Here is a 57,671-nt window from a genome sequence, read left to right as displayed (position 1 = left end):
CGATGGTCGTACCCGTTCTGACGCAGAGAAAAAGTACGGTTCCGGCGGCCTGATTCAGGGCAAAACTTATATGCTGTCATTGACCTGGAATGCCCCGCTGCAAGCATTTGAAGATAAAGAACAGTTCTTCCACGGTGTTGGTGTGGATGGTGTTTACCTGCCATTCCACAAAGCTAACCAGTTCCTTGGAATGGAAGGTCTGCCGACGTTTATCGCCAACGACGTGATGAAAGCGCCTGATGTCCCGCGTTTTATCGCGCAATACCGCGAGCATCTGGGCCAGGTTTTTGCTTAACTGTCTTATGTCGACAACAAGGAGTTGAACATGATTACAGTAATAGCTGAAATTCGTACCCGTCCTGGTGTTCACCATCGCCAGGCTGTACTGGACGCGTTTGCAAAAATTATTCCTGATGTGCTCGAAGAGGAAGGCTGCTTTGGTTATGCGCCACTCATCGACCATAACGCACAAGTCGCGTTCCAGACTACTGCACCAGATTCTGTGTTTATGCTGGAAAAATGGGAGAGCGTGGCTCACCTGGAAGCTCATCTGCAAACACAACACATGAAAGATCACAGCGTCACTGTTAAAGACGACGTTCTGGACGTTCATATCCATATTCTGGAAGACGCAATTAAGTAATTGGGTTTTCCGAATGATTAAAGGGGGTGGATTTCATATCCGCCCCTTTTTTGTCTCTGCATTGTAAATCCTGCTCTGAGCCATTCACGTTGGAAAAATACTGCTAAGCTATTCTTTCATCAACGTTCTCAGCAAGGTCAGCGCATGCCAACGAAAACGGTTTCCGATAAAATCATCAACCTTGCCGCCTTTAATCTGAATCTTTTAACCACCTTCTGTTTGATCTATTCCACGCGCAGCATTACCGAAGTGTCTGAGATCCTTGATGTGACACCTCCTTCTATTAGCCATGCCCTGCGTAAACTACGCCTGCACTTTGCCGATCCTTTATTTATTCGCCACGGCAATACCATTGCGCCAACGGTATTTGCAGATGACCTCTATGTTAAACTGAAGCAATCCCTGGAAATAATGAGTGACTCTGTCGACCGGAGTAAAAAAACAAATCATCGAGAAACCGTGGTGATTTACTCGCCTTTCTCAGTCGCCATACATGACTTGTCCGGTACGGTATTAAAAATAAAAGAAGCAAAATTAAATTATAAAATAAAATACATCGAAACAATTCTTGGCATTCCAGATGCGGTCGGCCTGCTTAATTTACGCAAAGCGGACATTGTTTTCTCCGCAACGCCTGTTATTAATACGACGCTAACCAGCATTCTGTTTCGCGATTTCACCCCAGTATTGGTCTGCCGCGAAGATAACCCCTTTAAAAAGACCACGATTAATATTGATGAGTTAAAGCAATTGGATATGGTCAGCCATTTAACCGGCGATGAAATGATTTATCAAAGAAAACAATCGCTGCTGGCGACCTTAAAAGATGCACACATTGTATTTGAAACAAATTCAATCATGATGCTTCTCACGCTGTTATCCGAGACAGATTGCGTGGGGTTCCTCACACCCGAAGCCTTTACTCGCTATCAGGTACTTTTCAGGCTAAGACAGTTAACTCCACTATTTTCGCTACAGCAGATTAACGTGTATTTGGTTTACCGTAAAGAGATGGAGAAAAAGGCCAGTTTTATGAAACTACTTGAGGCTATTAAGGGAAGTTAACTGAGCAGAAACAAAGTATTGCCTTTCAACATTACAAGGATGCAATAGAAATAAATCCGCAATTAACACCACGTAATACCCTCAAAGCAAGCTGCACGTATAATGACCAGCGCACAAGACCACCAGAGTTAAATATTTATATTCAACACATCTCCTCATTATATTTACGATAGATTGCCGAATTTATCGCTGGTGATTATTCATTTACGCACAGCTACTAACATGAACATCCGAAATATTGGTTCATGGAGGAATTCGCATGAAAATTATTAAGATATCCCCCTCACATCTCCAGCAAAACAGACGAAAAATAATTCTTAAAACATCAGCAACCCTGGTCGCAGGTGTCCTGAGCTTTGGTTGTATAGATACCCGCGCAGAAACTTTGGTCACGACCTCCGGAAGCATTGGAATTTGCACCCGAGGTTTGTATGTCGATGAAACGATAAAAATGAGTGCTGCCAATACCGCAGGCATCAAAATTGGCGACGGCGGCACGGTTTCACTGAGCAGGGGCAGTATTAAAAACAACGCAATCTCTGCGGCGGGATCAAAAGATCAGGTTGGTGTTTATGTTTTTGATGGCAGTAGTGTTGTCCTTACTGACAGCACGGTCACGCTTGATCCCAAGACCGCAGCAGGAACCATTGTCACCGCACATGACATGACCGCTTTGGTCGCAAAGTCAGGTGGGCGACTCAGTCTGGAGAACTCCACGGTCACGGTGGGCGGCAGCGCCAAGGGGAATAACAATTTTGGCATCGTCGTTGATGGCCTGAACAGCGTGCTTCATGCGGAAAATAGCTCAATTACTACTGCGGGTGTGTCAGCCTATGGCATCAAACTAGAGAATGGCGCAGCGCTGAGTTTGACTGAAACCAGCCTCACAACCAGCGGAACGAATGGGCACGGGATCTTGCTGGATGGCGCGGTCAGCAGCGGCACAATATCCGGTGGCAGCATTCAAACCACTGGCAAAGGGGCGACCGGAATCTGGGCACGCAATGGCGCAAGCGTGTCGTTGCAACAAGGCACCAGCATCAATACTGCAGGAGCAGCCATTAATGTGGCTTCACCGCTGAATAATGAAAAAGTACTCAGCATTAGCCATACCTTACTGGCGAGCGATAGCGGGACTTTTATCGACGCGCGGGGCGTATCTTTGAGTATTTCGGCGACTGCCACCAGTGCCAGCGCGGCAAGAGCTGAGAATAATGCCCGTATTGATCTGCAGGACAGCACCATTGTCAGCAACGCTGTGGCTACCGCTGCAACCAGCACCGCTGCCCTTCATGCCTTGTCAGGGGCAACGATTGCCGGCTCAAACCTCACGGTTAACGCCACAGGGAACTATCAGGGCGGTGGCCGCGCTGAGGGCTCTGGCAGCTCAGTTTCTGTAAGCAACAGCAATATCTCAATCACTGGCGCAGGTGGCTCAGAAGCGGCATCAACGGCGGCGCGCGCAATGTCTGGCGGCTCGGTGCAAGTAACCGACTCAAAAATGACCACAACAGGCATGCAAAGCCATGGGGTTTCCGTTGAAGGTGCGGGTTCAAAAGCTCAAGTCAGCGGCACAACCATCGAAACCTGGGGCGCACGCAGTTCCGGGGTCAATATTATCAATGGGGCAACCGCTGGCATCACCCATTCCACTATCAAAACTTCAGCTCCTGATAATGCAACCGGCCCATGGGGACCAGGCATATTGCTTCAGGGAGCGGGGTCAGTGCTAAGCCTCACCAACAGTGAGGTCAGCACCACACAAAAATCCAGTATGGGTATCAGTGCCGCCAACGGCAGCCGCCTGGAAGTGATTGACTCTCAAATTACCACCTCCGGGAACTACGGCTCCGGTATTGCTGTAGCTAATACCACAGCGACGATAACCGGCACCCATATCAATACATCCGGTAATGACAATGCGATGGGGATTGTAGCGGACGCCGGAGCCACCGTTACGGTGACAGATGGCAGTATCGTCACATCAGGTAATGGCTCAACCATACAGTCTAATCTCACTTTCCCACACGCAGTCGCCTCACGTAACCCTGGCTCTTTACTGGCAATTGAAGGGACGAGTCTTCTGACCCGGGGCACTCAAGCCTATGGTGCCACCGCCGATGACGGTGGCAATATCATCCTGAAAAATGTGTCGGTCAAAACGCTGGGGGATAATTCAGTCGGTTTGTATGCAGGAATTGGCGCAGCAAAACCGGGCAGCGTCAGTTTGTCAGCCAGTAATGTCACGGTCGAAACGCTGGGAAATAATGCAACGGGTGCTTTTGTTGGGCGCAAGTTTAAAACCGAAACGGCTGAAATGGCGCTTAATAGCGTCACGTTAACCACACATGGCGACAATTCGCGTGGAGTCTGGGCAGAAGCGGGGGCGGAATTAACGACCACAAACTCAGTCATACGAACCGCAGGCGCGTTGTCGCACGGCATACTCGCCAGCAACGGCGGGAATGTTGTTACCCAAAATACGGTGGCAGTCGCGCAAGGTGCTGGTGCGGCGGCGCTGGCTGTTCAGGGCTCAGAAATCTATCCCGGCAAGGCTACGCTCAATAACAGTATTCTTAACAGCGAGCATGGCTATGGCATTGAAACCAAAGGCTATGCTGATGTTGATATGCATAACAGCCGTGTTAATGGTGAAAGCCAATGGCTACAGGTGAAAAATGGAGCTGGTGCGTTGCAAGGTAACGCCTCAGTGGATATGTCGGGAAGTATTGTCACGGGTTCGGCACTAACCGAAGCGGGAGCCAGGTCTGGGGTGTCATTAAACAATACCAGCCTGTGGCTTTTAACCGGAAACTCGGTGCTTAGCGATCTCGCCAACAATCACAGCCTGATAAATTTCAGCGCTCCTGAAAACAGCCAATACAAAACGCTGACGGTGAATAACTACCACGGCGATAACGCAACAATTGCACTAAACACCCATCTGCATGACGACGATTCGCCCACGGATCAGCTCGTTATTAATGGCGGACTTGCTGATGGCTCCACCAGCCTGAAAATTACCAATACCGATGGCAGCGGTGCCCTCACCCACGGCAATGGTATCAAGGTCGTCGATGCGATAAGCGGAGCGACTACTGCAACCGAAGCATTCAGTTTGCTCAGTAAGATTAAAGCGGGGCCTTATGAATACTTGCTTTACCGCTCAAGCGTTGATGAAAGCAATGAACAAGCCTGGTATTTGCGTTCTCATAACACTGTGCTGGATGACGTTAAGCAGGATGATCCACCGCCACCAGCCCCTGAACCAAATCCAGATCCCGTAACTGAACCGGGCGATACACCGGTCGTCACCCCTCCGGCTACAACTGAAGCTGAAAAGCCACAACCACCGCAGGCTCCTGCACAACCGCAGCGAACTGTCGAAGTCCCGAACTACCGTGCAGAAACCTCGCTGTATCAGGACATCCCACAACTGGCTTTGCTTTACAGCCGAATGCTGGTCGATAGCCTGCATGAACGCACCGGGGAACAGTTCGCCAGCCCGGAAAAAATCACTCAGGCCACGGAGTCCCCACAGATGAGCTGGGGGCGAGTGGTGTTTAAAAATGGGAAATCTGATTTTGACGGGCCGCAGTCGCGCTTTACGCTTAATGCCATTCAGTTAGGGATTGATTTGTATCGGGAAAGCAAAGACGACGGCAGTTCGAATTTTGCAGGTGTGCTGGGAAACATCGGCAAAATTAACAGCAAAGTCACTCACACTGACGGTGAAAACGCAGGCCGAAATACGTTGAAGTCGTGGGGAATCGGCGGCTACTGGACACACTTCACGCCTGCAGGAAGTTATCTGGATGCCGTTGCCCAGTACAACCGGCTGTATATTGAATCCAGCCCGACCGATCTCAACCCACTTAAAACCAAAGGCTATGCGGTTAGCGCCTCACTGGAAGCGGGTTATCCCTGGCAGCCAGACGAAGAGGTTCAGCGCTTTATTGAACCCCAGGCACAGTTGATTTACTCAACGGTCAGGCTGGATAACACCCACGATGAAGCGTCCGGGGTGAATTTCAGCAATGCCGATTCCCTTACCGGGCGAGTTAGCCTGCGTTTCCACCAGACGTGGAATCATGATGATGCGCAAAAAGGTCAGAAAAATCGCACCCGCACTACCGCATGGTTGCGCCCAGGGGTAGTGCATGAATTCAGAGGGGAAACGAAAACTCACTTCGCCTCGCAGGACGGGTACATTCCGTTTGTCACCAATGGCGCGGGAACATGGGGGCAGTTAAATGCAGGTGTTGACCATCAGATTAATCAGTCGGTTTCGTTTACCGGCTCATTAAGCATTGAGAAGTCATTTGCAGGTAACAGCATCAATTACGGCGGGATTGTAGGGGTGAAAATTAAGTTCTGACAAACCGAGCCTGGTGGTAAAACTCATCATGATTAATGCCGCTCACGCGGCATTATGAACCGTTTCTGGAGAAGTGCCGGTGTGGAAATATGTGAAGGGAACCATAAAGCTTATTTTCTATGAACTTAATGATTTGTTCTTAATGTCAGGTACTTTTGTATACCGCTATGGTTTAACCCGCAGAAATGAATGAAGAGCATGGTTTTTTTCCGATGCTACAATCAACTATATAACTCTTTTTAGTCTTATTTCTTAAAAGCTTGGGTTCAGACGATGCAAAATATAAAAGATATGACGCCGGTGACACTTCGCGATTTCAAACCTGTTGAAGATATCGATATCCTGGTCAACTCACTTACCCCCCATGCTACCTTTGTTTCTGCACGTAAAGGCCAACGCTTTAACTTTATCAATAGCAGTCAAACATTGTGTTATATGTTTGAAGAAGGGAGTGTAACGGTTCATCGTGCCCGTGATGGGCGGGTGATAAGTTCAGCAATAGGGCCAGCGCTGCTAGGCACTACCAACTACGTTATGGCGCACGACGCAACTTACATTACGATTAATCAGCCCATGCAACTGGGCATTATTCCTATGGAGGTACTGTCGAAGCAATTAGAAGCGAATAATTTATGGCGGGAATTTTCTCAGTTACTGCTATTTACCATCAGTCATTTCCAGCATCATAACCTCAGCCAGGTGGCACCGACTTCATACGAAAAAATACGCACCCATATTCTTGCGTTAAATAGTGAGCCTGATGAAGTCAAAAGCAAAACTAACATGGCACGCTACATTCAGGACAGAACGTTACTGTCTCGTAGCCACGTGATGATGATGATTTCGGCGCTGAGAAAGGGGGGGCATATTACGGTGGAGCGCGGGATATTGATCAGTGTCGCTTCATTGCCAATGAAATTTTAATCTCACCCGAGCTATTTCTTTTGGCGTAAGAAATATAGTGCCTCTATTTAAAATATAAATACTTAAAGTAGAGGCACAGTGATTAGACGTCGAGATCCGCCATATCGCCTTTATCCTGCAACCAGTTACGACGGTCTTCAGAACGCTTCTTCGCCAGCAACATGTCCATAATTGCCATTGTTTTATCGTTGTCTTCATCGTCAATGGTGAGCTGCACCAGGCGGCGAGTGTTTGGATCAAGCGTGGTTTCACGTAACTGTAGTGGGTTCATTTCGCCCAGCCCTTTAAAGCGCTGCACGTTTGGCTTCCCTTTCTTACGCTTAAGCTGCTCAAGCACGCCTGCTTTTTCTTCTTCATCCAGCGCGTAATAAACTTCTTTGCCCAGATCGATACGGTACAACGGTGGCATCGCGACATAAACGTGACCACCACGAACCAGGGAGCGGAAGTGGCGGACGAACAAGGCGCACAGCAGTGTTGCGATATGTAAACCATCGGAGTCCGCATCCGCAAGGATACAAACTTTGCCGTAGCGTAATTGGCTTAGATCTTCGCTGTCCGGATCGATACCTATCGCCACAGAAATATCGTGCACTTCTTGCGAGGCCAGAACTTCGTCGGACGAAACTTCCCAGGTGTTGAGGATCTTACCTTTCAGCGGCATGATCGCCTGATATTCGCGATCGCGTGCCTGTTTGGCAGAACCGCCTGCGGAATCCCCTTCCACCAGGAACAATTCGGTACGGCTCAAATCTTGCGCAGAACAGTCAGCCAGTTTGCCAGGCAATGCCGGGCCGCTGGTCAGTTTCTTACGTACCACTTTTTTAGCGGCACGCATACGGCGCTGAGCGCTGGAAATCGCCAGCTCTGCGAGTTGCTCCGCAATTTGAATATTCTGGTTCAGCCACAAGCTGAATGCGTCTTTCACAACACCAGAAACAAAGGCTGCGCACTGGCGTGATGACAGACGTTCTTTCGTTTGCCCGGCAAACTGCGGATCCTGCATTTTCACGGAAAGCACGTAAGCACAGCGTTCCCAGATATCTTCAGCCGACAGCTTCACGCCGCGCGGCAGTATATTGCGGTATTCGCAAAACTCGCGCATTGCATCAAGCAGGCCCTGGCGCAAACCGTTGACGTGCGTGCCGCCCTGCATCGTTGGGATCAAGTTAACGTAGCTTTCCGTTAGCAGTTCACCGCCTTCCGGCAGCCATAACAGCGCCCAGTCTACTTGCTCAACGTCACCGGCAAAGTTGCCGACAAATGGCGATTCAGGAAGCGTAGGCAGGCCGTTTATCGCTTCGCACAGATAATCTTTCAGGCCATCCTGGTAGCACCAGCGCTGCTCGGTATTGTTCACTTTATCGGTAAAAGTGATCTCCACACCGGGGCAAAGTACCGCTTTGGCTTTCAGCAAATGGCTTAAACGGGAAACTGAAAAACGTGGGCTGTCAAAGAAAGAAGCGTCAGGCCAGAAATGGACACTGGTGCCGGTATTACGTTTGCCGCAGGTGCCGACTACCGCCAGTTCCTGGACCTTGTCGCCATTTTCAAACGCGATGCTGTAAACCTGCGCATCACGGCGAACGGTGACTTCAACACGTTTGGACAAGGCGTTAACCACCGAAATGCCCACGCCGTGCAAACCACCAGAGAACTGGTAGTTTTTATTGGAGAATTTACCGCCTGCGTGCAGACGGCAAAGAATGAGTTCTACAGCCGGAACGCCCTCTTCCGGGTGGATATCAACCGGCATGCCGCGGCCATCATCAATAACTTCTAATGACTGATCGGCATGGAGAATAACATCAACACGCTTCGCATGGCCTGCCAGCGCTTCATCCACGCTGTTATCAATGACTTCCTGGCCCAAATGGTTTGGACGGGTGGTGTCGGTGTACATCCCGGGACGGCGGCGAACAGGCTCAAGCCCGGTGAGTACCTCAATGGCATCGGCGTTATAACTGGATTGCGTCATGGTTTATTCGTTCAGATTGCGAAACAGGAATTCAACTTAAGGCCTCAGTGCAAGCCAAGGAAGTCGACGATCTGTGTGAAATAATCTTCGAAGCCTACAAAGGCATGATTGCCACCGGATTCTACCGTCTGGCGACAGGGGGTGTAGTACGCCACCGCCTGGCGGTAATCAAGCACTTCGTCACCCGTTTGTTGTAACAACCAGATGAGATCCGGCGCTTCTAACGGGTCAACTTGCATGACTTTAAGATCGTAAATATGGCGAGACTCTAGCACATATTGCTGCCCGGTGTAGGGGTTCTCGTTGGTGCCAAGATAATCGACCAGCAATTCAAAAGGCCGTACCGCCGGGTTTACCACTACCGCTGGCAACATAAAACATTGCGACAACCAGGTGGCGTAATACCCCCCCAAAGAGGAGCCAACTACGCCCAGCGGTTCACCGCCGTGTTCCAGCACCAGCGACTCCAGCAACTCTGCCGCATCAGCAGGATACGGTGGGAGTTCGGGTATAACCATCTTGATGTGCGGGTGGTTCTGCGCAAGCCACGTTTGCATGCTTGTGGCTTTGGCTGAACGCGGCGAACTATTGAAGCCGTGTAGGTAAAGTAGCGTTGACATCAATAGCCTTCTGAAGCGGTGTCTGGGTTGAAAACCGCACCTTTCAGGCGGCAAACCTCAGTGGTCACTTCGCCATTGGGGTGAAGTTCCAGCCAACGCCAGCCAGGCTCGATGGTATCGAGAGTGAAATTGGCACAGTGAGGCTTGAACTGGACGCAGGTCGATGGCGTCGCCAGCATACGCCTGCCATTCCAGTCGAGATCTAACTCCTGGTGAATATGCCCACAAACCAGCGTTTTCACTTTCGGGAATTTTTGCAGCACGTTATCAAGCTCTGCGGCATTGCGCAGGCTATGTTGGTCAAGCCAGCTACAGCCAGCCGGTACCGGATGATGATGCAGCAGTAAGAGTGTGTGGCGTTCAGGCGCACCGGCAAGTTTGCGCTCTAACCAGTCGAGCTGGTAGTCGCTCAGTTCACCGTGCGGAACACCAAAGACTTGACTGTCTAACAACAAAATTTGCCAGCTGTCGCCAAGGAACACTTGTTTTGCAGGCGAGATCCCGGCTTCCAGTAACGAGCTGAACATTGCGGGTTGAAAATCATGGTTCCCTGGCAGCCAAACACAGGGCGCAGGGATCCCCGCAATGCCTTCAACAAAGTGCTGATAGGCTTGCGCGCTATGGTCCTGGGCTAAATCCCCAGTCGCAACAATAAGATCATAGTGACGCTGCTCGGCAAGGATGGCGTCAACAACCGCCTGATAGCTCATCCAGGTATTGATACCAAGCAGCGTTTCATTCTTTCCAGAGAACAGGTGGGTATCTGTAATTTGCAAGATCCTGATCTGGCCCCCACCGGCCACAGGAAGATTTAATAGGCTTTCCAAATGGTGTCCTTAGGTTTCACCGCGACTAATAAACCGGAACCGCCATCGCTCCATGCGCCAAACAAAATCGTAACCAGTCGGCCAGAAACTGGTTAATTTGATGCTTTTCGTCGCGTTGATGCAACTTTTTATTAGGATAATCATAACGCGCTTTGAAACGAAAGATCTGCTGACTTGAACACACTTCCGCGACCATGGCGTCATGGTAAAGCCTGACCGACATCGAAGGCAGGCTCCAGTAGCTCACCGCCGGGACAGTTTGTTCAATTTGAACGAGTGTTGTGTAGCGAGTCGATTCAAGGATGGTGAGTCGATATTGGGCGCTACTCACCTGATATGTGACTTTGTCCCCGACTTCATCATTAGGAGGAAGCAGGCGTCGTAGTTGCGCAAAGTTTGTTTCGCACAGGCGCATCATTTCAGGGAAGTCAGGTGTATAGCGCTTCATATTTAATTGTTCCACTCTTCTCTTAATTTCTCATGATGCAATTGCAGCCAAAGCAGTGCGATGACTGAAGCTGCGTTGTCGATTTTCCCTTCTTCAACTAACTGATAAGCCTGTTCCCGGCTCACGACATGAACACGAATATCTTCGTTTTCATCTGCCAGACCATGTATACCCTGCGCGTTCGAAGCATCAACTTCTCCCACCAGGATAGATAAACGCTCGCTGGTTCCACCCGGACTTGCCAGGTAGTTGATAACCGGTTTGGTTCGACCCACGACCAAACCTGCTTCTTCCACGGCTTCACGGCGTGCCACGCCTTCGACGCTTTCACCCTCTTCAATCATGCCCGCGACCAGTTCGAGCAACCACGGGCTTTCGCTGGTGTCATACGCGGCAATTCGAATCTGTTCTATCAAGACAACTTCGTCTCGCACAGGGTCATAGGGTAGCAGCACAGCAGCATGCCCGCGTTCTAAAATTTCACGGCGGACCTCGCCACTCATTTCTCCATTAAACAAGCGATGACGGAAGCGATAAAGATCTAGCGAAAAAAAACCGCTATAAAGCGTTTCCCGTGCAATAATTTCAACATCGTTTTTACCTAACGTGACAAGTTGATCTTTTTGCTTAGTCATGGGGGGTTCCTGATATTTTTATGGTCATGAAATGGCTCAATTCAAGTCTGTATGACTGCCGTTTCATTTCCAATATGGTAGATTGATGAAAATTAAGGGCAGATGGCACATTACGCCAAGCAGCCCAGCTGGCAGACTCTGCTAGAATCGGCGATCATTTTCGGCTCTTGTCAGCGCTAACAAACAATTTCTGCTTCACAACAAGGAATGCAAATGAAGAAACTGCTCCCAATTCTTATCGGTCTGAGCCTAACGGGTTTCAGTGCCATGAGCCAGGCAGAAAACCTAATGCAGGTTTATCAGCAGGCACGTTTAAGCAACCCGGACTTGCGTAAATCCGCTGCTGACCGTGATGCCGCATTCGAAAAAATTAACGAAGCACGCAGTCCATTACTGCCACAGCTCGGCCTTGGTGCTGATTATGAATACACCAATGGGTTTAGTGATTCGAATGGCATCGATTCCAGCCAAACCAGTGGTTCTTTGCAATTGACGCAAACCATTTTTGATATGTCAAAATGGCGTGCGCTGACCCTGCAAGAAAAATCAGCCGGTATTCAAGACGTCACTTATCAGACAGACCAACAAACCCTGATTCTGAATACTGCAACAGCCTATTTTAACGTGCTGAGCGCCATTGATGCGCTGTCCTTCACTGAAGCACAGAAACAGGCTATTTATCGCCAGTTAGACCAAACCACGCAGCGCTTTAACGTAGGCCTGGTCGCCATTACTGACGTACAGAACGCCCGTGCACAATACGATAGCGTATTAGCAGACGAAGTGACCGCACGTAACAATCTGGACAACTCAGTAGAAACGCTGCGCCAGGTCACCGGTAACTACTACCCGTCTCTGGCTTCACTGAATGTTGACGGTTTTAAAACCAACAAGCCTGATGCCGTGAATAACCTGCTGAAAGATGCAGAAAAGCGCAACCTGGCATTGTTGCAAGCGCGTCTGTCTCAGGACTTAGCTCGTGAGCAAATCCGCTACGCTGAAACTGGCCATATGCCAACTGTTGGCTTAACCGCTTCTACTGGCGTATCTGATACCACTTATAGTGGTTCTAAAACCACCACCAGCAGCCAGGCATATAACGACAGCAACATTGGCCAGAACAAAATCGGCATAAACTTCTCGTTGCCACTGTATAGCGGCGGTTCTGTGACTTCCCAGGTGAAACAAGCGCAATACAACTTTGTTGGCGCAAGTGAGCAGCTGGAAAGCGCGCACCGTAGCGTTGTACAAACGGTTCGTTCTTCGTTTAACAACGTGAACGCGTCAATCAGCACCATCAACGCTTACAAACAAGCGGTTGTGTCTGCCCAAAGCTCTTTAGATGCAATGGAAGCAGGTTACTCTGTGGGTACTCGTACCATCGTTGATGTGTTGGATGCGACAACTACGTTGTACAACGCTAAACAACAGCTCTCCAGCGCTCGTTATAACTACCTGATCAACCAGCTGAATATTAAATCAGCACTGGGTACGCTTAACGAACAAGACCTGGTTGCGTTGAACGGAACGTTGGGCAAACCTGTTCCAACTACCGCTGAAAGTGTTGCTCCAGAAACGCCAGACCAGAATGCTCGTGCAGATGGCTACTCAGCCGATACTGCCGCCACCACTGAGCCTGCGACGCCCGCAAAAGCGACTCCAGTGTCAGCAACAGGTAATAAATCAGCTAACCCATTCGGTAACTGATCATAGTTTTGTGGGGCGTGGCAACACGCCCCCGTCACAACTTACGCATTCGAACGTAAGGCAAAGTAAAGATCCCCCTCCAAACTGCCGTCATCGCTTTAATTTCAACCATTCATCCCCTATTCTAAGCACCATAACCACTGGGCTCAGGACAGAACAATGAAACGGACAAAAATCATAAACCACGCATCGTTCCGCAAAAGCTGGAACGCACGCCATTTGACGCCGGTCGCACTGGCGGTTACCGCTGTGTTTATGCTTGCCGGTTGCGAACAAAATGACGAAACAGTTTCCATGTATCAAAACGCGGATGACTGCTCACAAGCCAATCCAGGCAAAAGTGCTGAATGTACAACTGCCTTTAACAGCGCGCTGAAAGAAGCAGAACGTACTGCACCTAAATACGCTTCACGCGAAGAATGTATTGCTGAGTTTGGTGAAGGCCAATGCCAGCAAGCGCCTGCACAAGCCAGCATGGCAGGTGAACAAGCTCAGGCTCAGCCACAACAAAGTGGCAGCTTCTGGATGCCACTGATGGCGGGTTACATGATGGGTCGTCTGATGGGTGGCGGTGCGGGCTTCGCGCAACAACCGCTATTTAGCTCAAAGAACCCGGCAAGCCCGGCTTACGGCAAATATGCTGATGCCAGCGGTAAGAGCTATGGCGCGGCAACACCAGGCCGCACAACCACCGTTCCAAAAACGGCAATGGCACCAAAACCAGCCACCACCAGCACAGTAACGCGTGGCGGCTTCGGCGACTCCGTCGCTAAGCAATCAACGATGCAGCGCAGCAACAGCGCAACAGGTTCTTCTCGCTCCATGGGTGGCTAAGAAATTATGGAAAGAATTGCGATTACTGAGCGCCCGGACTGGCGCGAGAAAGCCACAGAATATGGTTTTAATTTTCACACCATGTATGGCGAACCCTACTGGTGTGAAGATGCTTATTACAAATTGACTCTTCCGCAGGTTGAACGCCTGGAAGAAGTCACCGCTGAATTGCACCAGATGTGCCTGAAGGTTGTGGAAAAAGTCGTGAGCAGCGATGAGCTGCTGGCGAAATTCCGCATTCCTAAACACACCTGGGAATTTGTGCGTCAGTCCTGGCGCACGCAACAGCCGTCACTTTACTCACGCCTGGATATCGCGTGGGATGGCATTGGTGAACCTAAGCTTCTGGAAAACAATGCCGATACGCCAACGTCTTTATACGAAGCGGCATTCTTCCAGTGGATCTGGCTTGAAGACCAGGTTCAGGCTGGGAATTTGCCTGCGGGAAGCGATCAATTCAACAGCCTGCAAGAGAAGATCATTGAGCGTTTTGCTGAATTAAAACAGCAGCACGGTTTCAACCTGGTGCATTTCGCCTGCTGTCAGGACACCGTAGAAGATCGCGGTACTGTCCAGTATTTACAAGACTGTGCAGCCGAAGCTGAAGTGGCGAGCGAATTTGTTTACATGGAAGAAATTGGTCTGGGCGAGAAAGGCCAGTTCACGGATGTGCAGGATCAGGTTATCAGCAACCTGTTCAAGCTCTATCCGTGGGAATTCATGCTGCGTGAAATGTTCTCCACCAAGCTTGAAGATGCTGGCGTGCGTTGGCTGGAACCTGCCTGGAAGAGCATTATCTCCAACAAAGCATTACTGCCAATGCTGTGGGAAATGTTCCCGAATCATCCAAACTTGTTGGCAGCTTATTTCGCCGAAGATAACTATCCTGAGATGGATAAGTATGTCGTGAAGCCTATCTTCTCTCGCGAAGGTGCGAACGTGAAGATCATCGAAAACGGCGAAGAAATTGCCCGTGTCGATGGCCCGTACGGCGATGAAGGCATGATCGTGCAGGAGTTCTATCAGTTGCCTAAATTTGGCGATAGTTACGTGCTGATCGGAAGCTGGCTGATCAACGATCAACCGGCAGGGATCGGTATTCGTGAAGATCGCGAATTAATCACACAGGATCTTTCGCGTTTTTACCCGCATGTGTTTGTAGAGTAACGAGTTAAAGGCGCGAAAATCGCGCCTTTTCTTATCCGACAACAACAGAAAGCATACTCAACGATCCCATCTCAATACCGTCTGTCGGCAGCGTAATTGGCTCTTTGCCATCCCATGCCCCGAGAACATACAACAACGGCAGGTAGTGATCCGCTGTTGGGTTAGATAACGATCCGCCTTCATGTTCCAGGTAATTAACCAGTGGGTGTTCGGCTACCGGCCCAAGCCAGGTGAGATTGTCTTTAACGTATTGGTTAAATGACTCAGCCCATGGATATGGCGTGTTTTCACCGTGCCAGCGCGCAGTTCTCAGGTTATGAACCACGTTACCACTGGCAATGAGCATGATGCCCTGATCGCGCAATGTCGCCAGCTTGCGGCCAATCTCAAAATGCCATGCCGCCGGTTTAGTGCTATCGATACTGAGTTGCACCATTGGAATATCGGCATTCGGGTACATCTTAATAAGCACGCCCCAGGAGCCGTGGTCAAATCCCCAGGCTTCTTTGTCTTGCATCACCGGAACGGGTGCCAGAAGGTCAACTAACTGTTGTGCAAGCGCAGGGGAACCCGGTGCCGGGTAATGAGTATCGTAGAGCGCCTGCGGGAAACCACCGAAGTCATGGATAGTTTTTGGCGTTTCCATTGCCGTAACACCCGTGCCTTTAGTGAACCAGTGCGCAGATATCACCACAATTGCTTTTGGCCGCGGTAACGTCTCTCCCAAATGGCGCCAGGCCTGGGTATATTGGTTATCTTCCAGCACGTTCATTGGGCTACCGTGTCCGAGGAACAGCGCAGGCATTCGTTGAGTTGTCATGGTGGTGTCCTTTAATCAGGTCATTCAGTTTATAAACACCACAGTACGCGCTTTTGTGTTTTGAAGAACTCAGATAAGCATGATGAAGATCTTCAGGAAATTTGAATGTAAGCGATGTGTAAAGCTTCTCAACTGGCTCTCGATTTTTATCACATCGCCCATTAATATGAATGAGAATCATTATCAAAAGGAGTGATAAATGTCAGTACCCTTGATCCTGACCCTATTAGCAGGGGGAGCCACTTTTATTGGTGCTTTTCTTGGCGTGCTCGGCCAGAAGCCATCAAACCGTGTGCTGGCATTTTCTCTCGGCTTTGCAGCGGGCATTATGTTGCTTATCTCGCTTATGGAAATGCTGCCTGCCGCACTTCACACCGAGGGAATGTCGCCGGTACTGGGTTATGGCATGTTTATGCTGGGTTTGCTGGGCTATTTCGCGCTCGACCGCGCCCTGCCCCATGCGCATCCACAAGATTTAATGGACAGCAAACCGCAGCCGCGTAATTTACGCCGCACCGCCTTGTTGCTGACTCTTGGTATTAGCCTACATAACTTCCCGGAAGGTGTGGCGACCTTTGTTACCGCCAGCAGCAACCTGGAATTAGGCATGGGGATCGCGCTCGCAGTGGCATTGCACAATATTCCTGAAGGTTTGGCTGTGGCAGGCCCGGTCTACGCGGCTACGGGTTCAAAGCGCAAAGCTATCTTCTGGGCAGGGATTTCCGGGCTGGCAGAAATTCTGGGGGGCGTGTTGGCCTGGCTGATCTTAGGCCCGATGATTTCGCCTGTTTTAATGGCAGCAATTATGGCTGCCGTCGCGGGCATTATGGTGGCGTTGTCAGTCGATGAACTGATGCCGCTCGCAAAAGAAATCGACCCGCATAACAATCCGAGTTACGGCATTCTTTGCGGTATGGCGGTGATGGGGTTTAGTCTGACGCTGCTACAAAGCAACGGAATCGGCTAAAAAAGAAGCCCGGTGTAGAAAAACCGGGCTTTTTGCTTTTTAGCGAGAGCTAGCTGGCTTTGCGTTCGTGAGCCTGACGGTATTCCACCAGGTCTTCAATTGTCACAACAGCCATATTGTGCTGGCGGGCAAAGGTGATGCACTCTGGTGCACGCGCCATGCTGCCATCATCGTTGGTCAACTCGCACAACACACCCGCAGGTTTGAAACCCGCAAGCGTGACCAAATCAATGGTTGCTTCAGTGTGGCCACCGCGAGTTAACACGCCACCAGGCTGAGCACGCAGCGGGAACACATGGCCCGGGCGGTTCAGGTCGCTTGGTTTTGCGCCATCAGCAATCGCGGCACGCACAGTCGTAATACGGTCTGCAGCAGAAACACCGGTAGTCACACCGCTTGCAGCTTCGATAGTCACAGTAAACCCTGTGCCATAGGCACTGGTGTTGTTCTCAACCATCATTGGCAATTCGAGTTGTTTACGGCGTTCTTCGGTCAGGCACAGGCAAACAATACCGCTACCGTGGCGAATGGTCAGAGCCATTTGCTCAACGGTCATGGTTTCCGCTGGGAAAATCATGTCGCCTTCGTTCTCGCGATCTTCGTCGTCAAGAACCATTACCCCGCGGCCTTCACGCAGTGCTTCAAGAGCATGTTCAACGCGTTGTGTAGGGGTGCCAAATGCAGAAAGGAGCGTCTGATTCATGGTAAAAAAACCTCATTAAAATTATGGTTACCAGAATCAGGGCAGTCTTAGGAGCTATAAAAATAACGTGAGCAGGCTTAAAAGCTTGAGCTTAGTCGTTACTCTCTCCCATCCGGACTTTAACCGTCGGCTCCGGAATTACACCGGATCTGCTGACCTCCAGATTGCTCTGGAGCGCTCGCGGGCTTTCAGCGTTCGCTGATTTACCGCCGGTGGGGAGTTACACCCCGCCCTGAGAATAAGCAGACTTACTATAACGCCGATGATTTTCTCTGGCAACGCCAAACCTTATAACATTTCGGGTTTCTAACGAGCCTCACAGGCATTACAATTAATGCTAATACCGTAAGACAATCCCGTAAGATTATGGAAGCCGCTATGATTGACCCGAAAAAAATTGAACAGATCGCACGCCAGGTCCACGAGTCAATGCCGAAAGGGATTCGTGAATTCGGGGATGATGTCGAGAAGAAAGTGCGTCAGGTTTTGCAGTCACAGTTAACCCGTCTGGATCTGGTGAGCCGCGAGGAGTTTGATGTGCAGACTCAAGTACTGCTGCGCACCCGAGAAAAACTGGCGTTGCTGGAGCAGCGTTTGAGCGAACTGGAAAGCCGTACAGCTCCGACTCAGCCAGTGGACTCACAATAGTAAGTAACGGCTGCCATGACACTCCTGTTTTCAGGAGTGTCATTATAATAAATTTACTATTTATCAAGTTCGTAAATTTATTATTCAGAATTTATAATCCGCGTTAATCATTTATTAAATCGCCCCTACTTTGATTTATCCTAAAATGTCTCATTAAATACACAACAAAAAAATAACCATTTGTTTTTGAAGGTTAATGTGCCTCACGCATCAATCCCTTGATCTGGCTATCCGTTGATTTAATTTCTTAATTTTCATACATTTCACAATCCTCCTCCGCAGCAAAATAGACTGCAAGAAGCCTACATTTTTCTAATGTGATATTCAGAACGTCTACAACGGAAGTAAAAATGGAAAATCAATTAATGACGCATTTTAAAGGTGCGCCCGGATCAAAATTAAAAATGATCGGTGGCGCAATGGCGGCCATTGTTATTATCGGCATGGCATTCGGGTCGTGGTACACCATTGATGAAACCGAGCGCGGCGTGTTATTACGAAATGGTGCGGTCATTGAAGCCATCGAACCTGGTCTTTCTTTCAAAATCCCCTTTTTCGAAAGCGTAAAACTTATTTCCGTACAGAGCCAGGTTACGGTATACGATTCATTGCAGGCCTATAGCAAAGACCAGCAAGCCGCGACACTGAAGGTTTCCGTCTCATGGCATGTTCCACCGTCAGACGTGACGAAAGTCTACAGCCAGTATCAGAATCTGACTTCACTTAATGATCGTCTAATTAGCCGCCAGGTTCCCACGCAGGTTGAGAATGTGTTCGGTGGTTTTACCGCCGTTGACGCAGTGCAACATCGTTTGCAACTGGTGAATGAAATTTCCAGTGCAATAAAGAAAAACGTTATCGGCCCGATTGTTATCGACAGCGTGCAGATTGAGAATATCGACTTCAGCGATGCGTATGAAAAAGCAGTGGAAGCCAGGATGACCGCCGAAGTTCAGGTCAAAACACGTGAGCAGGAACTGGCGACTGAACAAGTTCAGGCACAAATCCGCGTCACTCAAGCGCAGGCAGAAGCCGATGCCCAATTAGCCAATGCAAAAGCCGAAGCCGAAGCGACTCGTCTACGCGGACAGGCAGAAGCGGAAGCAATCAAAGCCCGTGCAGACGCCTTAGCCAGCAACCAAAATTTAATTGAATTAACCAAAGCAGAACGCTGGAACGGAGTATTGCCAACAACGATGCTGCCAACCGGCACACTACCGTTTATTGATACCACGCCAAATAAAGCGGGCCATTAATATTGCGGATATAAAGATAAAGCCAGCCCAATAATTTACCGGGCTGGCATGTTACTTATTGACTGTCTTGTTGAATCTTTTTAATGATGTTGGTGGTTGAACACCCATCTTCAAAGTTCAGCACCATCACTTCACCACCGTTGGCCCAGACTTCTTTACTCCCGGCAATATCATCCGGTTTGTAATCGCCACCTTTGACCAGCAGGTCAGGCAAGATCTCGCCAATCAAGCGTTGCGGAGTATCTTCTTCAAACAGTACTACCCAATCCACCGCTTCCAGTGCTGCTAACACGATCATGCGCTGATCCTGCGGGTTTACCGGGCGGGTTTCACCTTTCAGGCGTTTGGTTGAAGCATCACTGTTTGCCGCAACAATCAGGCGGTCGCCAAGTTTGCGTGCGTTCGCCAGATACGAAACGTGGCCTGCGTGAAGAATGTCGAAAACGCCGTTAGTCATTACGACTTTTTCACCGCGTTTACGCGCGTTCGCCACAGCAACTTTTAACTCAGCTTCGGTCATCACGCCAAAACCTGAATCCGCACGACCACGCACTGCGTTTTCCAGCTCAATTGGGGAAACGGTCGAAGTACCCAGTTTGCCGACCACTACGCCTGCCGCTGCATTGGCAAAGTAGCACGCTTCTTCCAGCGAATTACCCGCAGCAAGCGTTGCCGCCAGTACGCCAATGACCGTGTCACCGGCACCGGTCACATCATAAACTTCTTGCGCCTGCGTCGGCAGATGGAACGGTTCAATACCCGGTTGCAGCAGCGTCATGCCGTGTTCAGAACGGGTGATCAGCAAAGCAGAAAGATCGTATTCAGCAATGAGCTTCATACCGCGTTCCACCAGCTCTTCATCGTTCTTACACTTGCCAACAACCGCTTCAAATTCAGAGAGGTTTGGCGTTAGCAGCGTAGCACCGCGATAGCGATTAAAGTCGGTTCCTTTCGGATCGATAAGCACAGGAACGTTTGCAGCACGCGCAAGGCTAATCATATGCTGAACGCTTGCCAGCGCGCCTTTTGCGTAGTCAGAAAGCACCAGCGCGCCAATGTGCGGCAAAGCCTGGCTAATACGCTCGTGCAAAGGTTCCGGATCAACACCTTCAAAGCCTTCTTCAAAATCGAGGCGAATCAGCTGTTGGTTGCGGGAAAGTACACGCAGTTTGGTGATTGTCGGATGAGTCGGCACTGAAACGAAATCGCACTTAACGTTCACACCGGCCAGCGTCTGGCTGAGTGCTCGCGCAGCGTCATCAATACCCGTCAGGCCTACCAGGCGAGAATTCGCGCCCAGAGAAGCAATGTTCATTGCCACGTTAGCCGCGCCACCAGGGCGTTCTTCAATGTTATCGACTTTAACTACAGGTACCGGAGCTTCCGGGGAGATGCGGCTTGTAGGGCCATACCAGTAGCGATCCAGCATCACATCACCAACTACCATGACGCCTGCACGGCTGTATTCGGGCAGCGTTACTTTCATTCCTGACTCTCCAGAGAGGGATAAAATTTTGTCGCGGATAATATCACAATTAATCTTATGCGCGTGTTTGCGGCTCAGTTAGCCACGTTTGCCAGCTTTTCAATACCTGTTCACGTTCCTGAGTAAAGGTATCCATTGCCACGTTCCCTGGCAGCTCTTGCAATGCCAGGTGATGAAGTTCATCGCGCAACGTGACGTAAGCATGCGTCAGCGCTTTTGCTTCGTCATCACTCATGATGTCGTTTTGCGCCATTAATTCCAGAATGCGCACATTGTCAGACCAACGTGTTAGTTTTGGGGCCTGCGCCGCATAACGTAACACCAGATATTGAGTGATAAATTCAATATCAGTAATGCCACCTTCATCGGCTTTAATATCAAAGCGTTCACGCGTTTTCCCGCCCAGGTGCGCGCGCATTTTTTCACGCATCTCCCGCACTTCAGTCTGGAGTTTTTCACCTTCACGCGGCACACACAAAATCTTGCGGCGAATCGCGTCAAATTCCTGCTTAAGCTGTGGGTCACCATAGACAATTCGCGCCCGCACCAGGGCCTGATGCTCCCAGGTCCAGGCTTCGTTTTGCTGGTAATCAGCAAAGGCTTCAGTGGTGGTGACGAGCATTCCCGCCGCGCCAGACGGGCGCAAACGTGCGTCCACTTCATACAAAATACCTGAGGATGTACGGGTGCTGAACAAGTGCATGACACGTTGTGCGAGGCGCAGATAGAACTGGCGACCATCAATTTCACGTACGCCATCGGTCATGACATCCGATGGGCAATCGTGCAGGAATACCAGATCCAAATCGGAACTATAACCCAGCTCCCAGCCGCCGAGTTTGCCGTAGCCGACAACCGCAAAACCGCGCCCTTCACGGTTCTGCAAGTGCTTTGGCTGGCCGTATCGCAAGACCATTTGCGCCCAGGCTTGCTGGACAACAGCGTCAATCATCGCTTCAGCCAGCCAGGTTAAGTGGTCACTCACTTTCATCACCGGCAGTGTGCCCGTAATGTCAGCCGCCGCCACACGTAACAGTTGCGCCTGTTTAAACTGGCGCAACGCTTCTAGCTGCTGTTCTTCATCGTCATCCGGCACGCGCAGCAAATACTGGCGTAACTCATCACGATAAGCGTCAGTGGCGGTCGGTTGGTAAAGGGTATTCGGGTCGAGCAGTTCATCGAGCAGAAGCGGGTAACGCGCCAGTTGGCTGGCAATCATCGGTGATGCAGCACACAGCGTGATCAGGTGTTTAAGCGCCCCCGGATATTCCGTCAGCAACTCAAGATAAGTCGTGCGCGTAACTATGCCGAGTAACAGCGGTGTTAAACGAGACAATGGCAACGGTGCATCGCTGCGGGAACAGGCCTCACACAGCAAGCGTGGCATCAGCTGATCCAGCACCTGACGGCCACGCGGCCCAATGGTGCGCTTGTCAGTGTCCTGGCGGAAATCACTCACCAGGCGTAAAACTTCACCCCGCGCTGGCGGCGTTAAATGCTCGAGAACCGGCGTGTTCACATCAGCATCCAGCGCATCCTGCCATAGCTCACGCCAGGCTTCAGCGAGCTTATCTTCGCCCGGTTCCGGTTCGTCATCGCCAATCAATTCGTTAAACACCTGGCGCACGGCACTCATATGCTGTTGCAAGGTGACTTGCAGCTCGTCCCAGTTTTGCGCATTCATGCCCCACGCCAGGCGAGCACGGTTCAGCTCATCGCCAGGCAAAGTCTGCGTTTGCTCGTCATTGATGCTTTGCAGCAGGTTTTCGAGACGGCGAAGGTATAAATAGGCCGCATTGAGTTTTACGGCATCTTCTTCTGGCAGCAGGTGTAAATGCTGGATAGCTTCAAGGGTCGGTAGCAAAGAGCGCGACTGCAAAGATGGCTCGCGCCCGCCACGAATCAGCTGGAATACCTGGACGATAAACTCAGTTTCACGAATGCCGCCCGCGCCGAGTTTGATGTTATCGGTCAACCCTCGGCGGCGCACTTCACGGGCAATCATCCCTTTCATGTTTCGCAGCGACTGAATAACACTGAAATCAATATAACGACGGAAGACAAACGGCCGCAGCATGTTGCGCAGCTCCTGGCTCCACGCGTCATCGTTATCGCCCATGATACGCGCTTTAACCATCGCGTAGCGTTCCCAGTCGCGGCCTTGTTCCTGGTAATAATCTTCTAATGCGGCATAGCTCACCACCAACGGACCACTGTCACCGAACGGACGCAGGCGCATATCGACGCGATAAACAAAGCCGTCTTGAGTCGGTTGGTCGAGGACTTTAATCAGGCGCTGGCCGAGGCGTGTGAAGAACTGGGCGTTGTCCAGTTCACGGCGCCCGCCCTGGGTTGAACCGTTTTCCGGCCAGGCAAAAATCAGGTCGATATCGGAGGAGAAATTCAGCTCCCCACCGCCAAGTTTGCCCATTCCGAGGATCATCAGCGGCTGAGGGACTCCCGCCTGGTTACACGGCGTGCCCCACTCGCGGCAGCATGCTGCATAAAGCCAGTCACGGGCGGCGATAATCAACGTTTCTGCCAGGGCACTTAATTGCTGGAGGGAGCTTTCAGTCGGCACCTGCTGCAATGCCTGTGACCAGGCAATTCTCACCATCATGCGACGGCGGAACAGGCGCAGTGCGCTCATTAATGCAGGTTCACTATCGACCCCCTGCAACGCTTGCTGCAACCAGGTCGCGTAGTGCTGCCATTCGTCGGCAAGCGGTGGAGACTGCTGTAATTCTTCAAGCCATGCGGGATAGGCCGCCATGCTGTCACAAACAAAATCACTAAACGCCAGAACAGCCTGAGCCTCAGGGCTTAACGTCTGGCGATCAATCTCTTGTGGCAGGCGCGCCAGCGCCGCCTGCAAATGCTGCTGTAAAAGTGGCGCTTGCGACATCATGGTTGTGTCCCTTAGAAAGAATATCCCCTCAATAATTCAGGTTGCAGCCAACAGCCCTGCAACCTGAAATAAGACGGGTAAATTATTTCCCGCTGTGCAGCCAGAAAGGAGCCTGCGAGATAGATTCATTACGATAATGTTCGATTTCTACTTGCTGGCGAGTCGCAATGGCGTGACGCAGCCCTTGCCAGTTATCCAGCCATGGCTGTGTTTTCGAATCATCATAAACACCCGCCAGCAGACGGATAGAACCCGTTTCACGTGCCAGACGCGGCAGTTGGTCAGCATAGCTGTCACCCAATGGGCGCAGGAAAGTTTCTTTCAGCTCTGCGGCGTGACGTGAAAGATGGGTATCTGCAAAACGTTTAAATGAACCCGCCAGTTTGACGTTAGCTTTTTCGTCGGTGAATTTCTGCCATTGACGGCCTACCAGCCACTCGGTCAGCGCCAGTTTGGCCTGGCTGCTTTCCGCACTAAAAGCCAGTTCCTGCGCTTTAAGGTCTGAAGCCAGGATCGTTTCGTAAGTTGCGGCCAGTTCACGAACTTGCGTACTCGCCTTGCGTGGAATAATGCCGCCGAACAGCGCCAGTGCGTAGCGCACAAGGCCAACTGCTTCTAGTACTTGTGCTTTCGCTTTGCCGTTGCCACGCAACCACAGTTCTTCGTGGTATTGCCAGTGGCTAAGCGCCAGTTCCAGTGAACCTTCCAGCCCTTGTTCAACCGTCGCTTTCGGCGCAACGCGTAACACCGTTAACGGCTTAATTTCTCTTTCCATATTTCCCTGCACCAGATGGTAGCCGCGTGCTGCTTTGCTCAGGCTACCCTGGCGTAAACCCGGTTGAGCGACCAGTTGCTTTGCAAAAGCTAAAACGTCTACCGTTTCGCCTTCGAGTAATTCCAGCTCCAGCTCGCACAATGGCTCGGCCAGTTCACCCGCTTTCACTTCACCGAGATCTAGCGCCAGTTCGATACGGCTTTTACCGTGCGTCACTACCCATTTTTCACGGGCAAAATTGGTGCTGAAGAGTGGGTTAAGCTGGGACTGTAAATCCTTCGGAGACAGGCCCTCTGGCCAGATTTCTTCTGGAAGCAGCGATAAATCAAGTTCAGCTTTGCTAAGCTCAACATTGTATTCCGGGCGCTGATGCAACCCGCCAGTGACGCGGCCTGCGATTTTCATCGTCATTTCATAGCGGCCGTTATCGCCACGGATGCGTAAGCCCATATCATGACGGCGCAACTGGTTGTCGGCGGTTTCATAATAGATGTTGAGCAACTGGCGGGGTTCGCTATGTTGGCTTTCCAGCGAATTTAATGTATTACGAAGAGAATCCAGTTCAGCTGGATTAACGATAAATTTGAGTTCGATTTCCTGAGTCATCGTCTTTTTACTTTTAGTTGTGTCACATCGAGCTAACGCCCGGCGAACTTAGTCTCACAATAGCGGTCAGTAGATAATATTTTTCGCCAAATTACCATGAGTGGCGCGTATTTTGACGCACCACAAGCTGTGAGCAATTGGTCAAATTCACACCAGGATGATTCTCATTCAGGTTTACGGATTGCGCCGTCAGACTGATGCCACTACTATCGTTCCACTATTTATGACAATAACGACGAAATCATGCACAAATTCCGCCTAATTTGCCTTACTTTGCTCTCCCTTAGCGTTTCCGTAGTGGCTCATGCCGATGAAAAACGTTATGTATCTGACGAATTGAATACCTGGGTGCGTAGTGGTCCTGGGGATAATTACCGCTTGCTTGGCACCGTAAATGCGGGCGAAGAAGTGACCTTGCTGCAAAGCAATGAAGAAACTAAATATGGCCAGGTACGCGACAGTAACGGCCGTACCTCCTGGATTCCGCTGGCGCAGCTGAGCACCAATCCAAGCCTGCGCACGCGTGTACCGGACCTTGAAAACCAGGTCAAAACGTTGACTGACAAGCTCACGAATATTGATGCCACCTGGAATCAGCGCACGGCTGAAATGCAGCAGAAAGTGGCACAAAGCGACAGTGTCATCACCGGTCTTAAAGAAGAGAATCAACAGCTTAAAAACCAGCTAATCGTCGCGAAGAAGAAAGTTGATGCCGCGAATGTTCAGTTGGATGACAAGCAACGCGCCATCATCATGCAGTGGTTTATGTATGGCGGCGGTGTTGCAGGCTTCGGTCTGCTGCTCGGTTTATTACTGCCGCACATGATCCCAAGCCGTAAGAAGAAAGATCGCTGGATGAACTAATTCGCAACCCTGTATCCTACACTTAGCTATTATCGTCATTGGTTAACGGATGCAGGGGCATTAAAGCGTGAAGATTTATCTGGTCGGTGGTGCAGTACGTGATGGGTTGTTGAGATTACCGGTCAAAGATAAAGATTGGGTGGTGGTTGGGGCAACCCCGCAAGAGATGCTGGATGCTGGCTACCAACAGGTTGGGAAAGATTTCCCGGTGTTTCTGCATCCAAAATCTCGTGAAGAGTATGCGTTAGCGCGTACCGAGCGTAAATCAGGCCAGGGTTACACAGGTTTTACCTGCTATGCCGCGCCTGATGTCACGCTTGAGCAAGATTTGCTGCGCCGTGACCTGACTATCAACGCTATTGCCCAGGACGAGCACGGCGAATTTATCGACCCGTACAACGGGCGTGCCGATATCGAAAAACGCCTGCTGCGCCATGTATCACCGGCTTTCAATGAAGACCCGCTACGCGTTTTACGCATCGCGCGTTTTGCTGCACGCTATGCTCATCTCAATTTCCAGATTGCCCCGGAAACTCAGGCGCTGATGTCCGCGATGGCGGCTAACGGCGAACTTGAGCACCTCACACCGGAACGCGTCTGGAAAGAGACTGAAAATGCCCTCACCAGCCGTAACCCACAAGTTTATTTCGATGTGCTGCGCAAATGCGGTGCGCTGAAAGTCCTGTTCCCGGAAATCGACGCGCTGTTCGGTGTGCCTGCTCCTGAAAAGTGGCATCCGGAAATCGACACCGGTATTCACGTTCTGATGACACTGGCGATTGCTGCGCAGCTTAGCCCGGAAGTTGACGTGCGCTTTGCCACGCTGTGCCACGATCTTGGCAAAGGTCTGACACCTAAAGAGTTCTGGCCTCGCCACCATGGCCATGGCCCGGCAGGGGTAAAACTTGTCGAGCAGTTATGCCAGCGGATGCGCGTGCCAAATGAAATTCGCGATCTCGCCAGACTGGTGGCGGAATATCATGACCTCATTCATACGATGTCTATCCTCCAGCCAAAAACTATCATCAAATTATTCGATGCCATCGACGCGTGGCGCAAACCACAGCGCGTCGAACAGATGGCGTTAACCAGCGAAGCCGATGCCCGCGGGCGCACCGGTTTTGAAGCCAGTGATTATCCTCAGGGCAGGTTGCTGCGGGCAGCATGGGTTGTGGCGCAAAGCGTCACCAATAAAGAAGTGATTGATGATGGTTTCAGCGGCCCGGCGATTCGTGATGAATTAACGCGCCGCCGTATTGCCGCTGTTGAAGCGTGGAAAAAAGAAGCCGGGCTGGTTATGCCGCCTGCGAGCTAGCCGCTGCCGGTTGGCGCATCTTCAGGCCAACCAACAGCAACAACAGATAAGCGGCACACGGCACCAGAAAACTCAGGCGCAAACCAATCACGTCCATCATCCAGCCCTGCAAAAATGGCAACACGCCACCGCCTATCCCTGCCATGATCAGGAAGGCAGATGCAAGGCTAGTTTTATCCCCGAGATTGCGCACGCTTTGCGAGAAAATCACCGGGTACATCAGCGAATTCATCAAGCCAACTAACAGCAAGCATATTCCCCCCCAACGACTGCCAGACACTATCGCAAGGCCGACCAGCATGCCCGCAATGGCAGTCGCGATGCGAAAAGCGCTCACCGCATTAACGCGGTGTGCCACCATGCCATAAAGCATCCGTCCGGCAAGTGAGCCGCCCCAGTAGATAGCAATCAGTGAGGTCGCTTGCTGCATGCTCAGTGCCCCTAAAGAGGCGTCGCTGAGGTAACTCAATGCGGTAGTGCCAATCGCCACTTCCACGCCGACATAGGTAAAAATCGCCAGCAGCCCCATCACAAAATGTGTTTCACGGAACAGCTCTTTGGCGCTGTGATTCAAACGCTGTATCTGACCCTGACGGAAATCAGGCAAATGGCAACAATACAACAAGCCAATCAACCCGCAAGCCAGCGCCGCAAGTGCCAGAAAAAGCCAACGAACCGGTTCCTGGTGAGCCGCAAGACTGACCGGAAAGAGAACCAATATTCCCGCTACCAGCAACGGTGCAGCCGTCGTGCCCGTAGAGTTTATCGCTGAGGCGACGCTTAACCGGCCAGCCGCCGTCTCCTCAGGCCCTAAACGCGTGACGTAAGGGTTCGCCACCACCTGCATCGCTGCAACACCAATCGCCAGAATGAAAATAGCCACCAGCACCCATGAAAACTGAACAAGCCACATCGCCAGCGCCATCAATAAACAGCCGACAACGGCAAACCCTATGGCCAGTATTAACGTCATGCGGTAACCCAAACGCGCCATCAATGCCGAGCACGGTAAACAGGCAACGAACGGTGCCAGGTAAAACGCGACGTTAACCAACATGGCATCGCGATAGGTCAGTGAAAAATAGTGGTAGAAAAATGGAATCAACACGCTGTTAATACTGGTCAGGCAGCCCCAAAGAAAAAAGGCGCATGCCAGCACAGCGAGCGGTTTTCGAATACCATGAGATTCGCCGGGCAAGGCAGTTATTAAGGTCATTTCGCTGAAAATCCCTGTTAAAAAGCCGGGCTCAAATAGCCCGGTAACTCCGTTAAAGTGCCAGTTCAGCAGCCAACAAATCGGTTATCGCAGCAGAATCTGACAGCATCTGCAGCTGGTCGCGGAAATCGCTGTGCATCAGCTTGCGGGCCAGGCGCGAGAAAATCTTCATGTGATTTTCCTGCTCCTGTTCGTTGACCGCGAGCATGATAACCAGTTTGACATCAACACCTTCCCCCCAGCTCAGTGGCGATTTTAAGCGCAATACAGAAATGCTGCTGTGCAGGACATGCGCAGATTTGCAGTGCGGAATCGCCACACAAAAACCCAGTGCCGTGGAAAATACTGCTTCGCGATCCCAGATAGCCCTTTCTGCCAGCGCCCCGGAAACCACGCGCTGCTGCACTTCCAGGTTATCCGTCAGCAACTTGATGGCCTCTTCTTTGCTGGCTACCTGTTTATCCAGCAGCAATAGCTCCTGCGCCAGTACCGGTTTTTGCGATTGCGAACGAATAAATTGCTCAACATATTCGAGAACCTGCTCACCACTTTCACAACCAATAGCCGTTTCCAGCAGTTGCTGGCACTGCCCAACATTCAGTGAAGTGAGCGCTTCCTTACATGGCGTAATCGCCCCGGCGGCCATACTTAACTGCGTCAGCCCCATGCCAATTAATAGCGGCAACATTTGCCGGTCTGCCGCCATTTCCCCGCACAGGCTGATCGCAAGCCCGGCGGCCTGTGCACGTTGCGTAATGTCGCGCATCAACGCTAAGAATGTCGGGTTACGGTAGTCATAAAGATGGCGAACGTAGGGGTTTCCACGGTCACAGGCGAGGAAATATTGCGCCAGGTCATTGCTGCCAATCGAAACAAAATCGAGATAGTTAGCTGCTTTTTCCAGAAGATAGAGCGTTGAAGGCACTTCAACCATAATGCCCAGATGCCATTCTCCAACCGGAATATTTTCCTGCAGCAAAGTTTGCGCGATGTGCTGGAACTGGCCGTGCAGCCACTGAATTTCCGCAAGCGTTGCCACCATCGGCACCATGATATTCAGTGGCCCAACCGCACTCGCCCGAAGCAATGCACGAGCTTGCGTGGTGAAAATGTCATGAAATTGCGGGTACATACGCACCGCGCGGTAACCCAGGAACGGGTTCTCTTCTGCGGGTAGGTCCAGAAAACTGCACGGTTTATCCCCACCAATATCCAGCGTACGAATGGTGATTTTCTTGCCCGCGGCACATCTGAGTACGCCGCTATAGGCCTGATATTGTTCTTCTTCATCAGGCGCCTCGCTGCGTTCGCAAAAAAGCATTTCTGTACGGAACAGGCCGACGCCATCCGCGCCGTGTGCAAAAACACTTTGCGCTTCAACCGCCAGGGCGATGTTCGCCAGAACGCTGATCCTTGTTCCATCAGCGGTTGAAACTTGCTGCTCTCGCAACGGCGCACTGCGCTGCGCAATCGCCTGCTGTTTTGCCGATTCCAGCCGATACCAGCTTTCCATCGCCTCATTAGGATTCGCCACCAGCAAACCGTAGCGGCTGTCCAGAATCAGCATGTTGGCGCTGCGCGTCAGGGCGTCACTTTGCGTCACACCACACAGCAAAGGGATGCCAAACGAACGGGCCAGGATAACGGTGTGCGATGTTTCGCCGCCATCGCCCATCACGATGCCTTTCAGGTGCGGATTGCACAGTCGCAGAAACTGCCCCGGCGTCAGCGTGCCGTTGCAGATAACAATGCTGTCGCAAGTGAGCGCCAGTTGCGTTTCAAGCGGCCTGCCCAATAAATTAGCGGCAATGCTCTGGCACAGGTCGCGAATGTCGATGACCCTTTCACGTAGATACTGGCTGCTGCTCTTTAACAACGGCTGACTCAACTCTTGCACCGTAAGCGCGATAGCCTGCAAAGCGTTACGTGCTGTGGTGTGCGAGAGCAAGCACGTTTTGAATACCGGGTCGCTCAGCAATTTAAGCTGCGCGGCTAACACTTGTTCAGCTCCCGTCCCGGCATGGCACAACGTTTCTTGCGTTAATTCCCAGGCGTCCCGCAGTTGCTGCTGTTGCCTGGTGGCATCTGTCGCAGGTTCTTGCTGCGAGAGTACCTGAAGGTCAACGGAATCAATATGAACCGGCACACCGCGCCCAATGCCTTTGCTGACGCCGTTACCGCGCAGGTGATTCGGGCGGGCATGTTCAATAAATACCGGAAGCGGCTGAATATGCGTATCTGCCGATGGCTCCATCGGCTCATCACAGCCGGCAAACTCATCGCGCATAAATGCCTGAAGCTGTTCAAACGCAGCCTGCTGATCTTCGCCTTCAATCAGAAACTGACACGAGTCGCCGTGGGTAATATCCGCGCCAATCATACCCAGCACACTTTTAGCATTGGCCTGCGTTTTTTTACTCAGGTTTATCAGCGTGATGGCAGCACTAAACGACTGTGCGCGCTGTTCAATTTCACTGGCCGGGCGAGCGTGAATGCCATTGGGCAAAGTACAAATAAAATCGAGTGTTAGCATGTTTTTCTCACCCTCAAAAAGTGATGACAAAAGTGGCTGGCGCGCACGTAGGCACCGCTTCTTGATGGATTTCCAATGCAATTTCTGCAAGCGTTGCCGGGGTGATGGTTCCGCTGGTGATAACTTCGCCACACGGTATTGAAGCCAACGTTGGGTTCCAGCCGCGTACCACCAGCGCATCGCTGTGCTGGGCTTTTTTAAGCACGCTGAAATGAAGTTCACTGTCCCAGTTCAACACGCTGAAATGCGGTGGGAACACGCGGCCATGCGGATTAGTACGAAAACGTGACCAGCCCGTGGCAAGCCAGGCATGCAGGTTGCCGCGAGCGTTCTCAACATCACGCCAGAAGGCGCTATCCGCACCGTTGTTCATCGCAAGCAGACTGAGTTTGAAATGGTGCATGCCTTGTATTTGCGACTCAGGTGACGGCAACACCATCCCGGATGCGCGACCTGGGCGGTAAGGCATGTTCGCCTGCCCAAGCCAGCCGACACTGCGCAGTAAGGTCACGGCGATAACATCTTGTCGGTCTTCAGGAATTTGATATTCGCGCAGCCCTTCTGTCACCGCGCATAACCCGCGATGAGCGTCATGCATCATGACCTGGCTTTGCATTGGATAGAGCGCAACCGGCGCCTCCGTCCACTGCTCCTCTTTCCATACCGCCATTTCCGGCGGCTGGTTGTGGCGCTCAATCAGGCCGAATGGCTGATCGGCAAAATGAACATGCTGCTGAACACCGGTTGGTAGCAGAACTTGCAAGCGATGGTCGTGCGCTGTGTTGTTGACGCTTATCGCCACGTCCAGCCAGCGATTTTTATGCGCGAGCGTCAACGTCATGCTGATATCGAGTTCCGCATCAGCACGGTGCTCATTGCGGGCAGTCAGATCAGACGGTACGGCCATCTGCCAGGTCAGCGTCAAACAGCTTTGCAGAAGTCCTTCCTCGCCACGAACCGAGGTCAGGAAATCATTGCTGCTAATTAGCCAGTCATCGAAAGGTGGCGAGTAGTTGTAGTTGTCGCCTGCGTCACCGCCGTCCACCAACTGCAAAATATTGTGGTAAGTCTGCTGGCTGCGTTTATCGGTTAGCGTCAAAACCCCTTGTTCATCTGCCTCCAGACGCAACCATTCGTTTTCGAGCTTAACTACCGCCGCAGCCTGCGGGCTAAATCCTGCGCTCACACCTTCTTGCAGATATAACGTCTGATAACCGCATGCCGGGATCTCTGACACTTCAAGCAGCAACTTGCATTTGCGATACCAGGTGGTTTCAGTACTGTTTGAGAGCTCCTGAACAATGATCGACATGTCCTGGCGGCCTTCTTCAACAATCTGCCAGCGGCATTCGTGGCCTGCGCCGTCGACCACACGGAAATCTTGCTCGGGGGTGAAAATGGTCAGCTCAACCAGCCCGTGACGTGTTTGTGGGCGGGCATTAAAGATGATGATTTTCTTGCCGTCTTGCTGCGCCGTAATCCCTTCGGCGAGCATTTTCATATTCAGGTCGATAAGCTGGTTCGCCATTTCGAGGCCAGACTCGAGGCGGTTTTTGACCATCGCGTTCACCCGGTCTGAGTTGCAACCACCGATGCTGTCATGAGCGTGAGATTTCATCGCTTCTCGCCAGATGTTATCCACCGCGCTTTGCGGATACGGCAGGCCAAGCCGCCAGTTCACGGCCAGCAAGGGTTCGAGATGCTGGCTGAGCGTCTGTTCGAGTTGCGCATTCAGCTGTTTAATGTCCACGCGAGTCGAAAAAATGCCGCGATGAATACGCATGTATTTCGGGCTGATAAGCTCGCCCTGGTAAACAGGAAGCGCGATTTGGGTACTTTCCAGTGCCTGAAAAAACTGGCTGAAACTGCTGCGCACGTAGCGATATTCATCCTGCTGCTGATTAAGCTTATCGAGCATCTCCGGTACGCGATATTCAAACGGCGACTGATCGTTGCCGTTTGGCAGTAATACATGGTCGGTAGATGAAAATCGGGTTTGCTTCGCCAGAATTGTTTCCAGTGCTTTTTGGGCTTGCTGTGGTTCATCCGGCAGCCATTTGGCACAGCCGTAACCCCACGGCAGCACGGCGGTGGTGACTTTGCTACCATCAGCGCTCAGCCAGCTAAATTCACTGTGCGGCACGTTGTATTCGCTCCAGCCACGCCAGATAACGGCGCTGTCGATTGCGAACTGTTGCAGGAACATGGGAAGTTGAGCACTTTGGCCGAATGAATCAGGGACATAACCCACCGGCATTGTTTCGCCAAAACGCTGGCAATCGGCGTGGCCGAGCAGCAAATTGCGGGTAATCGACTCCGCGCCGACGACCAGAAAATCGCTTTGCGTATACCATGGGCCTATCAAAATCCGACCCTGTTCGATTAAGTTACGCAGCCGAATCTCCTGATCGGGCGCCACACTTAAATAATCCTCAATGACTACCGTTTGCCCATCGAGAACGAATGGCCCTAATGTTTTATCCGCTTCCAGGCGTTGCAAAAGATCGTCCATAAAATAATAAAGCACCGCTTTTGAATCATTCTCGGTGAAATACCATTCGCGATCCCAATGTGTATGTTGTACCAGATGAACCGTTTTCATATATCAACCTCACCATGGCGAATCTCTATATTTAATAATCCGCCATGGCTTTATTTAAAATGCAGGGAACCCTGAAGCTAAAAAGCCTCACTGTTATTTACCTTTCTCTTTTTAGCGAACCATTAAATAAACGGTTAGCGGCTCACTTTAAATTTTGGTGCCGGTGCTGTAGCCTTTTCTTGTTTACTGGTTGTGATATTCGACTGACGAAACACTAGCAAAGAACCGACCGCCACGATGGCAGAACCTACGGCAATCGAAAGAATGTAGATTGGCCAACCATCCACGGCGAGCCAGCCATAGAAACCGGATATCGGTGCGTGGTTAACAGCCCCTAAACCAACTGCCATTGCCGCGCCCGTTGCGGTGCCTATTACGTTGATAATGATGATTTTAGGATTGGCCAGGGCAAACGGGATCGCGCCTTCGGACACGCCGATTAAACCCATCAATGTGGAAGCTTTCCCTGCTTCTTGCAGAGATTCCGGGAAACGGTGCTTCCAGATAAGAGAAGCCACACCGAGACCAATTGGCGGGATGATAATCGCCACCTGTGCTGCTGTATTTGGGTCATAAATACCGGAAGCCAGTAGCGCCATCGCCGTAGTGACTGCCGCCTTGTTTACCGGGCCACCAAGATCAAAGCCCACCATGCCACCGACTACTGCGGCCAGAATAACTTTGTTGGTGCCTGACATCGCCAGCAGCCAGGCTTCCATACCGTGGTTAAGCGCTGCCAGCGGGGTGCCAATCACAAACGCCATGATGATGCAGGTCAGCAGCGTGCCGCCCACCGGCAGAATAAATATCGGCCCTGCGGAAGCGAGCGAGCGGGGTAATTTAACTTTCGCAGTTAGCAGCCGGACGACATATCCCGCGACGAAACCCGCAGCCAGTGCCCCCAGAAAACCCGTACCAAGATTGCTGGCCAACAAGCCACCAACCATGCCCGGTGCAATACCCGGTTTATTGGCGATAGCAAAACTGATGTAACCCGCCACAATCGGCAGCATCAATGACAGCGCCAGGCCGCCGAAGCCATCGAATTTATGCAGCATTTGCACAACGATGCTTGCCGCCTGTTCATGGCTGGCATCCCAAATGTTATCGATGCCATACATCGAAGCGCCAATACGGGCGATGCCCATAATCACCGCCCCAGCAATGACAAACGGCAGCATGTAGGACACGCCCGTCATAATGGCGTTTTTCACTTCTGTCCCCGTTGAGGATTTCGCTCCGCCACCCTGAAATTTAGCCATGATTTATCTCCTGCTCGATGGCTTCAAAGACGGCATCGCCAAACTTAATCGGGTCTGCCACGCTGCATTCCAGCTTCAGCATGCCATCAAACCGCTCTTTGTTGTTGATAGCGACATCAGCCGCGATGATCACGCCATCAGCGCGGGCAAGATCGTCTGCGGTGATTTCGTTTTCAGCCCCCATACTGCCCTGAGTTTCGACTTTAATTTCATGACCACGGCTCTTGCCAGTCATTTCCAGCGCTTCAGCGGCCATAAATGTATGGGCAACACCTGTTGGGCAAGCAGCTACACAAACGATATACATAATGATTTCTCTCTTATATAGGGTATGGGCAATAAAAAAAGCACAATGGCTGGGAGGCGCATTGTGCTTTTTAAGCAGTAAAACAATGTGTTATTGGAATCTGAATTGGCGTCTGACTCGCCACTCAAACGGTGGCAAACCAGTAATTGATGCACACTACGGGTGGAGAAACTGAACGCCAGTTCATGGCGAAGTTGTGTCACCAGTCGTGCCTGAATTGTGCGGTTTACGGTGCTGGAAACGGGCGGGTTCGGCTGGCATTTCGAGGCGGCGAACAGGCTTTCGCCCGCACAACCCCACAAGCGTGACCAGCCACCAGAAAACTCATCTTCGTTATTTTCTTGCTCAGATTCGTCAGCAGCACTTAACGACTGAACTGAGTTAAAACAGCAAAGCCCACCCAGCACTGATCTCACGCTGCTGAATTTCCCCAGCAGGCACAAGAAACAATAACTGATAAATTTAAGGGCTATGGATGACATATTCTCTCCAGATATGAATGGATGATAATAGTCAGTAATGATTCAGGGTAATGTGATTTTTCGCACAATTTCTGCATTACAGTTATCTTGTGCTAACAAATAAAAAAGCCACTCTTCGTGAGTGGCTTTTATTAAAAAATAATTCGTTTTAGAAGAAGACGAAATACACCACTGCGGCAACAGCAAAACGATAAATCGCAAAAGGAATAAACGAAATACGTTTGATAATTTGCAGGAAGGTTTTAATCGCAATCAGTGCAACGATAAATGCCGTGATAAAACCAACGGCAAACATTGGCAGGTCAGCCATGGTTAAGAAGCCGATGCTCTTATACACATCCAGCACCGTGGCACCCATCATCATTGGCACCGCCAGCAGGAAGGAGAACTCAGACGCTGCATAACGGCTAACGCCCATCAGCATGCCACCAGAAATAGTCGCACCGGAACGAGAAAAACCCGGCCACAAAGCTAAACACTGGAAACAACCGATCGCAAACGCCTGGCGATAAGTCATGTCATCCACGCCTTCTGCACGCGGAACTTTAGGTTTGAACACTTCCGCCACAATCAGCAATACGCCACCGACGACTAATGCGTACATGACGTTTATAGGGTTAAAGAGTGATTTAATGGCATCGTGGAATACCAGCCCCAGAACCACAGCAGGCACCATACCCAGCAAGATATGGATCAGCGATAAACGCCCTGTTCCAGTGCCTTCGTGCGGCTGGCGGCCAAAATGAATGCCAATCAAGCCAAACAGGCGGCGCCAGAACATCACCACAACAGCTAAGATCGAACCAAGCTGGATTACCACTTCAAATGTTTTCGCGGTATCACCTTCAAATCCCAGAAGATGACCAACAATAATCATATGGCCGGTGGACGAGACGGGTAAAAACTCCGTTAACCCCTCGACAACACCAAGAATCGCGGCAATAACCAACGAGTGCAGATCGCTCATTAAAAAAATCCTCTAACCCCAAAAACAAACATTAAAAAAGCGGCATCTGCCGCGAAAGATCACAGTTAAGACCAGGTTACCTACTTTTGGTTTAACTATGATGAACTTATTTACTGAGTTTAAGATTAACGCCACGCTCAATCACCACGCCAACATTCGCGGCCTGTGCCACAGCACCTGGCTTGCTGACTTTTAACCTGACCCAAGGTGAGTTAAAGCGAGTCAGCAGCAATTGCGCTACCTCTTCAGCAACGCGTTCTACCAATGCAAAGCGACCACCAGAAACATGGCTTATCACTGCTTCGCTAACATCGGCATAGCTTAAACAATCATTTACATCATCGCTGCTGGCGGCCTGGCGGTTATCCCATGCCATTTCGATATCGAATACCAGCTTCTGGGAGATCGTTTGTTCCCAGTCATAAACACCAATCGTGGTGATTACAGTAAGTTGCTCTATAAATACAATGTCCATCACGCCCTGCCCGGTTTTTAGTCACGCCAGATACCACTTCCGGCGAAATATGCGTATTATCCACAGATGCAGAGAATACAACGACACTTTCAAAATGGAACAGCGTTATGAGTGCAATCGCGCCTGGCATGATCCTTCTTGCGTATCTTTGCGGCTCAATTTCTAGCGCCATCCTGGTCTGCCGAATCGCGGGGCTTCCTGATCCGCGGCAAAATGGTTCTGGCAATCCGGGTGCGACCAATGTCTTACGTATTGGCGGTAAAGGCGCAGCCGTAGCGGTACTGATTTTTGACGTTCTCAAAGGGATGTTGCCCGTCTGGGCGGCATACGCTCTGGGCGTAACACCATTCTGGCTGGGGCTTATCGCCATCGCTGCCTGTCTTGGCCATATCTGGCCGGTTTTCTTTAATTTCCACGGTGGTAAAGGCGTTGCAACAGCGTTTGGTGCCATTGCCCCTATCGGCTGGGACTTAACCGGCGTGATGGCAGGAACCTGGCTGCTGAGCGTTTTACTCAGCGGTTATTCGTCAGTGGGTGCAATTATCAGCGCACTGATCGCGCCGTTCTACGTCTGGTGGTTTAAACCGCAGTTCACCTTCCCGGTAGCCATGCTTTCATGTCTGATTTTGATGCGTCACCACGATAACATTCAGCGGTTATGGCGCGGGCAAGAAACCAAAATCTGGAAGAAACTGCGCAGAAATAAAGACAAAAAAAAGGAGTGATTGCTCACTCCTTCTCGACTAATTCTGCAAAGTTTTTACGCCGCAGGTAACTCTGCCAGCGGCCAGCGTGGGCGAACGGTTACGCTCAATTCCCCTGCCGTTCCCGCTTTAAGACGAATCATGCCTGCATAGGCGATCATCGCGCCATTATCGGTGCAGAATTCAGGACGCGCGTAGAACACTTCCCCACGGCGTTTTGTCATCATCTCTTCCATGCGCACTCGCAGTGTGCGGTTTGCACTCACACCACCCGCCATGACCAGACGTTTGAAACCTGTTTGATCCAATGCGCGTTTGCATTTAATTGCCAGCGTATCCACAACGGCATCTTCAAACGCACGTGCGATATCGGCACGGGTTTGCGGGTCGGCATCATTGCCACGAATGGTGTTCGCCGCAAATGTTTTCAGGCCGGAGAAGCTGAAATCAAGACCAGGGCGGTCAGTCATCGGGCGTGGGAACATAAAGCGCCCTGCAGTGCCTTGTGATGCCATTTTTGACAGCATCGGGCCGCCGGGGTAATCCAGCCCAAGTAATTTAGCCGTTTTATCAAAGGCTTCACCGGCTGCGTCATCAATCGACTCACCCAGCAATTCGTATTGCCCAATTCCGGTAACACTGATCAACTGTGTGTGACCACCGGAAACCAGCAATGCGACAAACGGAAACGCTGGCGGGTTATCTTCCAGCATCGGCGCTAATAGATGCCCTTCCATATGATGAACCGGCACAGCGGGAACATCCCATGCAAACGCCAGCGAGCGACCAATCGTTGCCCCCACCAATAACGCACCGACCAAACCAGGCCCTGCGGTATAGGCGACTCCGTCAATATCTTTTGCGGTTAATCCTGCTTCTTTTAAAGCTGCCTGAATCAATGGCACGGTTTTGCGCACATGGTCACGGGAGGCAAGCTCCGGCACCACGCCGCCGTAGTCAGCATGTAATTTAACCTGACTATACAATTGATTAGCTAATAACCCGTTTTCATCGTCATAAATGGCGATGCCAGTTTCATCACAGGATGTCTCTATACCCAGTACGCGCATGGCTTTCTCTACCTCGAAGTTCTGGCGCGAAGTTTAAGCCTACAGGCTCTCATTGTAAAACTTTGCTAACCTGAGGCGTCCAGGTGGTGTATAATCCACGCCCCTGGAAGATTCCGGCCTTAAAAGCCAGGTTTCTGGTTGTCCGGTGCTTTACAAAGCAGCAGTAGTTGCAGTAAAATTCCGCACCATTTTGAAATAGCTGACGCCTAAGTCAGCGGCAAACCGAATTTATCAAAGGTGAGAGTTAATGCCGGTAATTAAAGTACGTGAAAACGAGCCATTCGACGTAGCACTGCGTCGCTTCAAGCGTTCTTGTGAGAAAGCAGGTGTTCTGGCGGAAGTTCGTCGTCGTGAGTTCTATGAAAAACCGACTACCGAACGTAAACGCGCTAAAGCTTCTGCTGTGAAACGTCACGCGAAGAAACTGGCTCGCGAAAACGCACGCCGCACTCGTCTGTACTAATTTCTTGGGGGTTCACTCCTCCAAAACAGACTAGTAGTAGTTGTAAAGGCCGTGCTTCCGAAAGGAATGCGCGGCTTATTTTCGTTCATGAACTGACATACTTCTGCACTTTCAATCTGCATCTTCATCGCAAACCTGAAAGATCGCCGAGTACCAAACGGGGCCTATGGCTGGACGAATTCCACGTGTTTTCATCAATGACTTGCTGGCTCGCACCGACATCATCGATCTGATAGATGCCCGTGTTAAGCTCAAAAAGCAGGGCAAGAACTACCATGCGTGCTGTCCGTTCCATAACGAAAAAACCCCCTCTTTCACCGTAAACGGTGAAAAACAGTTTTACCATTGCTTCGGCTGTGGGGCACATGGCAACGCCATCGATTTTTTAATGAACTATGACAAACTTGAGTTTGTCGAGAGCGTTGAAGAACTGTCGGCAATGCACAATCTTGAAGTGCCTTACGAAGTCGGTAGCGGACCAAGCCAGATTGAGCGTCATCAACGGCAAAGTCTTTATCAATTGATGGATGGCCTGAATGCCTTCTATCAGCAATCTCTGAATCAACAATCAGCTGAACCTGCTCGCCAGTATCTGGAACGGCGTGGTTTAAGTGCTGAAGTTATTCAACATTTCGCCATCGGCTATGCCCCTCCCGGTTGGGATAACGTCTTAAAGCGTTTTGGTGGAAATAGCGAAAACCGTCAGGCTCTGACGGACGCAGGCATGTTGGTAACCAACGATCAGGGGCGCAGTTACGACCGCTTCCGCGAAAGGGTGATGTTCCCCATCCGCGACAAGCGTGGCCGGGTAATTGGTTTTGGTGGCCGTGTGCTGGGCGATGGTCAGCCGAAATACCTGAACTCCCCGGAAACCGATATTTTCCATAAAGGCCGCCAGCTCTATGGCCTGTATGAAGCTCAACAGAGCCAGCCAGAACCAGCACGTTTATTGGTTGTTGAAGGTTACATGGATGTGGTGGCACTGGCGCAATATGGCATTTCTTACGCCGTTGCCTCACTGGGCACCGCAACCACCGCCGACCATATCCAACTGCTGTTCCGGGTGACTGATACCGTTGTCTGTTGTTATGACGGGGATCGCGCAGGGAGAGATGCCGCATGGCGTGCTCTGGAAACTGCACTACCTTATATGACAGACGGGCGTCAGTTACGCTTTATGTTCCTGCCGGACGGTGAAGACCCCGATACGCTGGTGCGTAAAGAAGGAAAAGAAGCATTTGAAGCGCGAATGGAACATGCCATGCCGCTTTCTACGTTTCTTTTTAATAGCCTGATGCCACAGGTCGATTTGAGTTCACCTGATGGCCGAGCGCGTTTGAGCACCCTTGCATTACCCCTGATTACTCAGGTACCTGGTGAAACTTTGCGCATTTATCTGCGTCAGGAACTGGGAAACAAACTGGGTATTCTGGACGATAACCAGCTTGAAAAGCTGATGCCAAAGCTTGCGGAAAGCAATACCCCGCGCCCGGCTCCACAGCTAAAACGCACAACCATGCGTATACTGATAGGACTACTGGTTCAGAATCCAGAGCTGGCACCGAATGTGCCACCGCTAAATGGTCTGGAACAGGCGAAGTTGCCAGGGTTGAAACTCTTTATCGACCTGGTTAACACCTGTCTGGCGCAACCGGGTATCAACACCGGGCAGCTTTTAGAGCTATATCGCGGCACAAATGAAGCCGCCACCCTTGAAAAACTCTCTTCATGGGACGATATAGCAGATAAGGACATCGCAGAAAAAACATTCAACGATGCACTGGAACATATGTTTGATTCCGTGCTGGAGTTGAGGTTTGAAGAATTGATGGCACGTTCCAGAACGACGGGGCTTACCCCGGTGGAGCGTGAGGAAGTCCGTGTGATTACACAATCGCGCGCGAAAAAGTAAATCTTATCGGCTTAAGTGCCGAACATTAATCGGGTCAAACCCGAACGCCGCAAGGAAGGGCAGCGGCAATAAAATAAGTCAGCCCTCGTTACGTTATTGTTGGCGGTTTCGCCGACCGACACCAACCCTAATACTGAAGTGTGGATACCGTCTTATGGAGCAAAACCCGCAGTCACAGCTTAAACTTCTTGTTACCAAGGGCAAGGAGCAAGGCTATCTGACCTATGCCGAGGTCAATGACCATCTGCCGGAAGATATCGTCGACTCTGATCAGATCGAAGACATCATCCAAATGATCAATGACATGGGCATTCAGGTGATGGAAGAAGCACCTGACGCCGATGACCTGTTGCTTGCTGAAAATTCAAACAACACAGACGAAGATGCGGAAGAAGCTGCCGCTCAAGTACTGTCCAGCGTAGAATCCGAAATCGGGCGTACTACTGACCCGGTTCGCATGTATATGCGTGAAATGGGTACCGTTGAGCTGTTAACCCGTGAGGGTGAAATCGATATCGCTAAGCGTATCGAAGATGGTATCAACCAAGTGCAGTGCTCCGTTGCCGAATATCCGGAAGCGATCACTTATCTGCTTGAGCAGTACGATCGTGTTGAAGCAGAAGAAGCTCGTCTGTCTGATTTGATCACCGGATTTGTTGACCCGAATGCTGAAGAAGATCTTGCCCCTACCGCCACTCACATTGGTTCTGAGCTGACTAGCGAAGAAAACAGTACGACTGACGATGAGGAAGATGAAGACGACGACGCGGACGATGACAACAGCATCGACCCAGAACTCGCTCGTGAGAAATTCGGCGAACTGCGCACGCAGTACGAACGTACTCGCGACACCATCAAAGCGAAAGGTCGTGCTCACGCAGATTCCGCAGCTGAAATTCAGCAACTGTCTGAAGTATTCAAACAGTTCCGCCTGGTGCCGAAGCAATTTGACTACCTGGTAAACAGCATGCGCGTCATGATGGACCGTGTTCGTACGCAAGAACGCCTCATCATGAGATTGTGTGTTGAACAGTGCAAAATGCCGAAGAAAAACTTCATCACACTGTTCACTGGCAACGAAACCAGCGAAACCTGGTTCAACGCGGCCATCGCAATGAACAAGCCATGGTCTGAGAAGCTGCATGACGTTTCTGATGACGTGCATCGTAGCCTGCAGAAACTGCAACAGATTGAAGAAGAAACCGGCCTGACCATTGAGCAGGTTAAAGATATCAACCGTCGTATGTCCATCGGTGAAGCGAAAGCTCGTCGTGCGAAGAAAGAGATGGTTGAAGCAAACTTACGTCTGGTTATTTCGATAGCCAAGAAATACACCAACCGTGGTCTGCAATTCCTCGACTTGATTCAGGAAGGCAACATCGGCCTGATGAAAGCGGTTGATAAGTTTGAATACCGTCGTGGTTATAAGTTCTCTACTTATGCAACATGGTGGATTCGCCAGGCTATCACACGCTCTATCGCCGACCAGGCGCGTACCATCCGTATTCCAGTGCATATGATTGAGACAATCAACAAACTCAACCGTATTTCGCGCCAGATGCTGCAAGAGATGGGCCGTGAGCCAACGCCGGAAGAATTGGCTGAACGTATGCTGATGCCGGAAGACAAAATCCGTAAAGTGCTGAAAATCGCTAAAGAGCCAATCTCCATGGAAACGCCAATCGGCGACGATGAAGATTCGCATCTGGGTGATTTCATCGAGGATACCACCCTCGAGCTGCCACTGGACTCTGCAACATCAGAGAGCCTGCGTAATGCGACTCACGATGTGCTTGCGGGCCTGACAGCGCGTGAAGCGAAAGTTCTGCGTATGCGTTTCGGTATCGATATGAACACCGACCACACGCTGGAAGAAGTGGGTAAACAGTTCGACGTTACCCGTGAACGTATCCGTCAGATTGAAGCGAAGGCACTGCGCAAACTGCGCCACCCAAGCCGTTCTGAAGTACTGCGTAGCTTCCTGGACGATTAATCTTATCGCCCTTCTAAAAAGCCCTCCTCGTGAGGGCTTTTTTATGCCTGCACGAAAACAATTCCCATCTGTATTCCTTCCCTTATTGCCTGCGAAAATACCAGAAGTGAAAAGTATAAGAGTTTGATTAGGCTTTGATTATAAAAACAGCAGATGTCACGCAATCACTGGATTGAAGCGCCAAGTTACATTATAATCCTGCGCCACGGCCCCTTAGCTCAGTGGTTAGAGCAGGCGACTCATAATCGCTTGGTCGCTGGTTCAAGTCCAGCAGGGGCCACCAAATAAAACAAGGAGTTAGATGAGAAATAGTCTAACTCCTTTTAGTTTTCGGACGTAATCTGCCTGATTAGCGAAGACTCAGATCCCCCTTCATCACATCGAACATCATTCGCGCAAACCCTTTCGACATTTCCGGGTTAGACAGGTACTGCATCATCATTTCTCGCTGGGCGTTGTTGCAGTCCATAATCGCGTCATCAATCGCTTTAGGAAAATCGCCCAACATCGCTTGCTCAGAGGTATTGTTTGCCAGTTGCGTCATGACCGCCTGGTTTTCCGATAACTTGTCACGCACCATATAGACGCAGCTGAGCATGTCTTTGTCCGTGAGATTATCAGTGATAAACAGGTCGTTCAGGCGTGCCAGAATATTCGACAGAAACTGTTCTTTCTTATCCTTCGGCTTGGCTGTACCGATGTCATTGCCCGGTTCGATTTTGTACTCTTCGGCGTCTTCTTGAAGTTTTAGATGCTGTTCGTGCAGTTTCGATAAGCGATAATGACTCATCTCCACGTTACTTAAATCAATCTCATCTTCTTCGATACGCTGCTCATGAAGCAGTGGCCGCAGATGGCGTGCGAACAGGCTGAGCTTCTCTAGCTCTTTGTCATCGTACTCAACGAGTTGCGACATAAATTCATAAAAACGGACAAAACTGCCGAGATCTTTCTTGAAGATATCCAGCTTGTCTTTCTCTTGCTTGCACTGTTTGAAGCTATTTTCAGCATTGGTGGTCAGCACCACATCATTGGTTTTTTTCGTGCGCTCAAAAATCTCTTTTGCCTGCTTATATGCCTCAATCGCAGAGAGGTAACGCTTTTTCCAGCGCTCAACAGCAGGCTTGCAGATATTGCTTATCGCGGCGTTAGATTTGTTTTTCGTGAAGAAGGCGTCACAGAACTGCTCGACTTCATTCCACTGGAAGATGCCGCTGGTGCGGAGTTTCTGGAACAACTCGAAGACTTTTTGCGGATCGCTGACATCCGTCAGTTCAGCCGTTTGATAGTAAGGCTGGAAGGCCCCAAGAATTTCTTCGGGTTCGTTGTAGAAATCGAGAACGAAAGTACCCGACTGCGCCTTGCCCGGATAGGTGCGGTTCAGACGAGATAACGTCTGTACGCACTCCACGCCACCCAGTTTTTTATCCACATACATGGCACACAACTTCGGTTGGTCAAAACCGGTCTGGAACTTATTCGCCACCAGCATTACTTGATAATCATCGCTATCAAAGGCTTTGCGCATATCCCGGCCTTTCAGCCCTGGGTTCATATTGGTTTCGGTAAACTTCTGGTTCAGCAGTGCGAGGCTATTGTGGTCACTCTCCACAAATTCCACTTCACCAGAAAACGCGACCATGGCGTTAATCTTCTGGTAGTTGTTCTCCGCAATGTATTTATCAAACGCCAGTTTGTAGCGCACCGCCGCTTTGCGTGAACTGGTGACGACCATCGCCTTGGCCTGCCCACCCAGTAAATGCATTACATGTTTGCGGTAGTGCTCAACAATCACTTTTACTTTTTGCGAGACGTTGTGTTCGTGCAGCACGACCCACTGGTTCAGTTTGATTTTGGCTTTTTTACTGTCCACTTCCCGGTCAGGGTCGTCCAGTTTTTGCAGCAACTTATACGCCACTTTGTAGTTGGTGTAGTTCTTCAGCACATCAAGAATAAAGCCTTCTTCGATGGCCTGGCGCATGGAGTAAACGTGGAAGGCTTCCGGCTTATTAGTTTTTGATGCGGGTTCGAGAGGGTTCGGACGGCGGCCAAATAGCTCCAGCGTTTTGGCCTTTGGTGTGGCGGTAAACGCATAGTAGTTAAGATTACTGCTGTTTTTACGCGCCGCGATGGTGGCATCGAGGATATCTTCCGAAGACAACTCCACATCGTCATCCGCTTCGTCTTTCATCAGCACTTCTTTGAGCTGACGCGCCGTCGAACCGCTTTGTGATGAGTGCGCTTCATCAGCAATTACCGCATATTTGCGCTGTTTGAGGCTGACACTGTTTTCGATGGCTTTCAGTACGAACGGGAAGGTCTGAATGGTAACGATAATAATCGGCTGTGAGTTTTCCAACGCACTGGCGAGCTTTTCTGATTTTGAGCCATCGCCTTCTTTATTGTTAATGCGCCCGACCACGCCATCCGCATGTTCAAACTGGTAAATCGTGTCCTGAAGCTGATCGTCCAGCACGGTACGGTCCGTGACCACAATTACCGAGTGGAACTGCTTCTCGCCTTTCTCATCATACAGCCGGGAAAGCTGGTGGGCAGTCCAGGCAATAGAGTTAGATTTCCCGGAACCTGCGCTGTGCTGGATCAGATATTTATGGCCAGTGCCTTCATCTGCGGCAGCGCTAATCAGTTTATTCACCACATCCCACTGGTGGTAACGCGGGAAGATCAGGCTCTCTTTTTTAACTTTCAGCCCGTTCCAGTCTTCTTTTTCTTCAATTTGCAGATGTACAAAACTGGCGAGGATTTTCAGCAAATTGTCCGGCAGCAGGACTTCATTCCACAAATAGCTAGTGGCGTACTCTTTTTCATTTTCGGGGATTTCATTCCCCGCGCCGCCTTCTTTGGTGCCTTTGTTAAACGGCAGGAAGAAGGTGTCATCACCCGCCAGTTTGGTGGCCATAAACACTTCATACTGGCTGACTGCAAAGTGCACCAGTGCGCCACGTTTGAAGGTGAGCAGCGGCTCAGGTTTGTTGGTTACCGGGTCTTTCGGCAAACGCGTTTTCTTATATTGTTTAATCGCGTTATGTACCGCCTGTTTGAACTCAGATTTCAGCTCAAGTGTGGCAATCGGCAGGCCGTTGATAAACAGCACCAGATCGATACGCCACTTCTTGGCTACTGAGACAGTTTCATCCAGTGCCGCTTTGGTGGCATACGGGCTATAAACCAGTTCCGGCACCACACGGCAGATATTCTGTTTATAGCGCGCCAGAGTTTCCGGGTTGAGATTATGCTCGGGTTTAAACTGGCATAGCGAAAAACGGGCATTGTGGCTTTTGATTCCATGACGTAATACGCCCAGCGTGCCGTAAGTACGCGACAGTTGGTCGGTGGCGTTGTTATCGGCTTTTTTAAGTTGCGCCACCAGCAAATCAAGGAAATGGCGTTCGGTATCGGTGGGGTAAATCTTCGAGAATTTTTCCCATTCCAGCGGCTGAGTGCTTTGCACAAAGACGATGGCATCCTGCGAGTACAAGGCACGTTCGCGGTCATAGGCTTCTGGTTTGCCACGAATCCAGCCTTTGTCTTCCATCTGAGCTATCATTTCAACCTGGAAAATCAGCTCTTTGGTGGTATCCATACTCATGCGGTAGCTTCCTCTAATACCTCGATATCGCTGGTGTCTGGTGCAACCCAATCACGCACGTCTATTTTGCCGGTGACGGCGGCGGAGATAAGGGCGGTGCGGCGCTCTTTAAGTAACTCAATCTGGATTGTTGATAATCTCGACAGATTGTCATAATTATTTCTGATGGACTCTAGATATTTTACGATTGCATCTTGTTCATGTTTAGGAGGTAACGCTAATGGTGCTTCGCTTACATTACCCAAGCTCAACCCTTCCTTTAGCCCATATTGTGCAACATCAAAGAATGAACGCCCGACAGATGATGCAAGGCTATAACCCAGAAATGCAGAGTTAATAATAGATGTATTGGGGCGAATCAAACTCAGATGTTGATTAATGTAGGTTGATTGAGAAAGCTCAGGGACAATAGCAACCCGTCCAGTATTTGCACCAGTAATACATACAACAACATCACCCGTGAACAGTCTGGTACGTACACCCTCAGCATTTTTAGGTGGTGATACTCGTTTTGCTTTATCTAGTTGCAGACCAAGTTCATTATTTAAATCACCACTTTGAAGAAATATTTCATTTCCTTCATCAGTAATAAAATCAGACCAACCTCTTGGGCCAGAAGTAATAAATGAAGATATTTGCTTTACTCGAACCGATACCCAATGCTCCGGCACTTCCCCCAGCCACTCAACACCCGAATCTTTCATCGGCACTTCAGAATTTAGCCCTTTCGTAACAGCATGGCTAATCACTGCCTGACGTTTTTCTTTTAGCAGTTCAATCAGTTGCTGCTGCTTCTCGATTAGGTTATCGATATTTGCGGTTTCGTGATCGAGAAATTTCAATATATTACTTTGCTCGTCTTTACTAGGTAATGGTATAATCTGCCCTTTGATATCGTCCCATTTAATAGCGGATCTATGCTCAAGAATTCCATTCCCAAAAGTAGCCAAATGCTTTTGAAATGGTGTGTTTTCAAAAATACGAAGTGCATATCTTTTTAAAGTATTTTGCCTTGGTTCTAAAATTATATATACAGGACTACAAACCCCATCAAAAGGAGACATGCCGTATGAACCAATTCCATAGTTCATGCTATTGATGACTAATTGCCCTTTTTTAACAATTTTGCATTTCGTTAAATCATCTGGCTTTTTATTCCCTACGTCACCTTTGTCTTCATAACGAATAACACCCACACTTGCCATCAAGGAAAGATAATTCTGGATTTTCCCATCATGATTTTTATCAACAATATGTGATACCGCAGTACGGCATGGTATCTGTTGCCAATGTATTGGGTGACTCTCAAACCACTCAACCCCAGAATCCTTATATTCCGGATACGCCTTATATTTAGCCATCAGGAGTGTACCTCCTGCAGCAGCTTCATTATCTCGGCGCTGACGGCATCCAGATCGGCATCAATCTCTTCTAAAGGGCGTGGTGGTTGATAGACATAGAAATGGCGGTTAAACGGAATTTCATAACCGACAATCCCTACTTCATTGTCTTTGGCATCGCGCTTATCGGCATTAATCCAGGCATCGGCCACGTGCGGCAATACTTCGGCTTTAAAGTAGTTTTCAATCAGGTCGCTGGTGGCGATGGTTGGGTTTAGCGGTACGTTTTCGTTATCACGCAAATCGCCGTCCTGCTCGAACTCCACCACTTTTCCCTGGTATTCAAATGCGCCGTACAGCGGTTGGGACGCTTCTTTCAGCACCTTTTTCACTACCGGTTCAGCGGCAGGATTTTTGGTGGTGATGGCATCAATAAACTGTTTGTTCTCTTTGGTATCGAGCTTAACGGCTGCGGTTTTTATCGCACTTTTCAGCGTCAGCTGGAATTCATTAAAGTCATTACTCACCCGCTCTTTACCGCCCGCTTTAGCACCCAACGTCACCTGGATTTGCTGCGCTTTATCCATCAATGCGCGTTGTGCAAGCCACAGCTTGGTGTCGAGCAAGTCTTTAATTTGCTTCTCTTTCAGCTCTGCAAATTCGGCTTTGATAATGGCGCGGGCTTCAACTTCAATCTCGGCAAAATTACCGTAGTTATCACCTTGCCACCGTGTGGAAAACTCCTCATACAAGCATTCCATCGGCGCATTAAACGGTTTGGACGCAAAACGCAAAGTGGCAATTGCTTCATCGGTAATTTGTGCAGACAAACGCAGCGGGCGCTCGATGGTCAGGCGGCGGTAGCCAAAATCAGTGCTATTAAAGATTTTGCTGGCGAAGGTTTTCAGCGCTTCGGTTTTGGTGGTAGCAGACTGGCGACCACGGTTAGATTTTTGTTCAGGTGCTTTTTCAAGACCCAACTCTTCAAGAGAAGTCGCATCCACCACTTCAAACTCACCAAAGGTACGGGTGATAAGCTTGATATCGTCCTCGCCCATCAGGTTACGCTTGGAACCTAAAGACTTACGCATCTTGCCGCACAGGTTGGTGCCATCAATCAGCTGGACTTTGCCCTTACGCTCGGCTGCTTTCTTATTCGACAGAATCCATACGTAAGTCGCGATGCCGGTGTTGTAGAACATATCCGTTGGCAACGCTACAATGCCATCCAACAAATCCGCTTCCAGAATATAACGGCGGATTTCGCTCTCGCCGCTACCTGCGCCACCAGTAAACAGTGGCGAACCGTTAAGGATAATACCGATTCGCCCACCGTTGCTGGCCGAGCTACCATCGCGCATTTTGCTAATCAGGTGCAGTAGGAATAACAACGATCCATCAGACACCCGCGGCAGGCCTGGGCCGAAACGCCCGTCAAAACCTTTATGTTGATGTTCGTCGTTAATCTCGCCTTCAACCTTCTTCCAGTCCACGCCAAACGGCGGGTTAGAAAGCATGTAATCAAACTTGCCTTGCGGCAGCTGATCGTTGGAAAGGGTGTTGCCCAGTTTGATGAGGCTAACATCCTGGCCTTTAATCAGCATGTCGGCTTTACAGATGGCGTAAGACTCTGGGTTTAGTTCCTGCCCGAAAGCACGCATCACCGCATTCGGGTTCTGGCTATGCATGTATTCCATGCCAGACGAGAGGAAGCCCCCGGTGCCCGCCGTAGGGTCATAAATCGTGCGGATGATGCCGTCTTTCGATAGCGCATCATCATCATCCATAAACACCAGTGAGGTGGTCAAATGCACGATATCGCGTGGAGTAAAGTGCTCCCCGGCAGTCTCATTTGAACTCTCCGCAAAGCGGCGAATTAACTCTTCAAATACCTGTCCCATCTCATGATTAGAAATGGCTTTCGGGCTCAGATCAGTAGTGGCGAATTTCTTAACGATTTTGAACAGTAAGTTGGCATCGTCCAACAGGCCAATAAACTCACTGAATTTAAAATACTCAAAAATTTCGCGCGCATCCTTTGAGAAACACTGAATATAGTTTTCCAGGTTTTCTTTGATGTCGTTCTGCCCCAACTTGTCGAGATCCATCGGCGAGATGTTGAAGAACGACAAGCCTTTGGTCGCGCGTAATAGAAATTTCTCTCGCCCTTCTTCTGGTAACGGGCTGGCCTTCAGCTTATCAGCTTCGGCAACAACAGCATCTTTGCTGGGGGCTAGCACACATTCAAGACGGCGCAACAAAGTAAAAGGCAGAATCACACGTCCGTACTGGGACTGCTTAAAATCACCACGAAGCAAATCAGCGACAGACCAAATAAAGGCAGCCATTTGAGAAAATTTAATATTAGACACAACGATACCAAAGGGAGTGAAGAATAGATGCGATTACATATAAGCGATTTTATATCGTACGATATTGATATACATCGCTTTAAAAAAGGTTTTCAGGAACTGCTTTTGAGCCAATGAAATAAGATGAATTTACTTTTACGCCATTAATATAAATTATCAATGTATTAGCCATCAAATAATAAGTTAAAATTATTTAATAAATACCAAGCCTGCTAATTTTTCAAATCATCAGTGTTTGGCATACTGAGACTCTGCTAACATCCGTATAATTGGCATTAATAAGGGTTCATCAATAATGGCGACTCAAACACCTAAAACCCCCACATCGGCAGGTACAACTTTTAGCGCGGCGAGTCTGCAGTTCCTGAACAAGCTCGCGCAAAACAACTCCCGCGATTGGTTTAAAGAACATCAGGAGGAGTACGAAAGCACAGTGCGCACTCCTGCCCTGCGGTTTATCGAGCAGATGCAGCCGGGCATTCTGGCCATTTCATCGAAGCTTACCGCCGTGCCAAAGAAAGTCGGTGGCAGTCTTATGCGCCCGCAGCGTGACAGCCGTTTTAGCAAAGATAAAACACCTTATAAAACCAATGTCGGGATTCAGTTCCGTCATTTCCAGGGAAAAGATGTGCATGCTCCGGGGCTCTATCTCCATATTGCCCCTGAAGGTTGCTTTATTGCCGCCGGAATTTGGCACCCTGAATCCAAAGCCTTAAATGCCATTCGCCAATGCATTGATGAAAACCCCAACGCTTATCAAAAGGCGTTACAGGAGCTACAAAGCCAAGGGTTTATCATGGATGGCGACAGCTTAAGCCGCCCGCCAAAGGGCTTTGATAAAACCCATCCTTTGCTTACTGAATTGAAGCGCAAAGATTTTATCGCGTTGAAAAACATCGATTTCGAAGAGCTGTGCAAACCGGATGCTATCAATTTCTGTGCCGAACAATTTCAGCATTGCTCGCAATTGATGGCCTATCTCTGTTTTGCCCTGGAACTTGATTTCTAAAACATATCGAAAAAGTTGCCAAAACGTTAAATGCATCACACTTACGATGCTACACTACGCGGCTTTATTGGAAGCAGCGCCGGGTGGATAAATGAGTGAGCATGTAGAAGTGATAAACGAGCCAGTGGCCGTAACACGGCCTAACTGGTCGGCGGTTTTTGCCGTGGCGTTTTGCGTCGCCTGCCTGATTACCGTTGAATTTTTGCCGGTTAGTTTGCTGACACCCATGGCACAAGAGCTTGGAATTTCCGAAGGCGTTGCCGGGCAGTCTGTTACCGTCACAGCTTTCGTGGCGATGTTCGCCAGCCTCTTTGTGACCAGTATTATTCGCTCCACCGACAGACGCTACGTAGTCATTCTGTTTTCCGTGCTGCTCACCCTCTCCTGCCTGCTGGTTTCTTTTGCAGATAACTTCACCATGCTGCTGATTGGCCGCGCCTGTTTAGGGATTGCCCTCGGCGGCTTCTGGGCGATGTCAGCCTCTTTAACCATGCGCCTGGTTCCGGTTCGTACCGTGCCAAAAGCGCTGTCGGTTATCTTCGGGGCTGTCTCCATCGCACTGGTAATCGCCGCGCCATTGGGCAGCTTCTTAGGCGGTATTATTGGCTGGCGTAACGTGTTCAACGGTGCAGCGCTGATGGGAGTGGCCTGCATCATTTGGGTGTGGAAAGCACTGCCGTCGCTGCCCGGTGAATCAACGCAGCATAAGCAAAACATGTTTGGCCTGCTTAAACGCCCGGGCGTACTGGCGGGTATGACGGCAATCTTTATGACCTTTGCCGGGCAATTTGCCTTCTTCACTTATATCCGCCCGGTGTATATGACGCTTGCAGGGTTTGATGTCGACGGCCTGACGTTGGTGCTGTTGAGCTTTGGTATCGCCAGTTTTGTTGGCACTTCGCTTTCAGCGGTATTCCTCAAGCGTTCACTCAAACTGTCGCTGACCTGCGCTCCGCTGATTCTGGCACTGAGTGCGCTGGTTCTGGTGTTGTGGGGGAGCGATAAAATCGTCGCATCAGCAGTTGCCATTATCTGGGGCTTTGCCTTTGCTCTGATTCCCGTTGGTTGGTCGACGTGGATCACCCGTTCACTTGCGGATCAAGCAGAGAAAGCGGGATCTATTCAGGTTGCGGTGATCCAGTTAGCAAACACCTGTGGAGCGGCAATTGGCGGGTTGGCTCTGGATAATCTCGGCATAATTTCGCCGCTGGTGTTGTCAGGGAGTTTGATGTTACTGACAGCGTTGTTAGTAGCGGCAAAGGTACGAGCAAAATAACTGCGTCGGATGGCGCATTGCTATCCGACCCGCTTCACCCACCAAAATCCCATTACCCTCGCCAGAAAGGCTTATCCCCCAGAATCGTTGCGCGATGCATGATGCGGCGAGCGGGGAGATAATCAGCATTCGCATAATGCTGCGTGACACGGTTATCCCAGATAGCGATGTCGTTTTCCTGCCAGCGCCAGCGAACCTGGAACTCCGGCTTCGTAATATGTGCAAACAGGAAGGCGAGCAGCGCATCGCTTTCTTTTTGCGAGAGGTCGACAATCCGCGTGGTGAACCCCTCGTTAACAAACAGCGCCTGCTTGCCGCTTACCGGATGGGTACGCACCACTGGATGCAGCAACGGCGGATTCTTAACAACCGCCTCACGCCAGCGCTGATGCTCTTCTTCGCTACGGAGATGTTTATATTCCGGGAATGATTTGCGGAAATCGTGTTCTGCTTTTAGCCCTGAGAGCAAGCGCTTGAACGGTTCTGAAAGTGCCTCGAACGCAGCAATGCCACTGGTCCACAATGTATCACCGCCAAATTCTGGAAGCTGTTTTGCTGCCAGTATCGCACCGGCTGGCGGCGTTTCGATAAAGGTCACGTCGGTGTGCCAGTTATCGTTATCAGGCGGGTTATCGTTGTGCGTATCCAGCACGATAATCTCCTCCACGCCTTCCGCATGTGGATAAACCGGGTGGATATGCAGATCGCCAAACCGCTGTGCCAGCGCACGTTGCTGTGCAGGTGTAATAAGTTGATCGCGCAGGAACAGTACCTGATGGCGGATCAGCGCGTGGTAGAGCTGCTCAAATTGGTTATCCGTTAAGCCTCGGCTCAGCGTTAAACCACTAACCTGCGCACCGATGTAAGGCCCCAGTGGCGTAATATTCACTTTCTCGCTCATTGCCCTTCTCCATGCCATGGGGTTAAACGGCGCTGCAATGCCCGTAACCCAAGTTCTAAACAGAATGCGATAACCGCAATCACACCAATACCCGCAAGCACTACATCAGTTGCCAAAAACTCACCCGCCGATTGCACCATAAAACCTAATCCACGCGTTGCGGCGATAAGTTCAGCAGCAACCAGCGTTGACCAGCCGACACCAAGCCCAATACGAAAACCGGTTAGAATTTCCGGCAGCGCACCAGGCAAAATCACATGCCAGACAACCTGGAGTCGTGATGCCCCCAAAGCTTCGGCAGCACGAATGCGAACCTGTTTTGCGCTGCGCACTCCCGCCATGGTCGACATCGCGACAGGCGCAAATATTGCCAGGTAAATCAGTAAAATCTTCGAGGTTTCACCGATGCCGAACCAAATCACCATCAGCGGTAAATAAGCTAGGGGCGGTACCGGGCGATACAACTCAATCAGCGGGTCGAGAATGCCGCGCACTGTCGGGTTTAGCCCCATCGCGATACCCACGGGAATACCAATTAATACCGCAGCGAAAAGTGCCGTGAGAATGCGTAGCAGGCTGGCGGCGAGATGCTGCCAGAGTGTTGCATCCATAAACCCCTGCGGCCCGGCGATGCTAATTAGCTTTGTCAGCACCTGAAATGGCGGCGGTAAAAATAAAGGGCTCACCCATTGCTGTGCTGCAACCCACCACCACAACAAGATGATTGTCATCACCGTCGTGAGGCTTAACGTTATCTGGCGCGAGAACGGCCAGCGCAACGCCAGCCGTTTGTGGCGGGCTTTATCCTGAATAACGATGCTCATAAGAAGCCCTCGCGCAGTTCAAATACCCGGCTCAGCACGTACTCGCGCTTCGCGATAAATTCCGGATCGGATTTGATGCTGCGGCATGGCTCACCCGCGGTGAACCGACGGCCAAAATCGAGCGGCATACGCTCCAGCACACGCCCTGGACCCGGTGAAAGCAATACCAGCTCGGTTGCGAGAAACACGGCTTCTTCAATGTCATGAGTAATCAACAACACCTGGCGGCGGCTTTCATGCCACAGCTTGAGCAGCAAAGTCTGCATTTGCTCGCGGGTAAAGGCATCCAGCGCACCAAAAGGCTCATCGAGCAGTAAAAGCTGTGGGCGCGTGGCGAGTGCACGAGCAATCCCTACTCTCTGGCGCTGCCCGCCGGAGAGCTGCCAGATGGCACGTTTCGCCTTATCTTCCAGCCCCACTTTACGCAACATATCGAGCGCAATTTCCTCACGCGCAAGCTTTGGCTGCCCGGCAAGTTGCAAACCAAATGCGACGTTATCCAGCACCGTGTGCCATGGCAGTAACCCTTCATTCTGAAACACCACACCGCGCTCAGCACCAGGTCCCGTGACCTGTTTTCCCGCAAGTGTAATGCTGCCAGAGTGATAAGGAACAAAGCCAGCTATCAGGTTCAGCAGCGTAGTTTTTCCGCAGCCAGACGGGCCGAGAACTACCAGTAACTCGCCTTCGTCCACGGTCAGATTGATGTCGTTGAGAACCGTTTTACCGTCGAAATCTGCGCTTAAATGCGAAACCTGTAACATGGCTAACTCCTTACTGCGCCAACGGTTTTACGAAGCGGTCAGTAACGAACTGGCTGTAATCCGTTTCAACGGCCGGGACTTTGCCTTGCGCTTTGAGGAACTGAGCGGTATCGACAATCGCTTTATTTACCGGGCCGCTAAGTTGCTCAGTTTGTTGGTTCGCGGTGAGGTAAGTATTTCCCTTCACCAGCACTGGAACATCACTTTCCGGCACACCGCTCAGGCGTGAAAGCTTGCTCAGGTTATCCGGCTGTTTCAGCCAAACGTCAGGATTGTCGATATAGTTTTTCTGCGCGGCGAGAGCGCTTTTGGCGAAGGCTGCGACAACTTCTGGATGCTGTTGCGCGAAGTCTTTACGCACAACCCAAACATCCAGAGTTGGAGCGCCCCACGTACCCACTTGTGCAGAATCGGTCAGCACTTTGCCCTCTTTTTCCAGCTCGTTAACCGCAGGTGCCCAAACATAAGCACCGTCAATATCACCGCGCTGCCAGGCCGCAATAATCGCCGGAAGCTGAAGGTTAAGGATTTCTACCTCGCCAGGCTTAATCCCCCAGTGTTTCAGGGCCGCCAGCAGGCTGTAATGCGTGGTGGAAATAAACGGCACGGCAATACGCTTGCCGATAAGATCTTTCGGGCTGGAGATACCTTTCTTCACAACCAGTGCTTCGGAGTTACCCAATTGTGAGGCGAGCAAGAAGACTTCGATAGGCACATTCTGGCTTGCCGCCACAGCCAGTGGGCTGGAACCGATATTGCCAATTTGTACATCGCCTGATGCCAGCGCACGAACCACACTCGCGCCACTGTCGAATTTACGCCATTCAACTTTTGCTCCGCTGTCTTTGGCAAAAGTGTTATCAGCCTGCGCGACCTTGGCGGGTTCAGCAGAAGTTTGGTACGCGACGGTCACATCCACCGCGAATACTGGCGTTGCAATAAGGGCAAGCGTAGCCAGCCAGAGAGAATGTCGTTTTGCCATGAGGAGTGCTCCTGTATCGATGATGGGAGCAGTATTTCCAACTGCGGCGATTAGATAAAAGAATTAAAAATTATCGCTAATGCTTTTATGTTTTTAGATGAAATACAGGGAAGGATAGTTGGGAGATGGGAATGGAATAGCACTCAGAAAAAGAAGTGGATCCAATCTGCTTGCTGGCAATAATAGTGAGTTCGCCCTCGAAACCTGACCTTTTGCTTCATGTTTATGTTGCCGGTCACAGCTCGAATTGACTCATAAGATGGGTAACCAGGTCGTTACGGAAGGATATTCTTAAGCCGGGAATTTATGCAGGGTCCCCGGCCCGGTTATTGCGGGAGGTTTAGGGCCGAGTGCTTCGGCTCGTCAACCCTGTATCGCGGCTTCGATAGTAGCAATGTCTATTTTCTTCATCGACATCATCGCCCCAAACGCACGCCTGGCGGTGTCTCCGCCCGTCGCCAGGGCTTCGGTCAGAATGCGCGGGGTAATTTGCCAGCTAACGCCCCATTTATCTTTGCACCAGCCACATTCGCTTTCCTGGCCACTATTTCCGACGATTGCATTCCAGTAGCGGTCCGTTTCAGACTGATCTTCGGTGGATATTTGAAAGGAAAAAGCTTCACTATGCTTGAAATGTGGCCCGCCATTGATACCTATGCATGACACACCTGCGACGACAAATTCGACAACTATTGTGTCGCCAGCTTTACCATCCGGATAATCCCCGGGAGTCGGGATCACAGCATTAACGCTGCTGTCTGGAAAGGTCGCAGCATAAAAATGAGCAGCGGCTTCCGCATCATGATCGTACCAAATACAGATAGTATTCTTAGCCATAAGATAGCCTGCTTGTGGTATTTCTTACCGGATGGCACCGATACCTGTGCGCTCAGTTCCGGTAACCGTACTCGCAGTGCCTTACCAGCATTGCGCCTTTGGTGGTTTTTCAACCATAAGTATGTACCGGATCGGTTTTTTGTGGTTGTAAAAGGCACTTTCTGTGGTCTGAATCGCTTAAATGACCAGAGAATTT

The 57,671-nt window shown here is 50.5% G+C and carries 46 protein-coding genes, 1 tRNA gene and 1 riboswitch (1 of these 48 running past the window's edge); of the genes, 20 read left to right on the top strand and 27 right to left on the bottom strand.

Translation table 11 applies throughout. From position 1 onward, the window contains the following. The 5 genes from M975_RS00235 to M975_RS00215 all read left to right on the top strand — a co-directional run. Window positions 1-295, top strand: the 3' portion of a protein-coding gene (locus M975_RS00235) for an NAD(P)H-dependent oxidoreductase (RefSeq protein WP_064556585.1). It extends 287 nt beyond the left edge of the window; only the last 295 of its 582 coding nucleotides appear in the window; the start codon falls outside the window, past its left edge; it ends in the stop codon at window positions 293-295. A gap of 30 nt (window positions 296-325) precedes the next feature. Beyond that, window positions 326-643 carry a putative quinol monooxygenase gene (locus M975_RS00230; RefSeq protein ID WP_064556584.1) on the top strand — a complete coding sequence of 106 codons (318 nt, stop codon included), beginning with the start codon at window positions 326-328 and terminating at the stop codon, window positions 641-643. Window positions 644-787: 144 nt separating this feature from the next. After that, window positions 788-1,708: a LysR family transcriptional regulator gene (locus tag M975_RS00225; protein ID WP_064556583.1), complete on the top strand. Its 921-nt coding sequence runs from the start codon at window positions 788-790 to the stop codon at window positions 1,706-1,708. Between the two features lie 451 nt (window positions 1,709-2,159). After that, the gene (locus M975_RS00220) at window positions 2,160-6,086 is read left to right on the top strand and encodes an autotransporter outer membrane beta-barrel domain-containing protein (RefSeq protein ID WP_064556582.1); all 3,927 of its coding nucleotides are present in this window, start codon (window positions 2,160-2,162) and stop codon (window positions 6,084-6,086) included. A 273-nt stretch (window positions 6,087-6,359) separates the two neighbouring features. Beyond that, window positions 6,360-7,010 carry a helix-turn-helix domain-containing protein gene (locus tag M975_RS00215; RefSeq protein WP_064556581.1) on the top strand — a complete coding sequence of 217 codons (651 nt, stop codon included), beginning with the start codon at window positions 6,360-6,362 and terminating at the stop codon, window positions 7,008-7,010. A gap of 82 nt (window positions 7,011-7,092) precedes the next feature. On the opposite strand, the gene parE is transcribed toward M975_RS00215, so the two are convergent. Genes parE through nudF form a run of 5 tightly spaced genes read right to left on the bottom strand, consistent with a single transcriptional unit; the run spans window position 7,093 to window position 11,518 of the window. After that, window positions 7,093-8,988: a DNA topoisomerase IV subunit B gene (gene parE, locus M975_RS00210; RefSeq protein ID WP_064556580.1), complete on the bottom strand. Its 1,896-nt coding sequence runs from the start codon at window positions 8,986-8,988 to the stop codon at window positions 7,093-7,095. Window positions 8,989-9,032: 44 nt separating this feature from the next. Then, the gene (yqiA, locus tag M975_RS00205) at window positions 9,033-9,608 is read right to left on the bottom strand and encodes an esterase YqiA (RefSeq protein WP_064556579.1); all 576 of its coding nucleotides are present in this window, start codon (window positions 9,606-9,608) and stop codon (window positions 9,033-9,035) included. Continuing rightward, on the bottom strand, window positions 9,608-10,435 hold the full coding sequence (cpdA, locus tag M975_RS00200) for a 3',5'-cyclic-AMP phosphodiesterase (RefSeq protein WP_064556578.1): 828 nt from the start codon (window positions 10,433-10,435) through the stop codon (window positions 9,608-9,610). Before cpdA ends, yqiA begins: the two co-directional genes overlap by 1 nt. 25 nt (window positions 10,436-10,460) lie before the next feature. After that, on the bottom strand, window positions 10,461-10,883 hold the full coding sequence (locus M975_RS00195) for a DUF1249 family protein (RefSeq protein ID WP_064556577.1): 423 nt from the start codon (window positions 10,881-10,883) through the stop codon (window positions 10,461-10,463). A 2-nt stretch (window positions 10,884-10,885) separates the two neighbouring features. Further along, entirely contained in the window at window positions 10,886-11,518 is a 633-nt protein-coding gene (gene nudF, locus M975_RS00190) for an ADP-ribose diphosphatase (protein ID WP_064556576.1), read from the bottom strand. 207 nt (window positions 11,519-11,725) lie between these two features. Between nudF and tolC the strand changes: the two genes are divergently transcribed. The 3 genes from tolC to M975_RS00175 all read left to right on the top strand — a co-directional run bounded on the left by tolC (window position 11,726) and on the right by M975_RS00175 (window position 15,226). Further along, a complete protein-coding gene (gene tolC / locus M975_RS00185; RefSeq protein ID WP_280643756.1) occupies window positions 11,726-13,225 on the top strand; it encodes an outer membrane channel protein TolC in 1,500 nt (499 codons plus the stop codon). Between the two features lie 159 nt (window positions 13,226-13,384). Further along, window positions 13,385-14,059 carry a DUF1190 family protein gene (locus tag M975_RS00180; protein ID WP_064556574.1) on the top strand — a complete coding sequence of 225 codons (675 nt, stop codon included), beginning with the start codon at window positions 13,385-13,387 and terminating at the stop codon, window positions 14,057-14,059. 6 nt (window positions 14,060-14,065) lie between these two features. Further along, a complete protein-coding gene (locus M975_RS00175; RefSeq protein WP_064556573.1) occupies window positions 14,066-15,226 on the top strand; it encodes a glutathionylspermidine synthase family protein in 1,161 nt (386 codons plus the stop codon). Between the two features lie 31 nt (window positions 15,227-15,257). Here M975_RS00175 and ygiD read toward each other — a convergent pair whose 3' ends face one another. Then, the gene (gene ygiD / locus M975_RS00170; protein WP_064556572.1) at window positions 15,258-16,046 is read right to left on the bottom strand and encodes a 4,5-DOPA-extradiol-dioxygenase; all 789 of its coding nucleotides are present in this window, start codon (window positions 16,044-16,046) and stop codon (window positions 15,258-15,260) included. Window positions 16,047-16,245: 199 nt separating this feature from the next. Here ygiD and zupT point away from each other — a divergent pair, with 199 nt between their 5' ends. Continuing rightward, window positions 16,246-17,013 (top strand): zinc transporter ZupT, encoded by a 768-nt coding sequence (gene zupT / locus M975_RS00165; protein WP_064556571.1) that lies wholly within the window; start codon window positions 16,246-16,248, stop codon window positions 17,011-17,013. Window positions 17,014-17,062: 49 nt separating this feature from the next. On the opposite strand, the gene ribB is transcribed toward zupT, so the two are convergent. After that, window positions 17,063-17,716 (bottom strand): 3,4-dihydroxy-2-butanone-4-phosphate synthase, encoded by a 654-nt coding sequence (ribB, locus tag M975_RS00160; protein WP_064556570.1) that lies wholly within the window; start codon window positions 17,714-17,716, stop codon window positions 17,063-17,065. 96 nt (window positions 17,717-17,812) lie between these two features. Then, window positions 17,813-17,960, bottom strand: a riboswitch (FMN riboswitch). Between the two features lie 134 nt (window positions 17,961-18,094). Here ribB and ubiK point away from each other — a divergent pair. Next, a complete protein-coding gene (ubiK, locus tag M975_RS00155; RefSeq protein WP_064556569.1) occupies window positions 18,095-18,364 on the top strand; it encodes a ubiquinone biosynthesis accessory factor UbiK in 270 nt (89 codons plus the stop codon). Between the two features lie 350 nt (window positions 18,365-18,714). Further along, complete coding sequence (locus M975_RS00150; protein ID WP_083967817.1) at window positions 18,715-19,620, top strand: prohibitin family protein; 906 nt, start codon at window positions 18,715-18,717, stop codon at window positions 19,618-19,620. Between the two features lie 55 nt (window positions 19,621-19,675). Here M975_RS00150 and hldE read toward each other — a convergent pair whose 3' ends face one another. From hldE to M975_RS00135, 3 genes are all read right to left on the bottom strand, one after another. Next, window positions 19,676-21,106 (bottom strand): bifunctional D-glycero-beta-D-manno-heptose-7-phosphate kinase/D-glycero-beta-D-manno-heptose 1-phosphate adenylyltransferase HldE, encoded by a 1,431-nt coding sequence (hldE, locus tag M975_RS00145; protein ID WP_064556568.1) that lies wholly within the window; start codon window positions 21,104-21,106, stop codon window positions 19,676-19,678. 55 nt (window positions 21,107-21,161) lie between these two features. Beyond that, a complete protein-coding gene (glnE, locus tag M975_RS00140) occupies window positions 21,162-24,011 on the bottom strand; it encodes a bifunctional [glutamate--ammonia ligase]-adenylyl-L-tyrosine phosphorylase/[glutamate--ammonia-ligase] adenylyltransferase (protein ID WP_064556609.1) in 2,850 nt (949 codons plus the stop codon). A gap of 85 nt (window positions 24,012-24,096) precedes the next feature. After that, window positions 24,097-25,395, bottom strand: a complete 1,299-nt coding sequence (locus M975_RS00135) for a CYTH domain-containing protein (RefSeq protein ID WP_064556567.1) — start codon at window positions 25,393-25,395, stop codon at window positions 24,097-24,099. Window positions 25,396-25,638: 243 nt separating this feature from the next. Between M975_RS00135 and M975_RS00130 the strand changes: the two genes are divergently transcribed. Further along, window positions 25,639-26,259, top strand: a complete 621-nt coding sequence (locus M975_RS00130; protein WP_064556566.1) for a TIGR04211 family SH3 domain-containing protein — start codon at window positions 25,639-25,641, stop codon at window positions 26,257-26,259. A gap of 67 nt (window positions 26,260-26,326) precedes the next feature. Then, on the top strand, window positions 26,327-27,574 hold the full coding sequence (locus tag M975_RS00125; RefSeq protein ID WP_064556565.1) for a multifunctional CCA addition/repair protein: 1,248 nt from the start codon (window positions 26,327-26,329) through the stop codon (window positions 27,572-27,574). On the opposite strand, the gene M975_RS00120 is transcribed toward M975_RS00125, so the two are convergent. The 8 genes from M975_RS00120 to folB all read right to left on the bottom strand — a co-directional run bounded on the left by M975_RS00120 (window position 27,555) and on the right by folB (window position 37,418). Continuing rightward, window positions 27,555-28,790, bottom strand: a complete 1,236-nt coding sequence (locus M975_RS00120; RefSeq protein ID WP_064556564.1) for an MFS transporter — start codon at window positions 28,788-28,790, stop codon at window positions 27,555-27,557. The two genes, M975_RS00125 and M975_RS00120, sit on opposite strands and share 20 nt — an antisense overlap. Window positions 28,791-28,842: 52 nt before the next feature. After that, window positions 28,843-31,323, bottom strand: a complete 2,481-nt coding sequence (gene ptsP, locus M975_RS00115) for a phosphoenolpyruvate--protein phosphotransferase (RefSeq protein ID WP_064556563.1) — start codon at window positions 31,321-31,323, stop codon at window positions 28,843-28,845. Between the two features lie 13 nt (window positions 31,324-31,336). Continuing rightward, on the bottom strand, window positions 31,337-33,925 hold the full coding sequence (locus tag M975_RS00110; protein ID WP_064556562.1) for a glycoside hydrolase family 38 N-terminal domain-containing protein: 2,589 nt from the start codon (window positions 33,923-33,925) through the stop codon (window positions 31,337-31,339). A gap of 134 nt (window positions 33,926-34,059) precedes the next feature. Next, window positions 34,060-35,187, bottom strand: a complete 1,128-nt coding sequence (locus M975_RS00105) for a PTS fructose transporter subunit IIC (protein WP_064556561.1) — start codon at window positions 35,185-35,187, stop codon at window positions 34,060-34,062. Next, window positions 35,180-35,494 (bottom strand): PTS fructose transporter subunit IIB, encoded by a 315-nt coding sequence (locus M975_RS00100; protein ID WP_064556560.1) that lies wholly within the window; start codon window positions 35,492-35,494, stop codon window positions 35,180-35,182. Before M975_RS00100 ends, M975_RS00105 begins: the two co-directional genes overlap by 8 nt. Then, complete coding sequence (locus tag M975_RS00095) at window positions 35,476-35,976, bottom strand: hypothetical protein (RefSeq protein ID WP_064556559.1); 501 nt, start codon at window positions 35,974-35,976, stop codon at window positions 35,476-35,478. Before M975_RS00095 ends, M975_RS00100 begins: the two co-directional genes overlap by 19 nt. A gap of 148 nt (window positions 35,977-36,124) precedes the next feature. Further along, a complete protein-coding gene (gene bacA, locus M975_RS00090) occupies window positions 36,125-36,943 on the bottom strand; it encodes an undecaprenyl-diphosphate phosphatase (protein ID WP_064516058.1) in 819 nt (272 codons plus the stop codon). 106 nt (window positions 36,944-37,049) lie between these two features. Further along, window positions 37,050-37,418, bottom strand: coding sequence for a bifunctional dihydroneopterin aldolase/7,8-dihydroneopterin epimerase (gene folB, locus M975_RS00085; protein WP_064516056.1), 369 nt, complete (start codon window positions 37,416-37,418; stop codon window positions 37,050-37,052). 107 nt (window positions 37,419-37,525) lie between these two features. Between folB and plsY the strand changes: the two genes are divergently transcribed. Then, the gene (gene plsY / locus M975_RS00080) at window positions 37,526-38,143 is read left to right on the top strand and encodes a glycerol-3-phosphate 1-O-acyltransferase PlsY (protein ID WP_064556558.1); all 618 of its coding nucleotides are present in this window, start codon (window positions 37,526-37,528) and stop codon (window positions 38,141-38,143) included. Between the two features lie 35 nt (window positions 38,144-38,178). Here the strand turns inward: plsY and tsaD are convergent, their stop codons facing one another. Continuing rightward, window positions 38,179-39,192 carry a tRNA (adenosine(37)-N6)-threonylcarbamoyltransferase complex transferase subunit TsaD gene (gene tsaD / locus M975_RS00075; RefSeq protein ID WP_064556557.1) on the bottom strand — a complete coding sequence of 338 codons (1,014 nt, stop codon included), beginning with the start codon at window positions 39,190-39,192 and terminating at the stop codon, window positions 38,179-38,181. Between the two features lie 247 nt (window positions 39,193-39,439). On the opposite strand from tsaD, the gene rpsU reads away from it, so the two are divergent. The 4 genes from rpsU (at window position 39,440) to M975_RS00055 (ending at window position 43,843) form a co-directional block, all read left to right on the top strand. Continuing rightward, on the top strand, window positions 39,440-39,655 hold the full coding sequence (gene rpsU / locus M975_RS00070; RefSeq protein WP_001144069.1) for a 30S ribosomal protein S21: 216 nt from the start codon (window positions 39,440-39,442) through the stop codon (window positions 39,653-39,655). Window positions 39,656-39,821: 166 nt separating this feature from the next. Continuing rightward, window positions 39,822-41,567 carry a DNA primase gene (dnaG, locus tag M975_RS00065; RefSeq protein ID WP_064556556.1) on the top strand — a complete coding sequence of 582 codons (1,746 nt, stop codon included), beginning with the start codon at window positions 39,822-39,824 and terminating at the stop codon, window positions 41,565-41,567. Window positions 41,568-41,721: 154 nt separating this feature from the next. Next, window positions 41,722-43,560: an RNA polymerase sigma factor RpoD gene (gene rpoD / locus M975_RS00060; protein ID WP_064556555.1), complete on the top strand. Its 1,839-nt coding sequence runs from the start codon at window positions 41,722-41,724 to the stop codon at window positions 43,558-43,560. Window positions 43,561-43,767: 207 nt separating this feature from the next. Then, a tRNA-Ile gene (locus M975_RS00055) sits at window positions 43,768-43,843 on the top strand. Between the two features lie 66 nt (window positions 43,844-43,909). Here M975_RS00055 and M975_RS00050 read toward each other — a convergent pair. From M975_RS00050 to M975_RS00040, 3 genes are read right to left on the bottom strand one after another with little or no spacing between them, the layout of a single operon-like run. Then, complete coding sequence (locus tag M975_RS00050; RefSeq protein ID WP_064556554.1) at window positions 43,910-47,170, bottom strand: type I restriction endonuclease subunit R; 3,261 nt, start codon at window positions 47,168-47,170, stop codon at window positions 43,910-43,912. After that, on the bottom strand, window positions 47,167-48,531 hold the full coding sequence (locus M975_RS00045) for a restriction endonuclease subunit S (protein WP_064556553.1): 1,365 nt from the start codon (window positions 48,529-48,531) through the stop codon (window positions 47,167-47,169). Before M975_RS00045 ends, M975_RS00050 begins: the two co-directional genes overlap by 4 nt. Next, window positions 48,531-50,882: a type I restriction-modification system subunit M gene (locus M975_RS00040; RefSeq protein WP_064556552.1), complete on the bottom strand. Its 2,352-nt coding sequence runs from the start codon at window positions 50,880-50,882 to the stop codon at window positions 48,531-48,533. Before M975_RS00040 ends, M975_RS00045 begins: the two co-directional genes overlap by 1 nt. A 295-nt stretch (window positions 50,883-51,177) precedes the next feature. Between M975_RS00040 and M975_RS00035 the strand changes: the two genes are divergently transcribed. Both M975_RS00035 and nepI read left to right on the top strand, forming a co-directional pair. Next, entirely contained in the window at window positions 51,178-51,891 is a 714-nt protein-coding gene (locus M975_RS00035) for a DUF2461 domain-containing protein (protein WP_064556551.1), read from the top strand. 91 nt (window positions 51,892-51,982) lie between these two features. Continuing rightward, on the top strand, window positions 51,983-53,167 hold the full coding sequence (gene nepI, locus M975_RS00030) for a purine ribonucleoside efflux pump NepI (protein WP_064556550.1): 1,185 nt from the start codon (window positions 51,983-51,985) through the stop codon (window positions 53,165-53,167). Between the two features lie 52 nt (window positions 53,168-53,219). On the opposite strand, the gene tauD is transcribed toward nepI, so the two are convergent. The 5 genes from tauD to M975_RS00005 form a co-directional block, all read right to left on the bottom strand. Next, window positions 53,220-54,068, bottom strand: coding sequence for a taurine dioxygenase (gene tauD / locus M975_RS00025; RefSeq protein WP_064556549.1), 849 nt, complete (start codon window positions 54,066-54,068; stop codon window positions 53,220-53,222). Next, complete coding sequence (tauC, locus tag M975_RS00020) at window positions 54,065-54,892, bottom strand: taurine ABC transporter permease TauC (protein WP_064556548.1); 828 nt, start codon at window positions 54,890-54,892, stop codon at window positions 54,065-54,067. Before tauC ends, tauD begins: the two co-directional genes overlap by 4 nt. After that, window positions 54,889-55,656, bottom strand: a complete 768-nt coding sequence (gene tauB / locus M975_RS00015; RefSeq protein ID WP_064556547.1) for a taurine ABC transporter ATP-binding subunit — start codon at window positions 55,654-55,656, stop codon at window positions 54,889-54,891. The genes tauC and tauB overlap by 4 nt, the downstream gene beginning before the upstream one ends. A gap of 10 nt (window positions 55,657-55,666) precedes the next feature. Continuing rightward, the gene (gene tauA, locus M975_RS00010; protein WP_064556546.1) at window positions 55,667-56,638 is read right to left on the bottom strand and encodes a taurine ABC transporter substrate-binding protein; all 972 of its coding nucleotides are present in this window, start codon (window positions 56,636-56,638) and stop codon (window positions 55,667-55,669) included. Between the two features lie 363 nt (window positions 56,639-57,001). Continuing rightward, on the bottom strand, window positions 57,002-57,475 hold the full coding sequence (locus tag M975_RS00005) for a VOC family protein (protein WP_064556545.1): 474 nt from the start codon (window positions 57,473-57,475) through the stop codon (window positions 57,002-57,004). Window positions 57,476-57,671 lie beyond the last annotated feature (196 nt).

It is taken from the genome of Buttiauxella brennerae ATCC 51605 (assembly GCF_001654925.1).
GTDB classification, from domain to species: domain Bacteria; phylum Pseudomonadota; class Gammaproteobacteria; order Enterobacterales; family Enterobacteriaceae; genus Buttiauxella; species Buttiauxella brennerae.
Note: the sequence above shows the minus strand (reverse complement) of the source record. Positions and strands in the feature narration are given on the sequence as shown.

Coding starts and splice junctions, on each gene's coding strand:
- M975_RS00230 (WP_064556584.1), top strand. CDS start 326: ATGATTACAGTAATAGCTGAAATTCGTACCCGTCCTGGTGTTCACCAT.
- M975_RS00225 (WP_064556583.1), top strand. CDS start 788: ATGCCAACGAAAACGGTTTCCGATAAAATCATCAACCTTGCCGCCTTT.
- M975_RS00220 (WP_064556582.1), top strand. CDS start 2,160: ATGAGTGCTGCCAATACCGCAGGCATCAAAATTGGCGACGGCGGCACG.
- M975_RS00215 (WP_064556581.1), top strand. CDS start 6,360: ATGCAAAATATAAAAGATATGACGCCGGTGACACTTCGCGATTTCAAA.
- parE (WP_064556580.1), bottom strand. CDS start 8,988: ATGACGCAATCCAGTTATAACGCCGATGCCATTGAGGTACTCACCGGG.
- yqiA (WP_064556579.1), bottom strand. CDS start 9,608: ATGTCAACGCTACTTTACCTACACGGCTTCAATAGTTCGCCGCGTTCA.
- M975_RS00195 (WP_064556577.1), bottom strand. CDS start 10,883: ATGAAGCGCTATACACCTGACTTCCCTGAAATGATGCGCCTGTGCGAA.
- nudF (WP_064556576.1), bottom strand. CDS start 11,518: ATGACTAAGCAAAAAGATCAACTTGTCACGTTAGGTAAAAACGATGTT.
- tolC (WP_280643756.1), top strand. CDS start 11,726: ATGCAAATGAAGAAACTGCTCCCAATTCTTATCGGTCTGAGCCTAACG.
- M975_RS00180 (WP_064556574.1), top strand. CDS start 13,385: ATGAAACGGACAAAAATCATAAACCACGCATCGTTCCGCAAAAGCTGG.
- M975_RS00175 (WP_064556573.1), top strand. CDS start 14,066: ATGGAAAGAATTGCGATTACTGAGCGCCCGGACTGGCGCGAGAAAGCC.
- ygiD (WP_064556572.1), bottom strand. CDS start 16,046: ATGACAACTCAACGAATGCCTGCGCTGTTCCTCGGACACGGTAGCCCA.
- zupT (WP_064556571.1), top strand. CDS start 16,246: ATGTCAGTACCCTTGATCCTGACCCTATTAGCAGGGGGAGCCACTTTT.
- ribB (WP_064556570.1), bottom strand. CDS start 17,716: ATGAATCAGACGCTCCTTTCTGCATTTGGCACCCCTACACAACGCGTT.
- ubiK (WP_064556569.1), top strand. CDS start 18,095: ATGATTGACCCGAAAAAAATTGAACAGATCGCACGCCAGGTCCACGAG.
- M975_RS00150 (WP_083967817.1), top strand. CDS start 18,715: ATGGAAAATCAATTAATGACGCATTTTAAAGGTGCGCCCGGATCAAAA.
- hldE (WP_064556568.1), bottom strand. CDS start 21,106: ATGAAAGTAACGCTGCCCGAATACAGCCGTGCAGGCGTCATGGTAGTT.
- glnE (WP_064556609.1), bottom strand. CDS start 24,011: ATGTCGCAAGCGCCACTTTTACAGCAGCATTTGCAGGCGGCGCTGGCG.
- M975_RS00135 (WP_064556567.1), bottom strand. CDS start 25,395: ATGACTCAGGAAATCGAACTCAAATTTATCGTTAATCCAGCTGAACTG.
- M975_RS00130 (WP_064556566.1), top strand. CDS start 25,639: ATGCACAAATTCCGCCTAATTTGCCTTACTTTGCTCTCCCTTAGCGTT.
- M975_RS00120 (WP_064556564.1), bottom strand. CDS start 28,790: ATGACCTTAATAACTGCCTTGCCCGGCGAATCTCATGGTATTCGAAAA.
- ptsP (WP_064556563.1), bottom strand. CDS start 31,323: ATGCTAACACTCGATTTTATTTGTACTTTGCCCAATGGCATTCACGCT.
- M975_RS00110 (WP_064556562.1), bottom strand. CDS start 33,925: ATGAAAACGGTTCATCTGGTACAACATACACATTGGGATCGCGAATGG.
- M975_RS00105 (WP_064556561.1), bottom strand. CDS start 35,187: ATGGCTAAATTTCAGGGTGGCGGAGCGAAATCCTCAACGGGGACAGAA.
- M975_RS00100 (WP_064556560.1), bottom strand. CDS start 35,494: ATGTATATCGTTTGTGTAGCTGCTTGCCCAACAGGTGTTGCCCATACA.
- M975_RS00095 (WP_064556559.1), bottom strand. CDS start 35,976: ATGTCATCCATAGCCCTTAAATTTATCAGTTATTGTTTCTTGTGCCTG.
- bacA (WP_064516058.1), bottom strand. CDS start 36,943: ATGAGCGATCTGCACTCGTTGGTTATTGCCGCGATTCTTGGTGTTGTC.
- folB (WP_064516056.1), bottom strand. CDS start 37,418: ATGGACATTGTATTTATAGAGCAACTTACTGTAATCACCACGATTGGT.
- plsY (WP_064556558.1), top strand. CDS start 37,526: ATGAGTGCAATCGCGCCTGGCATGATCCTTCTTGCGTATCTTTGCGGC.
- tsaD (WP_064556557.1), bottom strand. CDS start 39,192: ATGCGCGTACTGGGTATAGAGACATCCTGTGATGAAACTGGCATCGCC.
- rpsU (WP_001144069.1), top strand. CDS start 39,440: ATGCCGGTAATTAAAGTACGTGAAAACGAGCCATTCGACGTAGCACTG.
- dnaG (WP_064556556.1), top strand. CDS start 39,822: ATGGCTGGACGAATTCCACGTGTTTTCATCAATGACTTGCTGGCTCGC.
- rpoD (WP_064556555.1), top strand. CDS start 41,722: ATGGAGCAAAACCCGCAGTCACAGCTTAAACTTCTTGTTACCAAGGGC.
- M975_RS00050 (WP_064556554.1), bottom strand. CDS start 47,170: ATGAGTATGGATACCACCAAAGAGCTGATTTTCCAGGTTGAAATGATA.
- M975_RS00045 (WP_064556553.1), bottom strand. CDS start 48,531: ATGGCTAAATATAAGGCGTATCCGGAATATAAGGATTCTGGGGTTGAG.
- M975_RS00035 (WP_064556551.1), top strand. CDS start 51,178: ATGGCGACTCAAACACCTAAAACCCCCACATCGGCAGGTACAACTTTT.
- nepI (WP_064556550.1), top strand. CDS start 51,983: ATGAGTGAGCATGTAGAAGTGATAAACGAGCCAGTGGCCGTAACACGG.
- tauD (WP_064556549.1), bottom strand. CDS start 54,068: ATGAGCGAGAAAGTGAATATTACGCCACTGGGGCCTTACATCGGTGCG.
- tauC (WP_064556548.1), bottom strand. CDS start 54,892: ATGAGCATCGTTATTCAGGATAAAGCCCGCCACAAACGGCTGGCGTTG.
- tauB (WP_064556547.1), bottom strand. CDS start 55,656: ATGTTACAGGTTTCGCATTTAAGCGCAGATTTCGACGGTAAAACGGTT.
- tauA (WP_064556546.1), bottom strand. CDS start 56,638: ATGGCAAAACGACATTCTCTCTGGCTGGCTACGCTTGCCCTTATTGCA.
- M975_RS00005 (WP_064556545.1), bottom strand. CDS start 57,475: ATGGCTAAGAATACTATCTGTATTTGGTACGATCATGATGCGGAAGCC.